At 74.0% G+C, this 45,622-nt stretch carries 42 protein-coding genes and 1 pseudogene; 19 read left to right on the forward strand and 24 right to left on the reverse strand.

Going from position 1 to position 45,622, the window contains the following annotated elements; genetic code table 11:
- Nucleotides 1–408 (reverse strand): acyl-CoA dehydrogenase family protein (locus K353_RS31565; RefSeq protein ID WP_199528309.1); only part of this gene is annotated, 408 nt, incomplete at its 3' end.
- 97 nt (nt 409–505) lie between these two features.
- On the reverse strand, nt 506–1,690 hold the full coding sequence (locus K353_RS31570; protein WP_111556916.1) for an LCP family protein: 1,185 nt from the start codon (nt 1,688–1,690) through the stop codon (nt 506–508).
- A 141-nt stretch (nt 1,691–1,831) separates the two neighbouring features.
- Between K353_RS31570 and K353_RS31575 the strand changes: the two genes are divergently transcribed.
- Nucleotides 1,832–3,175, forward strand: a complete 1,344-nt coding sequence (locus tag K353_RS31575; RefSeq protein WP_111556917.1) for a UDP-glucose/GDP-mannose dehydrogenase family protein — start codon at nt 1,832–1,834, stop codon at nt 3,173–3,175.
- 56 nt (nt 3,176–3,231) lie between these two features.
- Nucleotides 3,232–3,639: a CoA-binding protein gene (locus K353_RS31580; RefSeq protein WP_111556918.1), complete on the forward strand. Its 408-nt coding sequence runs from the start codon at nt 3,232–3,234 to the stop codon at nt 3,637–3,639.
- 30 nt (nt 3,640–3,669) lie between these two features.
- Here the strand turns inward: K353_RS31580 and K353_RS31585 are convergent, their stop codons facing one another.
- Nucleotides 3,670–4,545 carry a MerR family transcriptional regulator gene (locus K353_RS31585; RefSeq protein ID WP_370447687.1) on the reverse strand — a complete coding sequence of 292 codons (876 nt, stop codon included), beginning with the start codon at nt 4,543–4,545 and terminating at the stop codon, nt 3,670–3,672.
- Complete coding sequence (locus tag K353_RS31590; RefSeq protein ID WP_111556920.1) at nt 4,542–5,735, reverse strand: dipeptidase; 1,194 nt, start codon at nt 5,733–5,735, stop codon at nt 4,542–4,544. Before K353_RS31590 ends, K353_RS31585 begins: the two co-directional genes overlap by 4 nt.
- 248 nt (nt 5,736–5,983) lie before the next feature.
- On the opposite strand from K353_RS31590, the gene K353_RS37030 reads away from it, so the two are divergent.
- Both K353_RS37030 and K353_RS31600 read left to right on the forward strand, forming a co-directional pair.
- A complete protein-coding gene (locus K353_RS37030) occupies nt 5,984–6,814 on the forward strand; it encodes a helix-turn-helix transcriptional regulator (RefSeq protein WP_111556921.1) in 831 nt (276 codons plus the stop codon).
- Nucleotides 6,804–7,019 carry a DUF397 domain-containing protein gene (locus K353_RS31600; RefSeq protein WP_111556922.1) on the forward strand — a complete coding sequence of 72 codons (216 nt, stop codon included), beginning with the start codon at nt 6,804–6,806 and terminating at the stop codon, nt 7,017–7,019. Before K353_RS37030 ends, K353_RS31600 begins: the two co-directional genes overlap by 11 nt.
- Nucleotides 7,020–7,082: 63 nt before the next feature.
- Here K353_RS31600 and purE read toward each other — a convergent pair whose 3' ends face one another.
- Nucleotides 7,083–7,610 (reverse strand): 5-(carboxyamino)imidazole ribonucleotide mutase, encoded by a 528-nt coding sequence (purE, locus tag K353_RS31605; RefSeq protein ID WP_111556923.1) that lies wholly within the window; start codon nt 7,608–7,610, stop codon nt 7,083–7,085.
- A gap of 90 nt (nt 7,611–7,700) precedes the next feature.
- Between purE and K353_RS31610 the strand changes: the two genes are divergently transcribed.
- Complete coding sequence (locus K353_RS31610) at nt 7,701–8,921, forward strand: RNA-guided endonuclease TnpB family protein (RefSeq protein ID WP_111556948.1); 1,221 nt, start codon at nt 7,701–7,703, stop codon at nt 8,919–8,921.
- A 32-nt stretch (nt 8,922–8,953) separates the two neighbouring features.
- On the opposite strand, the gene K353_RS31615 is transcribed toward K353_RS31610, so the two are convergent.
- The gene (locus tag K353_RS31615) at nt 8,954–10,045 is read right to left on the reverse strand and encodes a 5-(carboxyamino)imidazole ribonucleotide synthase (RefSeq protein ID WP_233533957.1); all 1,092 of its coding nucleotides are present in this window, start codon (nt 10,043–10,045) and stop codon (nt 8,954–8,956) included.
- 294 nt (nt 10,046–10,339) lie between these two features.
- Here K353_RS31615 and K353_RS31620 point away from each other — a divergent pair, with 294 nt between their 5' ends.
- Complete coding sequence (locus K353_RS31620; protein ID WP_111556925.1) at nt 10,340–10,861, forward strand: GtrA family protein; 522 nt, start codon at nt 10,340–10,342, stop codon at nt 10,859–10,861.
- A 49-nt stretch (nt 10,862–10,910) separates the two neighbouring features.
- Here K353_RS31620 and K353_RS31625 read toward each other — a convergent pair whose 3' ends face one another.
- Nucleotides 10,911–12,149 carry an ATP-binding protein gene (locus K353_RS31625; protein ID WP_111556926.1) on the reverse strand — a complete coding sequence of 413 codons (1,239 nt, stop codon included), beginning with the start codon at nt 12,147–12,149 and terminating at the stop codon, nt 10,911–10,913.
- A gap of 49 nt (nt 12,150–12,198) precedes the next feature.
- On the reverse strand, nt 12,199–12,873 hold the full coding sequence (locus tag K353_RS31630) for a response regulator transcription factor (protein ID WP_014136090.1): 675 nt from the start codon (nt 12,871–12,873) through the stop codon (nt 12,199–12,201).
- Nucleotides 12,874–13,188: 315 nt separating this feature from the next.
- Between K353_RS31630 and K353_RS31635 the strand changes: the two genes are divergently transcribed.
- On the forward strand, nt 13,189–14,697 hold the full coding sequence (locus K353_RS31635) for a peptide MFS transporter (RefSeq protein WP_111556927.1): 1,509 nt from the start codon (nt 13,189–13,191) through the stop codon (nt 14,695–14,697).
- Between the two features lie 6 nt (nt 14,698–14,703).
- On the opposite strand, the gene hutI is transcribed toward K353_RS31635, so the two are convergent.
- The 7 genes from hutI to hutH all read right to left on the reverse strand — a co-directional run bounded on the left by hutI (nt 14,704) and on the right by hutH (nt 23,387).
- Nucleotides 14,704–15,870 carry an imidazolonepropionase gene (gene hutI / locus K353_RS31640; RefSeq protein WP_111556928.1) on the reverse strand — a complete coding sequence of 389 codons (1,167 nt, stop codon included), beginning with the start codon at nt 15,868–15,870 and terminating at the stop codon, nt 14,704–14,706.
- Nucleotides 15,871–15,913: 43 nt separating this feature from the next.
- On the reverse strand, nt 15,914–17,266 hold the full coding sequence (locus K353_RS31645; protein ID WP_111556929.1) for a formimidoylglutamate deiminase: 1,353 nt from the start codon (nt 17,264–17,266) through the stop codon (nt 15,914–15,916).
- Nucleotides 17,251–18,438, reverse strand: coding sequence for an allantoate amidohydrolase (locus K353_RS31650; RefSeq protein WP_111556949.1), 1,188 nt, complete (start codon nt 18,436–18,438; stop codon nt 17,251–17,253). Before K353_RS31650 ends, K353_RS31645 begins: the two co-directional genes overlap by 16 nt.
- A gap of 11 nt (nt 18,439–18,449) precedes the next feature.
- Entirely contained in the window at nt 18,450–20,117 is a 1,668-nt protein-coding gene (gene hutU / locus K353_RS31655; protein WP_111556930.1) for a urocanate hydratase, read from the reverse strand.
- Between the two features lie 210 nt (nt 20,118–20,327).
- Entirely contained in the window at nt 20,328–20,648 is a 321-nt protein-coding gene (locus K353_RS31660; RefSeq protein WP_146616633.1) for a hypothetical protein, read from the reverse strand.
- A gap of 125 nt (nt 20,649–20,773) precedes the next feature.
- Nucleotides 20,774–21,646 carry a MurR/RpiR family transcriptional regulator gene (locus tag K353_RS31665; RefSeq protein ID WP_111556932.1) on the reverse strand — a complete coding sequence of 291 codons (873 nt, stop codon included), beginning with the start codon at nt 21,644–21,646 and terminating at the stop codon, nt 20,774–20,776.
- Nucleotides 21,647–21,824: 178 nt separating this feature from the next.
- Complete coding sequence (gene hutH, locus K353_RS31670) at nt 21,825–23,387, reverse strand: histidine ammonia-lyase (protein ID WP_111556933.1); 1,563 nt, start codon at nt 23,385–23,387, stop codon at nt 21,825–21,827.
- A 100-nt stretch (nt 23,388–23,487) separates the two neighbouring features.
- Here hutH and K353_RS31675 point away from each other — a divergent pair, with 100 nt between their 5' ends.
- Entirely contained in the window at nt 23,488–23,883 is a 396-nt protein-coding gene (locus K353_RS31675; protein ID WP_111556934.1) for a hypothetical protein, read from the forward strand.
- Nucleotides 23,884–23,918: 35 nt separating this feature from the next.
- Nucleotides 23,919–24,734 (forward strand): formate dehydrogenase accessory sulfurtransferase FdhD, encoded by an 816-nt coding sequence (gene fdhD / locus K353_RS31680; protein ID WP_111556935.1) that lies wholly within the window; start codon nt 23,919–23,921, stop codon nt 24,732–24,734.
- Nucleotides 24,735–24,776: 42 nt separating this feature from the next.
- Here the strand turns inward: fdhD and K353_RS31685 are convergent, their stop codons facing one another.
- Nucleotides 24,777–25,226 (reverse strand): DUF1772 domain-containing protein, encoded by a 450-nt coding sequence (locus tag K353_RS31685; protein WP_111556936.1) that lies wholly within the window; start codon nt 25,224–25,226, stop codon nt 24,777–24,779.
- Between the two features lie 91 nt (nt 25,227–25,317).
- Here K353_RS31685 and K353_RS31690 point away from each other — a divergent pair, with 91 nt between their 5' ends.
- Nucleotides 25,318–25,908, forward strand: coding sequence for a TetR/AcrR family transcriptional regulator (locus K353_RS31690; protein WP_111556937.1), 591 nt, complete (start codon nt 25,318–25,320; stop codon nt 25,906–25,908).
- Nucleotides 25,909–26,473: 565 nt separating this feature from the next.
- Here the strand turns inward: K353_RS31690 and K353_RS36320 are convergent.
- The 3 genes and pseudogenes from K353_RS36320 to K353_RS31705 all read right to left on the reverse strand — a co-directional run.
- A pseudogene (locus K353_RS36320) lies at nt 26,474–27,694 on the reverse strand (diguanylate cyclase domain-containing protein); the annotation flags it as partial.
- A gap of 93 nt (nt 27,695–27,787) precedes the next feature.
- Nucleotides 27,788–28,846, reverse strand: a complete 1,059-nt coding sequence (locus K353_RS31700) for an adenylate/guanylate cyclase domain-containing protein (protein WP_111556938.1) — start codon at nt 28,844–28,846, stop codon at nt 27,788–27,790.
- A 197-nt stretch (nt 28,847–29,043) separates the two neighbouring features.
- Nucleotides 29,044–29,940: a biotin--[acetyl-CoA-carboxylase] ligase gene (locus K353_RS31705; protein WP_370447688.1), complete on the reverse strand. Its 897-nt coding sequence runs from the start codon at nt 29,938–29,940 to the stop codon at nt 29,044–29,046.
- A 202-nt stretch (nt 29,941–30,142) separates the two neighbouring features.
- Here K353_RS31705 and K353_RS31710 point away from each other — a divergent pair, with 202 nt between their 5' ends.
- From K353_RS31710 to K353_RS31720, 4 genes are all read left to right on the forward strand, one after another.
- On the forward strand, nt 30,143–31,732 hold the full coding sequence (locus K353_RS31710) for an acyl-CoA carboxylase subunit beta (protein ID WP_111556939.1): 1,590 nt from the start codon (nt 30,143–30,145) through the stop codon (nt 31,730–31,732).
- A gap of 22 nt (nt 31,733–31,754) precedes the next feature.
- Nucleotides 31,755–31,955: an acyl-CoA carboxylase subunit epsilon gene (locus K353_RS31715; protein WP_100837966.1), complete on the forward strand. Its 201-nt coding sequence runs from the start codon at nt 31,755–31,757 to the stop codon at nt 31,953–31,955.
- Between the two features lie 75 nt (nt 31,956–32,030).
- Nucleotides 32,031–32,156, forward strand: a complete 126-nt coding sequence (gene mmpB, locus K353_RS36685) for a morphogenic membrane protein MmpB (RefSeq protein WP_255410785.1) — start codon at nt 32,031–32,033, stop codon at nt 32,154–32,156.
- A 40-nt stretch (nt 32,157–32,196) separates the two neighbouring features.
- Nucleotides 32,197–32,808: a nucleoside triphosphate pyrophosphatase gene (locus K353_RS31720; protein WP_111556940.1), complete on the forward strand. Its 612-nt coding sequence runs from the start codon at nt 32,197–32,199 to the stop codon at nt 32,806–32,808.
- A 31-nt stretch (nt 32,809–32,839) separates the two neighbouring features.
- On the opposite strand, the gene K353_RS31725 is transcribed toward K353_RS31720, so the two are convergent.
- Complete coding sequence (locus K353_RS31725) at nt 32,840–33,619, reverse strand: S9 family peptidase (RefSeq protein ID WP_111556941.1); 780 nt, start codon at nt 33,617–33,619, stop codon at nt 32,840–32,842.
- A 246-nt stretch (nt 33,620–33,865) separates the two neighbouring features.
- On the opposite strand from K353_RS31725, the gene K353_RS31730 reads away from it, so the two are divergent.
- The gene (locus K353_RS31730) at nt 33,866–34,618 is read left to right on the forward strand and encodes a hypothetical protein (RefSeq protein ID WP_100837963.1); all 753 of its coding nucleotides are present in this window, start codon (nt 33,866–33,868) and stop codon (nt 34,616–34,618) included.
- Between the two features lie 219 nt (nt 34,619–34,837).
- Nucleotides 34,838–36,613, forward strand: coding sequence for a biotin carboxylase N-terminal domain-containing protein (locus K353_RS31735; protein ID WP_111556942.1), 1,776 nt, complete (start codon nt 34,838–34,840; stop codon nt 36,611–36,613).
- Between the two features lie 139 nt (nt 36,614–36,752).
- Here K353_RS31735 and K353_RS31740 read toward each other — a convergent pair whose 3' ends face one another.
- From K353_RS31740 to K353_RS31750, 3 genes are all read right to left on the reverse strand, one after another.
- Nucleotides 36,753–38,105 carry a condensation domain-containing protein gene (locus K353_RS31740; protein WP_111556943.1) on the reverse strand — a complete coding sequence of 451 codons (1,353 nt, stop codon included), beginning with the start codon at nt 38,103–38,105 and terminating at the stop codon, nt 36,753–36,755.
- Between the two features lie 177 nt (nt 38,106–38,282).
- Nucleotides 38,283–39,218: a DeoR/GlpR family DNA-binding transcription regulator gene (locus K353_RS31745; protein ID WP_233533958.1), complete on the reverse strand. Its 936-nt coding sequence runs from the start codon at nt 39,216–39,218 to the stop codon at nt 38,283–38,285.
- Nucleotides 39,219–39,431: 213 nt separating this feature from the next.
- The gene (locus tag K353_RS31750) at nt 39,432–40,886 is read right to left on the reverse strand and encodes an NAD(P)H-quinone dehydrogenase (RefSeq protein WP_111556945.1); all 1,455 of its coding nucleotides are present in this window, start codon (nt 40,884–40,886) and stop codon (nt 39,432–39,434) included.
- Nucleotides 40,887–41,211: 325 nt separating this feature from the next.
- Between K353_RS31750 and K353_RS31755 the strand changes: the two genes are divergently transcribed.
- The 3 genes from K353_RS31755 (at nt 41,212) to K353_RS31765 (ending at nt 44,698) form a co-directional block, all read left to right on the forward strand.
- Nucleotides 41,212–41,649, forward strand: coding sequence for a gamma-glutamylcyclotransferase (locus K353_RS31755; RefSeq protein WP_014136114.1), 438 nt, complete (start codon nt 41,212–41,214; stop codon nt 41,647–41,649).
- Nucleotides 41,650–41,933: 284 nt separating this feature from the next.
- A complete protein-coding gene (locus K353_RS31760) occupies nt 41,934–42,764 on the forward strand; it encodes a purine-nucleoside phosphorylase (RefSeq protein ID WP_111556946.1) in 831 nt (276 codons plus the stop codon).
- Nucleotides 42,765–43,000: 236 nt separating this feature from the next.
- Nucleotides 43,001–44,698, forward strand: a complete 1,698-nt coding sequence (locus K353_RS31765) for a phospho-sugar mutase (protein WP_111556947.1) — start codon at nt 43,001–43,003, stop codon at nt 44,696–44,698.
- A gap of 624 nt (nt 44,699–45,322) precedes the next feature.
- Here K353_RS31765 and K353_RS31770 read toward each other — a convergent pair.
- A partial coding sequence (locus K353_RS31770; RefSeq protein WP_146616634.1) for a transposase occupies nt 45,323–45,622 on the reverse strand: 300 nt, incomplete at its 5' end.

The raw sequence follows: 45,622 nt of genomic DNA on the forward strand, positions 1-45,622 counted from the left end.
CGGCTCCGAGAGGCAGTACGAGAACATCCCCTCGCCGCGCGCCAGCGCCCCCAGGTACTTCGCCTTCAACTCCCGCGACCCCGACAGCTGCACCGGCAGCGACCCCAGCTTGTTCACCGCCGGGATCAACGACGACGACGCGCACACCCGCGCCACCTCCTCGATCACCAGCACCGTCGCCAACGCGTCCGCCCCCGCACCACCGAACTCCTCCGGCACGTGCACCGCGTGCAGCTCCGCCGCCCGCAACGCGTCCAACGCCTCCTGCGGGAAACGCCCCTCCTCGTCCACCGCCGCCGCGAACGGAGCGATCTTCGCCTCCGCCAGCGCACGCACCGACTCCCGGAGCATCACATGCTCCTCGCCGAGCCGGTAGAGGTCGAAGTCCGCCCCGGAGTTGCCCGCCATGTTGCTCGCCCCTCGCGTTAATTACCGTTAAGTAGTGCTCATCCTAGGGTCGCCGCCGCCCGGGCGGCAGGTGACCGGGGCAACAGGGCCGGCCGGGTCAGCTGACGTCCTCGCCGAGGGTGTCGGCGCTGGTGCGGTGCTGGGCGAGGTAGTCGTCCATCCGGTCGGTGCGCATGGCGTTCCACAGCACGCCCGCGGCGCCGTCGTCCATCAGGACCACCGCCTGGCCGTCGATGGTGTCGAAGCCGCCGAAGGGGGCGTTCATGAAGTGGACGCCGTCGGGGCGGACGTCGCGCAGGCTCCAGGCCAGGTCGTAGAGGTCGGTGTTGCTGAGGCGGTCGTCGACGCTAGCGACGTCGCCGATGGTGCCGAGCAGGCCGGTGAGCTTGGCCGGGTTGGAGAGGGTGCCGGAGTCCATGGTCCGGAGCATCAGGGCGCGCAGGAAGTTCTGCTGGCGCTTGGTGCGGTCGAGGTCGCCGTTGGGCAGGCCGTGGCGCTCGCGGACGTAGAGCAGCGCCTCGGCGCCGTCCATGTGGTGGGTGCCGGCCAGCCACTCGCGGGCGTCGCCCTTGGCCTCGATGGTGCGCGGGACGGTGATGTCGACGCCGCCGACCGCGTCGGTGAGGGCCCGGAAGCCGTTCCAGTCGATCACCGCGAGGTGGTCGATCTTGATCTTGGTGAGGTCCTGGACGGTCTGGACCGTCAGCGCCGGACCGCCCCAGGAGTAGGCGGCGTTGATCTTCGCCTTGCCGTGGCCGGGGACGGGCACCCAGGTGTCGCGCGGGATGGAGACCAGCGAGACCGACTTCCGGTCCGCCGAGATGTGCATCAGCATCATGGTGTCGCTGCGCTGGGCCCCCGCCTGCCAGGCCGGGGCCTTGGCGTCCTTGCCGGTGGTCGGCTGGTCGGAGCGGGCGTCCAGGCCGACCAGCAGGAAGGTCTGGCCGGTGTGCGGGACGGCCGGGGGCTGCTCGGCGGCCGGTACGGTCGGGAAGGCGTCCGGGATGCGCCGCACCGAGGAGGCGTAGTGGTCGGCCGCCCACAGCAGCCCGCCGAACGCCCCGCCCGCCAGCACCAGCAGCACCGCCAGCGTCCACACCAGCAGCCGCCGCCCCCGCCGCCGCCGGTGCTGACCGGCCGCCGCGGCGGAGGAGTCCCCGCCGTCGCGGCCCTCGTCGCCGTCGTGGTTCTCGTCGCCGTCGCCGCCGTCCCCGTCGCGGCCGAAGATGCTCAGCGGACCGGGGTCCTCGTCCGGCCCGCCGCCCCGCCCCTTGGAAGTCATGGCGGCATTGTGAACCTTCCGTACAGACCTTCGAGCGAAAACCGCGAAACCGGGGCATCCGCGGCGCCCGGCGGTGCGGCTACCATCAGTGGCTGCGGCCGTCGCTCACCCCTGGTACGGCCCGGATCGAAGGGAACGCGCGTGGCTCCCCGCATCACGGTGATCGGCACCGGCTACCTGGGCGCGACGCATGCCGCGTGCATGGCGGAGCTCGGGTTCGAGGTCCTGGGGCTGGACGTGGACCGGGACAAGCTCACGGCGCTGGCCGCGGGCCGGGTGCCGATGTACGAGCCGGGGCTGTCCGAGCTGCTGCTGAAGCACGTGGCGGGCCACGAGGGTTCCAGCGGCCGGCTTCGGTTCACCGACTCCTGGGAGGAGGTCGCGGCCTTCGGCGACGTGCACTTCATCTGCGTGAACACCCCGCAGCGCAAGGGCGAGTTCGCGGCCGACATGAGCTACGTGGACTCCGCGCTGGAGTCGCTGGCCCCGCTGCTGGAGCGGCCGGTCCTGGTGGTCGGCAAGTCGACCGTGCCGGTGGGCTCGGCGAACCGGCTGGCGGCCCGGCTGGCCGAGCTGGCCCCGGTCGGGGCGGGGGCCGAGCTGGCCTGGAACCCGGAGTTCCTGCGCGAGGGCTACGCGGTCGGCGACACCCTGCACCCGGACCGGCTGGTGGTCGGCGTGCGCAGCGAGCACGCCGAGCGGGTGCTGCGCGAGGTGTACGCGGGGCCGATCTCGGACGGGGTGCCGTTCGTGGTGACCGACTTCCCGACCGCCGAGCTGGTGAAGGCCGCCGCGAACTCCTTCCTGGCCACCAAGATCTCGTTCATCAACGCGATGGCGGAGGTCTGCGAGAGCGCCGGCGCCGACGTCGTGCAGCTCTCCAAGGCGCTCTCGTACGACGACCGGATCGGCCGGAAGTTCCTGAACGCGGGCCTGGGCTTCGGCGGCGGCTGCCTGCCCAAGGACATCCGGGCGTTCATGGCGCGGGCCGGGGAGCTGGGCGCGGACCAGGCGCTGACCTTCCTGCGCGAGGTCGACTCGATCAACATGCGGCGCCGCTCCCGGATGGTGGAGCTGGCCCGCGAGCAGTGCGGCGGCGGCTTCCTGGGCCGCCGGGTCGCGGTGCTGGGCGCGGCGTTCAAGCCGAACTCGGACGACATCCGGGACTCGCCCGCGCTGAACGTGGCCGGGCAGATCCAGCTCCAGGGCGCCCAGGTCACGGTCTACGACCCGAAGGCGATGGACAACGCCCGGAAGATGTTCCCCGGCCTGTCCTACGCGGCCACCCCGCTGGAGGCCGCCGAGGGCGCGCACGTGGTGCTGCACCTGACGGAGTGGCAGGAGTTCCGCGAGCTGGACCCGGCGGAGGTCGGCGCGGTGGTCGCCGCGCGCCACCTGGTGGACGGCCGCAACGTGCTGGACGGCGAGGCCTGGCGGGCCGCGGGCTGGACGTACCGGGCGATGGGCCGCCCGTCGGCGGAATGACGTCGGCGGAATGACGTCGGCGGAATGAGCCGCGCGGTGGCGTCGTTGCCCCGGACATGAGCTACGGAGACGACGCCACCGTCCGGAAGATCCTCACCTCCTCCGGCGACACCTGGGCCGTGGTCGGCCTGTCGAACAACACCGCGCGCGCCGCGTACGGCGTGGCCCGGGTGCTCCAGCGGGCCGGGAAGCGGATCGTGCCGGTGCACCCGAAGGCCGAGACGGTGCTCGGCGAGCCGGGCTACGCCTCGCTCGCCGAGGTCCCGTTCCCGGTGGACGTGGTGGACGTGTTCGTGAACTCCGCGCTGGCCGGCCCGGTCGCCGACCAGGCGGTGGCGGCGGGCGCGAAGGCCGTCTGGTTCCAGCTCGGGGTCGTCGACGAGGCGGCCTTCGCGCGGACCCGCGCGGCCGGGCTGGACATGGTGATGGACCGCTGCCCGGCGATCGAGCTGCCGAGGCTGTGACCGGGCCGCCGGGGCCGTGACGGGCCCCGGTCAGCCCCCGATCGGGAAGGCGATGTCGCAGACCGGGTCGGACGGCCCGGCGGCGGCCCAGTCGGCGAAGTAGACCTCTCGGCCCGCGCCGGTGCGCGGGGTGCCGTTCCGTTCCATCCAGGCGCAGACCGCGTCGTAGGCGCTGAGGATCTGCGGGTACTCCACCTGCGCCTTGGTGATCCTGGTGTACGCCTCCCGGTGCGCGGGTTCGGTGCGGTGCGCGGCGGTCAGGCCCGCGGCGCGGGCCGGGTCGACCGGGACGCAGACCTCGACCGGGCCGTCGGCGTCCTCGTTGACGTCCCCGTGGTAGATCACGAACGGGGCGGCCGTGACGCCGCCGTGGGCCGCCGCGACGGCCTCCAGCCGGGCGGTGGCCTCCGGGATGAAGCGGTCCAGCTCCTCCGGCTTGGCGCGGCGCTGCTCGGTGAGCACCACCTGCTCGGGCACGTCCCGCTGTTCGATCCGGTACATCTCGTCGATCCCTTCGAGTCCGCTGAGTTGGACGCGGAGGTGGGCGGCCAGCGTCCGCTGCGAGGCGGTCCGCCGTTCGACGGCGGCCCAGTACGCGGCGATCCGCTCCGCCGCCGCGGGGCCCGGCAGGGCGAGCACCTCGGCGACGGTGGCCAGCGGCATGTCCAGGCCGCGCAGCCGGACGATCAGCCGCGCGGTGGCCAGCCGCTCCGGCCGGTAGTAGCGGTAGCCGCTGTCCGGGTCGATCCGGTCCGGCGGCAGCAGCCCCTGCCGGTCGTACAGCCGCAGCGCCTTCGGCGACAGCAGGCCGCGTCGGGCGAACTCACCGGTGGTGAGCAGCCGTTCCTCCTCCGCACCGGCCACGTTCGGGCCTGCCCCAGGGGCGGGGTCAAGTCCGTCGGTCACGCGCCGTCCAGCTGTGCCCGGGTGGCGATCGAGGGGCGGCGCTCGGCCCGCAGCCGGCGGGCGGCCGTCTCGGCGCCGCGCAGCACCCGGACGGCGTTGTGCCAGGTCAGTTTGGCGAGGTCGGCCTCGGACCAGCCGCGGCGCAGCAGTTCGGCGACCAGCACCGGGTAGCCGGAGACGTCCTCCAGGCCGGCCGGGGTGAACGCGGTGCCGTCGTAGTCGCCGCCGAGGCCGACGTGGTCGATGCCGGCCACCTCCCGCAGGTGGTCGAGGTGGTCGGCGACGGTCGCGGCGGTGGCGGTCGGGCGGGGGTGCTCGGCCTCGTAGGCGCGCTGGACGGCCATCGCCTCGGGCGTGGTCTCCAGCGGGTGCAGGCCCCTGGCACGCATGTTGGCGTCGGCGGCGAGCGTCCACTCGATGGCGGCGGGCAGCACGAACTTGGGCACGAAGGTGGCCATCACGACGCCGCCGTTGGCGGCCAGCGCGGTCAGCACGTCGTCCGGGACGTTGCGCGGGTGGTCGCAGACGGCGCGGGCGGAGGAGTGCGAGAAGACCACCGGGGCCTCGGAGACCCGCAGCGCGTCGCGCATGGTGTCGGCCGAGACGTGCGAGAGGTCGACCAGCATGCCGAGCCGGTTCATCTCCCGGACCACCTCCTCGCCGAACGCGGTGAGTCCGCCGTGCGCGGGCTCGTCGGTGGCGGAGTCGGCCCAGGGCACGTTGGAGTTGTGGGTGAGCGTCAGGTAGCGCACGCCCAGTTCGTACAGTGCGCGCAGGGTGGCCAGCGAGGAGTTGATGGAGTGGCCGCCCTCGGCGCCCATCAGCGAGGCGATCCGGCCTTCGGCGCGGGCGGCCTCCAGGTCGTCGGCGGTCAGCGCGAGCCGCAGGTGCTCGGGGTGGCGCGCGGTCATCGCCCGGACGAAGTCGATCTGCTCCAGCGTCGCGCTGACCGCGCTGTCGCCCGCCAGTTCGGCGGGCACGTACACCGACCAGAACTGCGCGCCGACCCCGCCCGCCCGCAGGCGGCCGAAGTCGGTGTGCAGCCGGTGGCTCTGATCGGCCGTCAGGTCGACGGCGTCGAGGTCGTACCCGGCCTGGGCGCGCATCGCCCACGGCAGGTCGTTGTGGCCGTCCACCACCGGCGTGGTGCGCAGGACGGCCCGGGCGCGGTCGAGCAGTTCGGGGGTCATGCCCCCGTTCTACCGCCGCGCCGGGGGAAAGGTCATCCCCGGCGCGTCGGCCGGCCGGGGCGCCGGGGCCCGCGCGGTCCGGTCCTCACCCAGCGGGGTTCCCCGCCAAGGGAATTGCCACGTTCCGTACTCGTCGCGTCACGCTTCGCCGCTAAGCTGAACGGCGCAGACGCCCGGTGGACGGGACGCCGGACGGTGGGTTCCCGAGGGCCGTGGCGTGCGGATGGCCCAACAGGGAGGGGAAGGCCATGAGCTTCCCGGAGCGAGAAGTCGACCCGTCTCGGAGTGCGCGGCACTTCTACGGGGCCGAGATCCGGCGGCGGCGCGCGGAGCTCGGCTGGTCCCTCGTCAAGCTCGCCGAGGGGGTGCACTTCTCCGTCAGCACGCTGTCCCGGGTCGAGAACGGGGACGTCAGGGTGCCCCAGGGGCTGTCGGAGATGCTGGACCAGGTCTTCCGGACCGACGGCCTCTTCGCCCGGCTGCTCCCGCTGGCGCTGCGGGAGGACCACCCGGCGAAGTACCAGGAGTTCCTGACTCTCGCGGACCAGGCGCTCGTCCACGAGTCCTACAGTCCCAACATGCCGGGTCTGCTCCAGACCGAGGCGTTCGCCCGGCACGCGCTGCGCGCGGGCCTCCCCTACGCGCCGGAGGAGGAGGTGGAGGAGCGGGTCCGGGCCCGGATGGGCCGACAGCTCCGGCTGCGCGACTCGGAGTGCCGGTACTGGTTCATCCTGGACGAGTACGCGTTCCACCGGACCTACGGCGGCCCGGCGGTGACGGCCGGGCAGCTGCGGGCGATCCTCGACGCGGCCACGCTGCCCAACGTGGTCGTCCAGGTGCTCCCGTTCGCGTCCGGCGGGCACTCCGAGACCTCCTCGATGACGCTGCTCACGCTGCCGGGCGGCGACCGGCTCGCGTACGAGGAGAGCAGCCGGACCGGGACGATCTACGAGACGGCGGCGGACATCGCGGAGCGGCAGTGGCTCTACGATCTACTACGGGCTCAGGCACTGCCCCCGCAGGAGTCCGAGTTCACGATCAGCTCGATGCTGGAAGGACTGGCTTCTGATGCACCCTGACCTGAACGCCCCCGCCGAGGCGCGCCGTTGGCGGAAGAGCAGTTACAGCAACAACGACGGCGGCGAGTGCATCGAGGTGGACGACGCCCACCCCGGCCACGTCCGCGACTCCAAGGACCCCGACGGCCCGGTCCTGCACTTCCCCGCCGCCGCCTGGCACACCTTCGTCGCCGCAGTCACCGCCGGAGAGTTCGGCACCGGCTGACCGACCTTCCCGCCCCGGCCCCCGCCCGCGCTCTCGCGGGCGGGGGCCGGGAAGGCCATCCGCCTACTTGCCGAAGCCGAAGGAGTCGTTGCCCGCCACCTTGGCGCGCAGCTTGCGGCCCTTCTCGGTGGCCTGGTTGTTCAGCTCGGCCTGGAACTCGACCATCTTCTCGGTGAGTTCGGGGTCGAACGCGGCCAGCATCCGCACCGCGAGCAGGCCCGCGTTGCGCGCGCCCGCCACCGAGACGGTCGCCACCGGCACCCCGGCCGGCATCTGGACGATCGACAGCAGGCTGTCCATCCCGTCCAGGTAGCGCAGCGGCACCGGGACGCCGATCACCGGCAGCGGCGTCACCGAGGCCAGCATCCCCGGCAGGTGCGCGGCCCCGCCCGCCCCGGCGATGACCGCCTTCAGCCCGCGCCCGTGCGCCCGCTCGCCGTAGGCGACCATCTCGCGCGGCATCCGGTGCGCGGAGACCACGTCGACCTCGTACGGGATCTCGAACTCGTCCAGCGCCTGCGCGGCGGCCTCCATCACGGGCCAGTCGGAGTCGGAGCCCATCACGATGCCGACAAGGGGGGACTTGGTCATGGCGGTCCTTTCGTGGGTGCCCCGGCTTCGGCCCGGGGCGACGTGCGGTACGACGTGGTGTCAGTGGGGGGTTCTAGCGTGTCAGCCGTGGTGACGGTGCACGTGAAGCGGGCGTTCAAGTACCGCTGCTATCCGAACGGGGAGCAGGCGGCGGAGTTGTCGCGGACGTTCGGTTGCGTGCGGCTGGTGTGGAACAGGGCGTTGGCGGCCCGTGTGGAGGCGTGGGAGCGGCGGCAGGAGCGGGTGGGGTACGGAGCGACGTCGGCGATGCTGACGGGTTGGAAGCGGACAGAGGAGCTGGCGTTCCTCAACGAGGTGTCGTGCGTGCCGCTGCAGCAGGCACTGCGTCACCTGCAGGCGGCGTTCACGAACTTCTTCACCCGACGGGCCGGGCACCCGCGGTTCAAGGCGAGGAAGAGGTCGCGGGACGCCGCCGAGTACACCCGTTCGGCGTTCCGCTACCGGGAGGGGCGATTGACACTGGCGAAGATGGCCGAGCCGCTGGACATCCGCTGGTCGCGGCCGCTGCCCGAGGGGGCGGTTCCGTCCACGGTGACCGTTTCGCGTGATGCTGCAGGACGCTGGTTCGTCTCGGTGCTGTGCGAGGACCCGACGGTTCGACACCTGCCCGCCCTCGACCGTGCTGTGGGTGTGGACCTGGGCGTCAGCGATCTGGTCGCGCTCTCCACCGGGGAGAAGGTCCGCAACCCCGGGCACGAGCGGCGCGAGCGCACACGCCTGGTCCGGGCACAACGGGAGCTGTCGCGGAAAGCCGCGGGTTCGGCGAACCGGGAGAAGGCCCGACGTAAGGTCGCCCGTGTTCATGCCCGGATCGCCGACCGGCGGCGGGACTTCCTGCACAAGCTGACCACTCGGCTCGTCCGTGAGAACCAAACGGTCGTGGTCGAGGGACTGTCGGTCCGCGATCTGCTCGGAAATCGCAGGCTCTCCCGGTCGATCGCCGACGCGGGCTGGGCCGAACTGCGGGCGATGCTCGCCTACAAGTGCGTCTGGTACGGCCGCGAACTGGTCACCGTCGACCGGTGGTTCCCCAGCTCGAAGCTCTGCTCGTCCTGTGGCGCCCGCCGCACCTGCCTGCCGCTGCACGTGCGCACGTGGGAGTGCGCCTGCGGCGCCGTCCACGACCGGGACGTCAACGCGGCACGCAACATCCTGGCCGCCGGACTGGCGGTTGCAGCCTGTGGAGACGGCGTAGGACCTCAACGGAGCACTCCGGGCGGGCAGTCGTCGGTGAAGCAGGAAGTCGTCCCACCGCCGCGCTCACGCGCGACGGCTCGGCCGCGAGGCTGAGGGGAACCCCCTCCGGCAGGAGGGGAGGAAAGTCACTCGGTGATCGTTCCTCGCAGGTAGGCGGCCGCGTGGCGGGCGCGCTCGCGGACGTCTTCGAGGTCGTCCCCGAAGACGTTGACGTGGCCGACCTTGCGGCCGGGCTTCACGTCCTTTCCGTACATGTGGATCCTGAGGCCGGGGTCGCGGGCCATGCAGTGCAGGAACGCCCGGTACATGTCGGGGTAGTCGCCGCCGAGGACGTTGACCATGACGGTCCACTTCGCGCGGGGGCGCGGGTCGCCGAGCGGGAGGTCGAGGACGGCCCGCAGGTGGTTCTCGAACTGGGAGGTGACGGCGCCGTCCTGGGACCAGTGGCCGGAGTTGTGCGGGCGCATGGCGAGCTCGTTGACCAGGATGCGGCCGTCGCGGGTCTGGAACAGCTCGACGGCGAGGTGGCCGGTGATGTCGAGCTCGCCGGCGATCCGCAGCGCGAGCTGCTGGGCCTCGTCGGAGAGGGCCGGGTCGAGGTCGGGCGCGGGGGCGGTGACCTCGGCGCAGACGCCGTTCTCCTGGACGGACTCGACCACCGGGTAGGCGACGGCCTGGCCGCTGGGCGAGCGCACCACGTTGGCGGCGAGTTCGCGCAGGAAGTCGACCTTCTCCTCGGCGAGGACGGGGACGCCGGCCAGGAAGGGGGCGGCGGCCTCGGTCTCGTCGGCGACCACCCAGACGCCCTTGCCGTCGTAGCCGCCGCGGACGGTCTTCAGCACGACGGGGTAGCCCTCGCCCTCCGCGGCGAAGGCGGTGACGTCGGCCGGGTCGGCGACCAGCCGGTGCCGGGGGCAGGGGACGCCGATGGAGTCGAGCTTCGCCCGCATGACGCCCTTGTCCTGGGCGTTGACCAGCGCGTCCGGGCCGGGGCGGACGGCGACGCCCTCGGTCTGGAGGGTGCGCAGGTGCTCGGTGGGCACGTGCTCGTGGTCGAAGGTGATCACGTCGCAGTCGGCGGCGAAGGCCCGCAGCGTGTCGAGGTCGCGGTAGTCGCCGAGCACGGTGGTGCCGACCACCTGCGCGGCCGACTCCTGGGGGGTGTCGGCCAGGAGTTTGAAGCGGATGCCCAGCGGGATGCCCGCCTGGTGCATCATGCGGGCGAGCTGCCCGCCGCCGATGACTCCGACCACTGGAAAGTTCGCATTGCCCGCTACAGTCACGCGCTCCAGGATATCCGGGCCGGTCGGAGGGCTCGGCACCGGCGGGCGTCGGAGCGCGCCGGGGGTGCCCCGGCGGGCGGCGGGCGGGGTGCGGCGGCGTGCGCCGGAGCGCGGCGGACGGGGTGCTCCGGGGGCGGGGGCGTGCTCTCAGGGATTGCCGGTAGCCTGGTGGGCCGGATCGTAGAACACCACTTATCCGATCATGTGAAGCATACGGAGACAGCCCGGATGACGAGCAGCACCGAGACGCGGCCCCCGTTCACCCAGCGGATGCGCGGCCTGTCCCTGGAGGCGATCGGCTTCGCCGTGATCGGCGCCACCGGCGTGGTGGTCAACTTCGGGCTGTTCTGGGTCCTCACCAACGGCTTCGGCCTGGCCTCGCTGCGCTCCAACATCGCCGCGACGCTGGTGGCGATCGCCACCAACTACCTGGGCTACCGGTACTGGCTGTACCGGGACCGCGACGCCGCCTCCCGCAGGCGGGAGATCACCCTCTTCCTGGTGTTCAGCGGCGTCGGCATGCTGATCGAGACCGGCACCCTGGGCTTCACCCAGTACGTGCTGGGGCTGGACACCCCGTTCGAGAAGCTGGGCGGCAAGCTGCTGGGCCTGGTGGTGGCCACCGTGTTCCGCTTCGTCTCCTACCGGACCTGGGTGTTCAAGGCGATGCCGGAGCTGGAGGAGCCCGCCGTGGTGCAGGAGGCCGAGCTGCTGCTGGCCGCCCCGCCGAGCCCCACCCTGGCGAACTGAACCACCCGCCCGCACCCCTCGCCCGCACCCGCCCCCGTGGGCGAGGAACTCACCCGCCCCCGTGGGCGAGGAACAGCGCGAACACCGGCGGCCGCAGCGACAGCAGTTCGAGGCGCCCGCCGTCGGCCTCGGCGAGGTCCCGGGCGACGGCCAGCCCGATGCCGGTGGAGTTGCGGCCGCTGACCGCCCGCTCGAAGACCCGGTTGCCCAGCTCGCGCGGGACGCCCGCGCCCTCGTCCTGGACCTCGGCGACCACCGAGCTGCCGGAGCGGCGCACCCGCAGCGTGATGGTGCCCGCGCCGTGCATCAGCGAGTTCTCGATCAGGGTGGCGAGCACCTGGGCGACGGTGCCGGGGGTGCCGACCACCCGGGCGTCGCGCAGGCCCTCGATGACCAGCCGCCGCCCGGCGTCGCGCAGGGTCGGCCCCCACTCCTCGACCTGCTGCTTGATCACCTCCTCGAGCCCGAAGGTCACCGCGGTGGGGCTGTTGGGGTCGCGCTGGTTGGTGAGCAGCCGCTGCACCACGTCGGTGAGCCGCTCGACCTGCTGGAGGCCGATCGCGGCCTCCTCCCGGACGGTGCCGGGGTCCTCGGCGAGCGCGGTGATCTCCTCCAGCCGCATCGAGAGCGCGGTGAGGGGGGTGCGCAGCTGGTGCGAGGCGTCGGCGGCGAGGCGGCGTTCGGCGGTGAGCATCCGGGCGATCCGCTCGGCGCTGGTGTCCAGCACCTCGGCGATCCGGTCGAGTTCGGGCACGCCGTAGCGGCGGCCCTGCGGGCGGGGGTCGCCGGAGCCCAGCCGCTCGGCGGTCTCGGCGAGCTCGGTGAGCGGCCGGGCCAGCCGCTTGGCCTGCCAGACGGCGAGCGCCACGGCGGCCTGCACGGCGAGCAGCGCGACCACGCCGAGCAGCAGCAGCATGTTGCCGATCTCGTGGTCGAGCGCGGTGCGGGACTGTGCGGCGGTGACGGTCTCCCCGCTGCCACCGGTCTCGGTGGCGGTCAGCGCGTCGCCCTCGACGGGACGGCCGAGGGCGATCTGCCGCTGTCCCGGGATGTCCACGGTGACGTAGTACTCGTCGGTGACGACGGCGGCGAACTTCTCGCCGCTGACCGGCTCGCCCGCGGCGAGCCGGCTCTCGACCAGCCCGAGCACCCGGACCGCCACCGCGTCCACCCGGTCGTTGGCGGCGTTGACGATCGACTGCTTCTCGATCAGGGCCAGCGGCACGCAGAACACCGCGACCACCACCAGGACCACGCCCAGCAGCGAGTTGATCATCCTGCGCTTCACGCCGGGCGGTCCTTCGGTCGGGTTCGTGTGATCGGTTCTTCTCCGGCGGTCAGTTCTTCTCGAAGCGGAAGCCCACGCCGCGCACGGTGGCGATGTAGCGCGGGTTCGCGGCGTCGTCGCCGAGCTTCTTGCGCAGCCAGGAGATGTGCATGTCCAGGGTCTTGGTGGAGGTCCACCAGGTGGTGTCCCAGACCTGGCGCATGATCTCCTCGCGGGTGACGACCCGTCCGGCGTCCCGCACCAGCACCCGCAGCAGCTCGAACTCCTTGGCGGAGAGGGTGAGCTCCTCCTCGCCGAGCCAGGCGCGGTGCGACTCGATGTCGATCTTCACGCCGTGCGCGCCGGTGGTCAGCTGGTCCACGTTGCCGCGCCGGAGCAGGGCCCGGACCCGGGCCAGCAGTTCGGCCAGCCGGAACGGCTTGGTGACGTAGTCGTCGGCGCCGGCGTCCAGGCCGACCACGGTGTCCACCTCGTCGGCGCGGGCGGTGAGCACCAGGACCGGGAAGCTCTTGCCGTCGGCGCGCAGTCGCCGGCACACCTCCAGGCCGTCCATCTCGGGGAGTCCGAGGTCGAGCACGATCAGGTCGACGTCCTCGCTGAGGCCGGCGCCCAGCGCGGCCGGCCCGTCCTCGCGGACGAGCACCTCGTAGCCCTCGCGGCGCAGGGCGCGGGCCAGCGGTTCGGAGATTGCCGGGTCGTCCTCGGCCAGCAGCACACAGGTCATAGGGGGATGGTAGACCGCGCGGGGGCCGCCGATCAGGGGGTCTCCGGCCGTCCCGGCACGCCCGGGCCGGGCGCTGTGAACACTGTCACAGCCGGTGATCACCACCGTTCCGCGGCCCCGTCCGGCGACAACTGCGCTTTAACGGACATTCTTCGCACGACCCTTGAGATCGCAGGCAATTCTTCGCCCAGGGCATCAAAATGCACGGTGCACGGCCGCCAGACTTTACCTTCCGCATACCATTCACGCTCCGCAGTCACCCGAACTCGCGACTTACCGTGGTGGGGAACCCCCGAGAACAGGCAAGGAATCAGCATGGCTCCGACCACCCTGGAGACCGAGGTACGGCCCTCTCCCCCCTCGGGCCGGACCTTCCTCGGCCACCCCCGCGGCCTGGCCACCCTCTTCATGACCGAGACCTGGGAGCGCTTCAGCTTCTACGGCATGCGCGCGCTGCTGGTGGTCTACATGTCCACCGAGGCGGCCAAGGGCGGCCTCGGCGTGCCGGTGGCCACCGCCGCCGCCGTCTACTCGGTCTACAACGCCATGGTCTACCTGCTCGCGCTGCCCGGCGGCTGGATCGCCGACCGGCTGCTCGGCGCCCGGCGCACCGTCGCCCTCGGCGGGCTGATCATCATGGTCGGGCACTTCATGCTCGCCGTGCCGAACACGGTGTTCTTCTTCGCGGGCCTGGTCCCGATCGCGATCGGCTCCGGCCTGCTCAAGGCCAACATCTCCACGATGGTCGGCCAGCTCTACGCCAAGGACGACGACGCGCGCCGCGACGGCGGCTTCACCGTCTTCTACATGGGCATCAACCTCGGCGCCTTCCTGGCGCCGCTGGTGATCGGCACCGTCGGCCAGCAGGTGAACTGGCACCTGGGCTTCGCGCTGGCGGGCGTCGGCATGGCGCTCGGCCTGATCCAGTACCTGCTGGGCACCCGGCACCTGAGCCCGGAGTCGAACGTCGTCGCCTCGCCGCTGTCCCGGGCCGAGGGCCGCGCGGTGCTGCGCAAGGCCGGGCTCTGGCTGGCCGCCGCCACGGTGTTCTACGGCGTGGTCGCCGGCACCGGGCACTTCACCGTCTCCTGGGCGATCTGGCCGCTCTCGCTGGCCGGCATCGCGGTGCCCGCCCTGGTGTTCGCCCGCATCCGCCGCGACTCCGCGCTGACCGGCGAGGAGCGCTCCCGGATGGGCGGCTACCTGTGGTTCTTCCTGGCCGCCGCCGTGTTCTGGATGATCTACGACCAGTCCGGCTCGACCCTGAGCGTGTTCGCCGACCGGAACACCGCCGGGAGCCTGTTCGGCTTCTCCTTCCCCTCCAGCTGGTTCCAGTCGCTGAACCCGCTGTACATCATGGCGCTGGCCCCGGTCTTCGCCTGGCTGTGGAACGCCGCCGCCCGGCGCGGGCGCAACCCCTCCACCACCGCGAAGTTCGCCTTCGGCCTGCTGATGATCGGCGCGTCCTTCCTGGTGATGATGCTGGCGATGGCCGCGGCCTCCGGCGGCGTCAAGGTCTCCCCGCTCTGGCTGGCCGTGGTCTACCTGGTCCAGACCGTCGGCGAGCTGACCCTCTCCCCGGTCGGCCTGTCCGTCACCACCAAGCTGGCGCCCGCCAAGTACGCCAGCCAGATGATGGGCGTCTGGTTCCTCGCCGTCACGGCGGGCGACTGCGTGGCCGCCGTCGCCCAGCTGCTGCTGGGGGACGACGTGGTCGGCTCCACCTGGTACTTCGCCGTCCAGGGCCTGCTGGCGATCGCGGCGGGCGTCGGCCTGTTCGCCGCCCGCCGCCGGATCGGCGCGCTGCTGGGGGACGACCGCTGACCGGCGTCAGACCTTCCTGACCCCGCCCTGCCACACCGCGGCGGTCAGCGGGACGCCCGGCCGGTACGCCAGGTGGATGTGCGAGGGCGCGTCCAGCAGGTGCAGGTCGGCCCGGGCGCCGGGGGCGATCCGGCCCACGTCGGGGCGGCGCAGCGCGAGCGCGCCGCCCGCGGTGGCGGCGTGCACCGCCTCGTCGGGGGTCAGGCCCATCTCGCGGACGGCGACGGCCACGCAGAACGGCATCGAGCTGGTGAAGCTGGAGCCCGGGTTGCAGTCGGTGGACAGCGCGACGGCGGCGCCCGCGTCCAGCAGCCGCCGGGCGTCGGGGTAGGGCGCCCGGGTGGAGAACTCGGCGCCCGGCAGCAGCGTGGCGACGGTGTCGCTCCCGGCCAGCGCGGCGACGTCCGCGTCGGTCAGGTGGGTGCAGTGGTCGGCGGAGGCGGCCCCCAGCTCCACCGCCAGCTGCACGCCGGGGCCGTGGCCCAGCTGGTTGGCGTGCACCCTGGGCCGCAGGCCCCGCGCCATCCCGGCGGTCAGCACCGCCCGGGCCTGGTCGCCGTCGAACGCGCCGCGCTCGCAGAACACGTCGACCCAGCGGGCGTACGGCGCGCAGGCGGCCAGCATCTCGCCGGTCACCAGCCCGACGTACCCGGCCGGGTCGTCGGCGTACTCGGGGGCCACCACGTGCGCCCCCAGGTAGGTGGTCTCGGCGGTGTGCCCGGCGGCGATCCGCAGGGCCCGCGCCTCGTCCTCGGTGCTCAGCCCGTAGCCGGACTTCACCTCGACGGTGGTGGTGCCCTGGCGCAGCATCTCGGCCAGGTAGCGGGTCAGGTTGGCGTTCAGCTCGGCGTCCGAGGCGGCCCGGGTCGCGGCGACGGTGGTCCGGATGCCGCCCGCGCCGTACGGCAGGCCCGACATCCGGGCGCTGAACTCGGCGGTGCGGTCGCCCGCGAACAGCAGGTGCGCGTGGCTGTCCACGAACCCGGGCAGCAGCGCCCGTCCGCCCGCGTCGGTGTGCTCGTCGGCGGCGGGCGCGTCCGCGTCCGGGCCCACCCAGGCGACGCGGTCGCCGTCCACCACCACGGCGGCGTCGGCCAGCAGTCCGAGCGGGCCCGCGCCGAGGGCGGGGTCGTTGGTGACCAGCGAACCGATGTTGCTGATGAGCAGGCTCATGGGGTCCGTTCCTCGATCGGTCGGGCGTGCGGGGGGCGGGCCGTCACCGCAGGGCGCCGACGGCCGCCGCGAGGGCGCGCCCGGTCTCCGGGACGAGCCGGTGCACCCCGTCCCTGACCACGTGCCGACCGCCGACCACCAGGTGGCGGACGTCGGCCGCGCCCGCCGCGAAGACCGCGGTCTCGGCGCCGAGCAGGGGCGGCGGCCCGGCGGTGCGGACCGAGTCCAGGGCGATGACGCAGAAGTCGGCGAGCGCGCCGGCCTCCAGGCGCCCGGCCTCGGGCCAGCCGAGCGAGGCGTGGCCGTCCGCGCCGCCCGCCCGGAGCAGCTCGGCCGCCGTCCAGTGGCCGCGGGTGCGGGTGCGCAGGCGCTCGTCGAGCTCCAGGGCGCGGGCCTCCTCGAACGGGTCGATCACGGCGTGGCTGTCGGAGCCGAGCGTGACCGGGCAGCCGGCCGAGGCGAGCCGCCGGGCGGGGCCGATGCCGTCGGCGAGGTCCCGTTCGGTGGTGGGGCACATGCAGATCGCGGTCCCGGAGCCGGCGAGCAGCCGGACGTCCTCGTCGGTGAGGTGGGTGGCGTGCACGGCGGAGGTGCGCGGGCCGAGGACGCCGTGGTCGGCGAGCAGCCGGGTGGGGGTGACGCCGTGGGCGGCCAGGCAGGCGTCGTTCTCGGCGGTCTGCTCGGAGAGGTGGACGTGCAGCGGGGCCCGGCGCTCCGCGGCCCACCGCGCGACGGTGCCCAACTGCTCGGCGGGCACCGCCCGGACGCTGTGCACGGCGGCGCCGATCCGGGCGTGCCCGGCGCCCTCCAGCGCGCCGGCGCGCTCGGCCCAGGCGTCGGCGTCCCCGTCGGAGAAGCGCAGTTGGGGCTCGGTCGGCGCGGCGCCGAAGCCGGACGACAGGTAGCAGGTGTCGAGCAGGGTGATCCGGATGCCGGCCCGGGCGGCGGCCTCGACCAGCGCCGCGCCCATCGCGTTCGGGTCGGCGTACCGGGCGCCGCCGGGCGCGTGGTGCAGGTAGTGGAACTCGCCGACGGCGGTGATCCCGGCGAGCGCCATCTCGGCGTACACGGCGGTGGCCAGCGCCAGGTAGCGGTCGGGGTCGAGCGCGGCGGCGACCTTGTACATGGTGTCGCGCCAGGTCCAGAACGTCCCGGAGCCGACCTGGACGGCGCCGCGCAGCGCCCGGTGGAAGGCGTGCGAGTGGGCGTTGGCCTGCCCGGGCAGCGCGAGCCCGGCCAGCCGGACCGCCCCGGCCGGGCAGGGGCCGCTGCCGTGGACGACCTCGGCGATCCGGCCGTCCGCGCCGACGGTGATCAGCACCTCCGGCTGGACAGCCGGGCCGCCGGGGTGCGGCAGCCAGGCGTGCTCGGCCCAGTACGTCACGACGGCCGGCATGCGAGGTCCTCCAGTACGTCGGCCAGGGCGGCGACCCCGGCGTGGCAGTCGGCGCGCTCGGCGTGCTCGGCCGGGGAGTGCGAGACACCGCTGGGGTTGCGCACGAACAGCATGGCGGTCGGGACGGCGGACGCCAGGATCCCGGCGTCGTGTCCCGCGCCGGTCGGCAGCACCGGGGCGTCCAGGCGGGCGGCGAGGCGGTCGCGCAGCGGGGCGTCGAAGTCCACCACGGGGGTGTACGACTCGCGGGTCAGCTCGACCCGGACGCCGTCGCGGGCGCCGCGTTCGACGGCGGCCTGCTCGATCGCCCCGACCACCTGGTGCAGGGTGCGCTCGTCGGGGGCCCGGGAGTCCAGCCAGCCGCGGACCAGCGAGGCGATCGCGTTGGTGCCGTTGGGTTCGACGGCGACCTTGCCGAAGGTGGCGAGCGCCCCGGCGAGCCGGGCCTTCTTGCGGGCGGCGAGCACGGTGGTGGCGTAGGTGAGCATCGGGTCGCGGCGGTCGGCGAGCCGGGTGGTGCCGGCGTGGTTGGCCTCGCCGTGGAAGTCGAACCGCCACCGGCCGTGCGGCCAGATCGCCCCGGCCACCCCGACCGGCTGGTCCTCGGCCAGGTACCGGCCCTGCTCGACGTGGAGTTCGACGAACGCGCCGATCCGGCCCAGCAGTTCGGGGTCGGCGCCGATCAGCGCCGGGTCGTGCCCGGCCCGCTCCATGGCGTCGGGCAGCCGGACCCCGTCGGCGTCGCGCAGCGCGTACGCGGCCTCCCGGTCGAGCAGGCCGGTGGCCAGCCGGGAGCCGACGCAGGCGACGCCGAACCGGGCGCCCTCCTCGTCCGCGAAGTTGGCGATGCCCAGCGGGCGGGTCAACTCCCGTCCGTTCCCGACCAGTCGGTCGAACGCGGCGAAGGCGCAGACCACCCCGAGCGGGCCGTCGTAGGCGCCGCCGTCGGGGACGGAGTCCAGGTGCGATCCGGTGACCACGGCGTTCCCGGCCGCCGGGTCGCCGTGCCAGGCCCACTGGTTGCCGTTGCGGTCGGTCCCGTACGCCAGGCCGCGCGAGCGGGCCTGCTGCTCGAACCAGGCCCGGCACTCGGCGTCGGCGGAGTTCCAGGCGTGCCGCCGGTAGCCGCCGGTGGCGGCGGAGCGGCCCACCGGGAGCAGCTCCGCCCACATCGCGTCGAAGCTCACAGCTCGTTCATGGGGACGCGCACCCCGCGCTCCGCCGCGACCTCGTCCGCCCGGTCGTAGCCGGCGTCGACGTGCCGGATGACGCCCATGCCGGGGTCGTTGGTCAGCACCCGGCGGATCTTCTCGCCGGCCAGCGCGGTGCCGTCGGCGACGGTGACCTGCCCGGCGTGGATCGAGCGGCCGATGCCGACGCCGCCGCCGTGGTGGATCGAGACCCAGGAGGCGCCGGAGGCGACGTTGACCATGGCGTTGAGCAGCGGCCAGTCGGCGATCGCGTCCGAGCCGTCGAGCATCGCCTCGGTCTCCCGGTAGGGGGAGGCGACCGAGCCGCAGTCCAGGTGGTCGCGGCCGATCACGATCGGCGCGGACAGCTCGCCGGAGGCCACCATGTCGTTGAACCGCTCGCCGGCCCTGTCGCGCTCGCCGTAGCCGAGCCAGCAGATCCGCGCGGGCAGGCCCTGGAAGTGCACCTTCTCCTGGGCCATGGTGATCCAGCGGTGCAGCGACTCGTTCTCCGGGAACAGGTCGAGGACGGCCCGGTCGGTCCTGTGGATGTCCTGCGGGTCGCCGGAGAGCGCGGCCCAGCGGAACGGGCCCTTCCCCTCGCAGAACAGCGGCCGGATGTACGCGGGGACGAAACCGGGGAAGGCGAACGCCCGGTCGTACCCGGCGAGTTGCGCCTCGCCGCGGATCGAGTTGCCGTAGTCGAAGACCTCCGCGCCGCGGTCCTGGAAGCCGACCATCGCCTCCACGTGCCGGGCCATCGACTCCCGGGCCCGGGTGGTGAACTCGGCGGGCTTCTCGGCCGCGTAGGCCGCCATGTCCTCGAAGGCGACGCCGGTGGGCAGGTAGGCGAGCGGGTCGTGGGCGCTGGTCTGGTCGGTGACGATGTCGATCGGGGCGTCCGCGGCGAGCAGCTGCGGCAGCAGGTCGGCGGCGTTGCCGAGCAGGCCGATCGAGAGCGACTGCCGCCGGTCGCGGGCCTCGACGGCCAGCTGGAGCGCGTGGTCGGGGTTCCTGGCCTCGACGTCGAGGTAGCGGTGCTCGATCCGGCGGGCGATCCGGGACGGGTCGCAGTCGACGCAGATCGCCACGCCGCCGTTCATGGTGACGGCCAGCGGCTGGGCGCCGCCCATGCCGCCGAGCCCGGCGGTGAGCGTGACGGTGCCCGCCAGGGTGCCGCCGAAGCGCTTGTTCGCCACCGCGGCGAAGGTCTCGTAGGTGCCCTGGAGGATGCCCTGGGTGCCGATGTAGATCCACGAACCGGCGGTCATCTGGCCGTACATGGTGAGGCCGAGCGACTCCAGGCGGCGGAACTCCTCCCAGTTCGCCCAGTCCCCGACCAGGTTGGAGTTGGCGATCAGCACCCGCGGCGCCCACTCGTGGGTCTGCATCACACCGACCGGGCGGCCGGACTGCACCAGCATGGTCTCGTCCTGCTTGAGGTCCCGCAGGGTCCGCACCATCGCGTCGAAGGAGCGCCAGTCCCGGGCCGCCTTGCCGGTGCCGCCGTAGACCACCAGCTTGGACGGGTGCTCGGCGACCTCCGGGTCCAGGTTGTTCATCAGCATCCGCAGGGCGGCCTCCTGCTGCCAGCCCCGCGCGCTCAGCCCGGTGCCCCGCGCCGCGCGGACCTCGCGCGGGCCGTTCGCCTGCTCTGCCATGGACCAGCCTCCTTGCCGGATGGAATTCATTCACGATGAACGCGACTGAATATATCCAAACAGCACCGGCCCGGCCAGAGTCCCGCGCCCGCGCCGACGCAAACGGCCCGGGCGGCGCGGGCAGCACGGGCGTTGCGGGCAGCCCGGGCGTTGCGGGCAGCCCGGGCGTTGCGGGCGGTCGTGAACCGCGCGGGCGGGCCGGGCGGGCCGTCAGGCGGCCTCGTCGCCGTCCCAGTCGATGCCGATCTCGGCCAGCCAGCGGCGGTCGGCCGCGTCGGGTTCGGGGTTCGGCTGGCCGGGGCGGGCCGGGGGGCGCGGGATGTGCTGGACCGGGCCGACGCCGTAGCGGGCGGCGGCGGCCTCGGCGGCGGGGTCGCCGGGTTCCAGGACGCCGATGTGCACGGCCTCCTCGTCGCCGGGGTCGAGGACGGTCAGTTCGGGGTGCGGCGGGCGGCGCAGGGCGATGCGGCGCCCGCAGAGCGGGCAGGACCATTCGTCGGCCCCGGAACCGAGCCGTCCGGTGAGCCTCATCTGGTGGATCGGCGGTGGCATTGGACTTCCCCCGTCCAAGCTGTCTTTCTCCCTGTCCGGAGAGATGCCCGCCCACCACCCGTCGTCAACCCGACGAGAAGGGGACATTCGACAGACGAGGGGCGTCAGTCCAGGAAGAGCTGACGGGCCGTCGCGGACTGCTCGATCGCCTCCAGCCGGGCCTCGGTGCCCGGCAGTTCGTCGCACATGGCCTGGAGCAGGACCCGGCCGAGCATCATCGGCGCGCACGCGGTGTCGAAGACCAGGCCGGTGCCGACGGCGGCGGGCAGCAGCGCGTCGGAGAGCTTGGCGACCGGCGCGAACGCCGAGTCGGCGACGGTGAGCACGGTCAGGCCGCACTCCCGGGCCACCGCGAGGGCGTCCATCAGCTCGCGCGGGTAGCGCGGCAGGGCGAAGCAGAGCAGCGCGGTGGCCCCGGCGGCGGCGGCCTGCTCCAGCCGGTCGGCGAGCATCGAGCCGCCCTCGTCGAGCAGCCGGACGTCGGGGTGCACCTTGCCGGCGAAGTACGCGAAGCCGCGGGCCTGCGCGGAGGCGGCCCGCAGGCCGAGCACCGGCAGCGGGCGGGAGGCGGCCAGCACCCGGGCGGCCCGGACGATCGGGGCCGGGTCGGCGAGCAGTTCGGCGAGGTGGCGCAGGTGCTCAATCTCGGCCAGGACGGCCTGCTGGTGCTCGTTGCGCACCACGTCGTGGTGGCTCTCGGGGGTGCCCGGCTCGCCGACGCCGAGTTCGCGCAGCTGCTTGCGCAGCGCCGGGTAGCCGTCGTAGCCGAGCGCGACCGCGAACCTGGTCACCGACGGCTGGCTGACCCCGGCGAGTTCGGCGACCTCGACGCTGGACAGGAACGGCGCCTCGGCGGCGTGCCGGACCAGCGAGTGGGCGATCCGGCGCTGGGTGGGGGTCAGCCGGTGGCCCTCGAAGAGGTGGAGCAGCCGGGCGGAGGGGCCGGCGGCGGTGCCGGTCTCGTCCAGGGCGGTCATGTGCGGTACCTCCACGCTCGGTCGGGCGGTCGCCGGTGGCTTCGACGGTGGGACGACTGTCGCGCAGTCCCGGCAGGTGGGCAATCGCGTTTCGACTGGCGGGACGGGCGGGTCCGGAGGCCGGTGGGCCGGTTCCGGTGGGTGCGCCCGCCCGTCCCGCCAGGGGCTGGGGGCGGGGTCAGGCGAGCGGTCCGGTGACCTGTTCGACCGCCGCCAGCAGCGCGCCGGAGGCGACCAGTTCGGCGGCGGCCTCCAGGTCCGGCGAGAGGAAACGGTCCCGGCCCGGGCCGCCGACCCCGGCCGCGCGGGCGGCGGCGACCGCCGCGGCGGTCGCCGGGGCGAGCACGCCCGACTGCTCGGCGGCCTGCTCCCGGATCTCCAACGCCCGTGCGGCGGCGACGAGTTCCACCGCCAGGACGCGGCCGAGGTTGTCCACCGACCGGCGCAGCTTGCGGGCCGCGGACCAGCCCATCGAGACGTGGTCCTCCTGCATCGCCGAGGACGGGATGGAGTCCACCGAGGCGGGCACCGCGAGCCGCTTGTTCTCGCTGACCAGCGCGGCCTGGGTGTACTGGGCGATCATCAGGCCGGAGTCGACGCCGGGGTCGTCGGCCAGGAAGGCGGGCAGGCCGTGCGAGCGGGCCTTGTCCAGCAGCCGGTCGGTGCGCCGCTCGGCGATCGAGGCCAGGTCGGCGGCGGCGATCGCCAGGAAGTCGAGCACGTAGCCGACCGGCGCGCCGTGGAAGTTGCCGTTCGACTCGACCCGGCCGTCCGGGAGCACCACCGGGTTGTCCACCGAGGCGGCCAGCTCCCGTTCGGCGACCAGCGCGGCGTGCGCCAGGGTGTCCCGGCCGGCGCCGGCCACCTGGGGGGCGCAGCGGATCGAGTACGCGTCCTGGACCCGCGGCGCGTCGTCCTGGTGGTGGCCGGTCAGCCCGGAACCGCGCAGCACCGCCAGCATGTTGGCGGCGGAGGCGGCCTGCCCGGGGTGCGGGCGGATCGGGGCGTGCAGCTCGGGGGCGAGCACCTTGTCGGTGCCCAGCAGCGCCTCCAGCGACATGGCGGCGGTGACGTCGGCGGTGGTGTAGAGGCGGCGCAGGTCGGCCAGCGCCATCACCAGCATGCCGAGCATGCCGTCGGTGCCGTTGATGAGGGCCAGGCCCTCCTTCTCCAGCAGCTCGACCGGGGCGATCCCGGCGGCGGCCAGCAGCTCGGCGGCGGGCCGCTCCACCCCGTCCGGGCCGAACGCGGTGCCCTCGCCCATCAGCACCAGCGCGCAGTGCGAGAGCGGCGCGAGGTCGCCGGAGCAGCCCAGCGAGCCGAACTCGCGCACCGCCGGGGTGATGCCCGCGTTCAGCAGCGCGGCCATCGTCTCGGCGACCAGCGGGCGCACGCCCGTCCGGCCGGAGGCCAGCGTCTTCATCCGCAGGAACACCAGGGCCCGGACCACCTCGGCCTCCACCACCGGCCCCATGCCCGCCGCGTGCGAGCGCACCAGCGAACGCTGCAACTGGGCCCGCAGCTCGGGGCTGATGTGCCGCACCGCCAGCGCGCCGAAGCCGGTCGAGACCCCGTACACCGGACGCGGCTCGGCGGCCAGCGCGTCGATCCGGGCCCGGGCCGCGGCCATCTCGGCGAGCGCGTCCGGCCCGATCTCCACCCGCGCCCCGCCGCGGGCGACGGCGAGGACGTCCTCGGCGCTGACGTCGGCCTTGCCGACCCGGACGACGACACTGTGCATATCCATATGCACAATCTCATCAGGTGAATGGAGATGTGACAAGCACGGCCGCGGACCGCCTCGCTATCCTTCGCACACACGGGCGACCGGAGGGGCGGCGATGGGCACCGACAACGGCAGGCTGATGGTCAGGGTGCCGAAGCAGGGCCGCGGGAAGTTCCGGGTCTACACCGGCCGCACCGTCCTCGACTGGGCCCGACCCGGCGGCAACACCCCGTTCGTGCTGCCGCCCGGCCCCCACCGCGTCCAGGTCCGGCGGGGGCTCGACCGCTCCAACGCCGTGACCGTGGACGTCCCGGCCGCCGGGAGGGTGCAGGTGGAGGTCCACGGCACCCGGGTCGGACCGGCCCTCCTGCTGGCGGGAACGGCGGCCCTGCTGCTCACGGGCCGCCTCGGGTTCGACGGTTCGCCCTGGTCGCTGCTCACGTGGCTCCCGCTGCTCCTCGTCCTCCTCCTCCCCGGCACCGGACTCAGGCTGCGCGTCGTCGAACCCTGACGGGTGGTTGACTGGCCCGCGGAGGTGGGAGACGGATGGCACGGGCGACGGAACGGCGGCGGGTGGTGCGGCTGCGCGGGGACGGGCGCTCCGCGCGGCCGGACAGTCTGGCGGCGGAGGAGCCGCTGGAGATCCGGATCGGCGGCGAGGCGCTCACCGTCACGATGCGCACCCCGGGGCACGACTTCGACCTGGTCGCCGGGTTCCTGGTCGGCGAGGGCCTGGTCGGGGCCACCGAGGAGCTGGCCGCCCTGCGCTACTGCGCCGGGACGGACGCGGACGGCGCCAACACGTACAACGTCGTCGACGCCACCGTCCGCGGCGCCCGCCCCGCGCTCTCCGCCCACCGCAACCTGCTCACCACCAGCGCCTGCGGCCTGTGCGGCCGGGACACCGTGGACGCCGTCCGGACCCGCTCGCGCTGGGACGTCTCCACCGACCCGCTCCGGGTGCCCGCGGCGCTGCTCTACGAGCTGCCCGAGCGGCTGCGCGCCGCCCAGCGCGCCTTCGACAGCACCGGCGGGCTGCACGCCGCGGGCCTGTTCGCCCCGGACGGGACGCCGCTGTGCGTGCGCGAGGACGTTGGCCGGCACAACGCCGTGGACAAGGTGGTCGGCTGGGCGCTGCGCGAGGGGCGGCTCCCGCTGACCGGCCACCTGCTGCTGGTCTCCGGCCGGGCCTCCTTCGAGCTGACCCAGAAGGCCGCGCTGGCCGGGCTCCCGCTGCTGGCCGCCGTCTCGGCGCCCTCCTCGCTCGCCGTCGACCTGGCCGAGGAGCTCGGCCTCACGCTGGTCGGCTTCCTGCGCGAGCGCACCGCGAACGTCTACACCCGCCCCGACCGGATCGGGTAGCGGCACCGGGTCGGCGCGCCGACCGGGCCGGGCCGGGGCCGCTCACCGGGTCAGGGCGGTGACCAGCAGGGTGAGGCCGGCGATCAGGACCGCGACCCGGGCGTAGTGGTAGCGGTCCCAGCGGTCGCTCTGCTCCCGCCAGTCCGCGGGGCGGTTCTCCGGGGTCCAGTGCTTGCTCCGATTGTTGATCGGGACGAGCAGCAGGATCGACATGACCACGCTCAGGGCCAGCAGGGCGGCCCCGGCGACGACCAGCCCGGTGCCGGGGTGGTGCCGCCCGGCGACGGCCCAGCCGGCCGCGAGGACGAGCGAGCCGATGTACCAGAACGGCATCAGGGCCCCGAGCATCCGGCCGCCGTGGGCGCGGCCGAGCTGGTAGCCGTCCTCGGGCAGCGCGCCGAGGATGCGGTTGACCACGAAGGCGACCGAGAACTCCACCCCCACCAACAGGCCGACGACCACGACGGTGAAGACCTCGAGTGCGTTGAGCATGGTGACCCCTCCTGGGATCTAGCGCCGCTAGATGATGAAGTGATGCTAGTACTGCTGCCGCTTGATTGTCTAGCGATGCTAGGATCGGGTCATGTCGGTACAGGAACGCAAGGAACGCGAACGGGCCGGGCGCGAGCGCCTCATCGTGGCCACCGCCCGCGAACTCGCCGAGCAGCAGGGCTGGGACGCCGTCACCACCCGCCGGCTCGCCGAACGCATCGAGTACAGCCAGCCCGTCCTCTACAGCCACTTCCGCGGCAAGCGCGAGATCATCGGCGCCGTCGCCCTCCAGGGCTCCACCGAGCTGGCCGCCGCGCTACGGGCCGCCACCGCCGCCGCGGACGGCCCCCGGGCCCGGGTGCGCGCCCTGGCCCGCGCCTACCTGGGCTTCGCCGCGGAGAACCCGGCGGTCTACGACGCCGTCTTCCAGCTCGACGGCGGCCTCGCCTACGCGCGAGAGGACACCCCGGAGCCGCTCAAGGACGCCTTCGCCGCCCTGGTGGAGACCCTCGCCGAGGTCGCCGGGGAGGGCGTCCACCCGGGGCTGTTCACCGAGACCTTCTGGGCCGCCCTGCACGGGCTGGCCACCCTCTCCCGGGCCGGCCGGCTCCCCGCGCCGGACGCCGAGCAGCGGCTGGAGCTGCTGGTGGACCGGCTGGCCGTCGTCCGGGAGGACGCCTAGCGGGAGCCTAGGCGGGCGGCGGCGAGCAGGGACCGGCGAGGGCCACTGCGACCAGGGCGCGCAGGGCGGGGGCGGTCTGGGTGAGCGGGAGGGTCGACTCGTCCGCGAAGAGTTCGAGCAGCCAGCCGCCGGCCGGGTTGCTGCCGCCGGCGGCGGCCATCGCCCGGTAGCCGGAGACCACCATGACGGCCTCCTCGGCGGCGTCGTTGCCGGGCGTGCCGACCCGCAGGGTGAAGGAGCCGCCGGTGACGGCGCGCGAGGTGAGGGGGTAGTGGCGGAGGTCGAAGACCGCGTCGGGGGCCTCGATCTGGGCCCGCTGGGTCTGGGCCCGGGCGGAGGCCGGGCCGCCGGTCATCCGGTAGACCGCGTGCCGGGCGGTGCGCATCAGGCAGGAGCCGGGCGGGACGTAGGAGATCCACCAGCCGACGGCGTTGAGCAGCCGGGAGGCGGTCTCGGCGACCAGCGCGAGCCGCCCGAGGGTGTCGGCGGGGTGCGTCGCGCCGCCCTGGTCGAGCGAGCCGAGGACGGCGGCGAGCAGCTGCCCGGGGTCGGCGCTGTGCGCGGCGCCGCGGAAGCGGCGGCGCTCCCCGCCGGTCCGCCCGGCGGGGGCCTTGCGCTGCTGCTGCGGGTCGGCGGCGTCGGCGAGCAGCACCGTCGGGTCGGGGGCGTACGCGGGGCCGTGGCTGCGGCCGGCCACCACGGGGTGGGCGGCCCGCCCGGCCTTGGCCCGGTACTGGGCGGCGTCGGCGAGCCGGAACAGCCGGTCGGGGGTGGTGACCGGGCCGATCGAGTCGCCGGTGGAGGCGATGCCGCAGGCGACGCCCTCGCCGTCGGTCAACTCCAGGGCGCGGACGCAGAGTTCCTCGGCGACGGCGACCACCTCGTCGGCCGACTGGCCCTCGGCGAGCAGGCAGAACTCGTCGCCGCCGAGCCGGGCGGCCAGGCTGCCGGGGAGCTTCGCGGCGGACAGCGAGAGCTGCTGGGCGAAGCGTTCGAGCAGGCGGTCGCCCATCTCGTGGCCGAGCTGGTCGTTGACCCGCTTGAGCCCGTTGACGTCGCAGACCACCAGGGAGACCACCGCGCCGTCCCGGGTGTGGGCCCTGAGCGCCTCGTCGAGGCGGGCGTCGACGGCGCGGCGGTTGGCCAGGCCGGTGAGGGCGTCGGTGAAGGCCAGGCGGCGCAGGTCGGCGACCCGCTCGGTCTGGGCCAGCCCGGCCGAGACCTGGGCGGCCAGCAGGGTGGCGTACTCGGCGTCGGCGTCGGTGAAGACCGGCATGCCGGTGCCGCGGGCCAGGTAGAGCTCGCCCCAGGCCCGGCCGTGCAGGACGATCGGCGCGACCAGGCAGCAGCCGCGCCCGCGCCGCCGCAGCCCGGCCGCGCGCTGGCGGCAGAAGGCGCCGGAGCCGGGGGGCCGGTGGCCGGTGTGCGGGCCGACGTCCTCGGCGGTCTGGACCCAGGCCCGGAGCAGCCGGCCGGTGCTCCAGTGCTCCTCCAGGTGGGTGACGATCTCCGGGAAGTCGGCGACGGGGTACGACTCGTCCTCGGGCAACTCCTCCTCGCCGGGGGCGAGTTCGCCGTGGTTGACCAGCACCCGCAGCTGCCCGGACTCGCGGTCCCAGACCGAGACGGCGGCCATCGTGGCGCCGAGCGCGGAGACGGCCCGGGCGGCGGCGGCCCGGACCGCCTCCAGCGGGGTCAGCGCGCCCGCCATGTCCTGGGCCAGTTCCACCACGGCCTGCAGCCGCAGGTCGGGGGCCGCCGCCTCGAACGAGGCCTGCTCGTCCATGGTCGCCTCGCTCACCGTTGACCTCTCCCTACCCGTGGGGCACTTCTACCCAGACTAGGGCGGTACGCACCTTTTGTGCCCGAGGCTCGAACCTCAGTCGGCGGCGGGCACCCGGGTGAGCAGCCAGGGCTCGACCAGGCCGAGGCCGCGGACCGGGCGGCGCCACATCGGCTGGAGGTGGAAGCGGTGGCCCGGGCCGGGCGCGGTCTCGGGCAGCTGCCCGGTGCCGTTCTGTTCGAGCGCGGCGGCGAGTTCGCCGTCGACCAGGACGGCGTCCTTGGGGGCGATCGAGGTGAGCCGGGAGGCCAGGTTGACGGTGGTGCCGAAGACGTCGCCCATCCGCGAGGTGACGGTGCCGAAGGCCATGCCGACCCGCAGCGCGGGCATGTTGTCCTCCTTGGCGAGCGTCTCGACCAGGGAGAGGGCGATCTCGGCGACGGTGGCCGGGTCCTCGGAGACGAAGAGGATCTCGTCGCCGAGCGTCTTGACCACCCGGCCGCCCTGCCCGGCGATCAGGTCGGAGCAGGTGTTCTCGAAGCCCTCGACGAGTTCGCCGAGCTCCTCCTCCTCCAGCCGGCGGGAGAGCCGGGTGAAGCCGACCAGGTCGGCGAAGGCGACGGCGAGCCGCCCGGAGGTGACCTCGTGGTCCTCGGCGGAGGCGACCACCCGGCCGGTGACGGCGGCGAGCTGGCGGCGCCAGACGTACACCAGGAACTGCTCCAGCTCGGGCAGCAGCAGCTCGACCAGCGGGTAGGCGACGTCGGAGCGGGTCATGCCGGGCTCGACGGGCTGGGTGAGGTTGTCCAGGAAGGTGTCCATCTGCCAGCCGGCCAGCCGGGAGGTGGTCTGGCCGGTGGAGCGGGCGACCTGGATCGCCATCGGTTCGCTGAGCAGCCCGGACTCGATCAGGCCGGCCAGCCGGCGCAGCGCGATCACGTCGTTGTCGGTGAGGGCGCGGGACTGGCCGATGTCGGGGAAGCCCATGGCGCGCCAGAACCGGGTGGCGAGGTCCATCGGGACCTCCGCGGCGCGGGCGGCCTGGTACGGGGTGTACTTGCGCGGCGCGTCGAGGATCAGCCGCTCCAGGTCGGTGGCGACGGTGGTCCCGTCCGTCGCGCCGCTGCCCGTCGTGGCGCCGCCGTTGTCTGTCACCGGTCCGTCCCCGTGCGGCCAGCCGCACTTGTGTCTTGCCGTCCTGGAGGTGCGGGCACGCGACCACCGCGGGGGTAGTGGCGAGCCTCACACCGCTGCCAGGTGGAATGTTCGCACGGAATCGCGTAATCCGGAGCATCCGCCCGGCAGCCGGGCGGACGGTCCCGCAGGGTGAGACCGCCGCGCCCGGCCCCGGTTCAGCCCTGCGGGCGGACGTGCACCACGTCCCCGGCGGCCACCGGGTGCCGGACCCCGTCGGGGGTGCGGACCACCAGGCGGCCGTCGCCGTCCACCGCGACGGCCTCGCCGAGCAGTTCGCGCTCCCCGGGCAGCTGGACCCTCACCGGCCGGTTCAGCGTGGTGCAGCGGGCGGTGTACGCGGGCAGCAGGCCGCTGGCGTGCGGGTCGCCGGCGGCGGCCGTCCACTCGCCGTACAGTTCGGCGAACTCGCGCAGCACGCCGCGCAGCAGGGTCGACCGGTCGGTGGTGCCGGCGCCGGCCAGCGCCAGCGAGGTCGCGGTGGGGACGGGCAGCTCGTCCGCGCGCAGCGAGACGTTCAGGCCGATCCCGGCCACCACCGCGCCGCCGGACAGCTCGGTGAGGATGCCGCCGAGCTTGCGCTCCTGACCGTCGACGACGGCCTGGAGGTCGTTGGGCCACTTCAGGCCGGTGCGCAGGTCGGCGATCCGGTCGAGGGTGGCGGAGACGGCGGTGCCGACCAGGATCGGCAGCCAGCCGTAGCGCTCCGCCGGCACCCCGCGCGGGCGCAGCAGCACCGACAGGAACAGCCCGGAGCGGGCCGGGGCGGTCCAGCGGCGGTCCAGCCGGCCGCGGCCGGCGTGCTGCGACTCGGCGACCAGGACGGCGCCCTCGGGCGCGCCCGCCGCGGCCCGGGCGGCGAGGTCGGCGTTGGTGGAGCCGGTCCCGCTCACCACATCGAGTGAGGTCCACAGCGCCCCGGGACGCAGCAGGTCGAGCCGCAGGGCCCGCTCGTCCAGCGGCGGACGCTCCAGGTCGGTCCACGGGGAGGGGCCGTCGTGGCCGAAGCCGCGCAGGCCGGAGCGGCGGGGGCGGGGGCTCTCGGGAGTGGTCACCGGGCCAGCCTAGATCGGTTCCGGGACGGCGCACGCCGCATCATCGTCCCGCAGAACGGGCAGGGGGAGCGATGTGTCGATGGCCATAACCCCGCGCCCGCCCGCGCTGGTTACGCTACTGCACGGTAGACCGCAGCGCCGCCCTGCCCGCACCCCTCACGCGCCGGGCCGGCGGCCGAGGACGCAGGGAGAGCCACCGGACATGACCCAGCCACCGCAGGACCCGCACACCACCGCCGGGAAGCTCGCCGACCTGCGCCGGCGGATCGACGAGGCGGTGCACTCCGGCTCGGCCGCGGCCGTGGAGAAGCAGCACGCCAAGGGCAAGCTGACGGCCCGTGAGCGGATCGCGGAGCTGCTGGACGAGGACTCCTTCGTGGAGTTCGACGAGTTCGCCCGGCACCGCTCCACCAACTTCGGCCAGGAGCGGAACCGCCCGTACGGCGACGGCGTGGTGACCGGCTACGGCACCGTGGACGGCCGCCAGGTCGCGGTGTTCGCCCAGGACTTCACGGTCTTCGGCGGCTCGCTGGGCGAGGTGTTCGGCGAGAAGATCGTCAAGGTGATGGACTTCGCGCTGAAGACCGGCTGCCCGATGATCGGCATCAACGACTCCGGCGGCGCCCGCATCCAGGAGGGCGTGGTCTCGCTCGGCCTGTACGGCGAGATCTTCCGGCGCAACGTGCACGCCTCCGGCGTGATCCCGCAGATCTCGCTGATCATGGGCCCGTGCGCGGGCGGCGCGGTCTACTCCCCCGCGGTGACCGACTTCGTGGTGATGGCCGACCAGACCTCGCACATGTTCATCACCGGGCCGGACGTGATCAGGACCGTCACCGGCGAGAGCGTCGACATGGAGGAGCTGGGCGGCGCCCGCACCCACAACACCAAGTCCGGCAACGCGCACTACCTGGCCGCCGACGAGAAGGAGGCCGTCGAGTACGTCAAGAGCCTGCTCTCGTACCTGCCCTCCAACAACCTCTCCGACCCGCCGGCCTACCCCGAGCGGGCCGACCTGGAGATCACCGCGGCGGACCTCGAACTCGACACCGTCGTCCCGGACTCGGCGAACCAGCCGTACGACATCCGCCGGGTGATCGAGCACGTCCTGGACGACGGCGACTTCCTGGAGGTCCAGCCGCTGTACGCGGGCAACATCGTGATCGGCTTCGGCCGGGTCGAGGGCCACCCGGTCGGCGTGGTCGGCAACCAGCCGATGGACCTGGCCGGCTGCCTGGACATCGCCGCCAGCGAGAAGGCCGCCCGCTTCGTGCGCACCTGCGACGCCTTCAACATCCCGGTGCTGACCTTCGTCGACGTGCCCGGCTTCCTGCCCGGCACCGGCCAGGAGTGGGACGGCATCATCCGGCGCGGCGCCAAGCTGATCTTCGCCTACGCGGAGGCCACCGTGCCGCTGATCACCGTCATCACCCGCAAGGCGTTCGGCGGCGCGTACGACGTGATGGGCTCCAAGCACCTGGGCGCCGACCTCAACCTCGCCTGGCCGACCGCCCAGATCGCCGTGATGGGCGCGCAGGGCGCGGTCAACATCCTGCACCGCCGCGAGATCGCCGCCGCCGAGGCCGAGGGCGTCGGCGAGGAGCGCCGCGCCGAGCTCCTCGCCTCCTACGAGGACACCCTGCTCAACCCGTACCTGGCCGCCGAGCGCGGCTACGTCGACGCGGTCATCGCCCCCAGCGAGACCCGGCGGCACATCGTCCGCGGCCTGCGGGCGCTGCGCGGCAAGCGGGAGTCGCTGCCGCCCAAGAAGCACGGCAACATCCCGCTCTGACCACCGAAGGGAAACCCGCGCGATGAGCCCCATTCAGGTGCTGCACGGCCAGCCGACCCCCGAGGAGCTGGCCACCGTCCTGGCGGTGGTCCAATCCCGGGCCGCGACCGGGGCCGCCGCCGCCCCGGCCGCCGGCCCGGCCACCGCCTGGACCACCCGCACCCCCCGCCCGCTGCCCGCCCCGGGCCCGCACGCCTGGCGCACCAGCCTCTGGCCCCGGTGAGCCGGGGCGCCGGGCGCGGCGGAGTGAGTACGGATACTCAGGCGCCGCGCCCGGCGCGCGTTGCAGGGTGGTGGGGTGCTCTGGTCAGACCCCCGCGACGAGCCGTCGCAAGAGGCCCGCGAGGTGCTGTGCCGGCTGCGGCGGACGGCGCTGGTGCTCGCGCTGCTGGCGCTCGCGGGGGCGGCCCTGGTGCTGCTGTAGGCGGGCCGGCGCGGTGGCGGGGCGGTACTAGGCTGGGGCCATGACCGCTCGCCGCCCGCTGGTTCTCGCGTCCGCCTCCCCCGCCCGGCTGGGCCTGCTGCGGCAGGCGGGCCTCGACCCTCTGGTGCGGGTGAGCGGGGTGGACGAGGACGCGCTGAGCGCCGCGACGCCGGGCGAGCTGGCGCTGGTGCTGGCGGTGGCCAAGGCGGAGAAGGTCGCGGGCGAGCTGGCCGCCGAGCCGGGCGAGCCGCCGCTGGTGGTCGGGTGCGACTCGGTGCTGGAGCTGGACGGCGCCGCGCTGGGCAAGCCGGCCGACCCGGCGGAGGTGCTGGCGCGCTGGCGGTCGATGCGCGGGCGCGCGGGCGTGCTGCGCACCGGCCACTGCGTGATCGACACCGCGACCGGGCGGCGGGCGGCCGAGACCGCCTCCACCACCGTCCGGTTCGGGACGCCGGACGACGCGGAGGTCGCCGCGTACGTCGCCTCCGGCGAACCTCTGCACGTGGCCGGGGCGTTCACCCTGGACGGCCGGTCGGCACCGTTCGTGGAGGGGATCGACGGCGACCCCGGCAACGTGATCGGCCTGTCGCTGCCGCTGCTGCGCCGCCTGCTCGCCGAGCTGGACGTGCGCATCACCGACCTCTGGGCCTGAGCGGCCGCCGCCCCGCCGGACCGCCGGACCGTCAACCCGTCGCGGGGGCGTGCCGGCCCAGGTAGGCGAGCACGTCGGGCAGCGCGCCGTCCTGGAGCAGCAGGGCGCCGTGGCGGGAGCCCGGGTAGAGCTTGAGCTGCTTGTCCTCCCCGGCGGAGGCGTCGTAGAGGGCCTGCGCGCTGGTGTTGAACGGGGAGTCGCCCTGTTCGGCGGCGAAGTAGGTCGGGGCCTTGACCGCCTTGACCGCGAGCGCCGCGTTGAACAGCGGGTACACCTCGGGCGAGCTGAGCGAGACCACGGCCCTCACCGGCAGCGGGTTGTCGTCGAGCCGGGCGGCGACCAGCGAGGCGGCGGCGCCCTTAGAGGCGCCGACCAGGGCGACCGCGCCGACGCCCTTGTCCCGGTAGTACCGTTCGGCGGCCTTGATGCCCTCGGTGACGTCACCCGTGCAGGTGAAGGCGAAGACCGCGTAGCCGGCCCCGGTGAACGCGTCGAGGGCCGGCGCCCACTCGCAGAGCGAGCCGTCGGCCTGGTGCGAGAAGACCACGCCGACCCGGGCGTGTCCGGCGTCGGAGTCCCGGTAGTAGGCGTCCAGGTCGGTGCCGCCGGCGGTGCCGGCGTCGAGGGTGAGGGCGCCCTTCTCGGCCTGGTCGCGGGTGAGGCAGCCGTAGGTGCGGGCGGTGGCGCCGGGCGCCGGGGCGGCCTTCCCGCCTCCGTTCCCGCCCCCGCCCCCGTCGCCGTCGGAGCCGGAGCAGGCGGTGAGCAGCAGCGCGGTCGCGGCCAGCGCGGCGGACAGCATGGGACGCTTCACGTTTCCCCCGTGAATCGTGCGAGTGGTGCGTGGTCGCTGCGACGGTAGGGAGCGGCCCGATCCGGGTCAATGGTCTGAACCATTCCGTTATCCCCGGGGCGGAAGCGGAGCGCTCCGGTCCGCTTGCCGGGTGCGGAATCGGACAGAACCGGGCCCGTACATCTGTTGCAGAGTTCCACCCCCTCCCCCGCCGAGCGCCGTTAGGCTGACGCAGCCGGACCGGAAAGGGGCGACGAGGAGCGGAAGATGACCGATGGGATGCTCAACGTCGTTCTGGGACTGGTCGCTTCGGCGATCAGTGCCGGGCTGGGCTGGCTGGCCCAGTCGCTGCGCCGGCGGCGCCGGCTGGAACGGCAGCGAGCGTTCTTCGGCCTGCCGGCCGGCGGCGAGGCGCTGCTGGTGGTCAACCGCCAGGCGTCGGCGCCGGACCCGATGAGCGTGGCGCGCGACGACGCGTACGCCCTGATGGAGCTGGCCGCGCTGGTGCGCGAGTGCGGGGCCCGCGCCACCCTGGCCGGGCACGACGAGGTCCGGCAGGGGCTGGGCGACAAGGCCGAGTTCTGCGTGGGCGGGCCGGCCGGCAACCGGCGGACCGCGGCCCACCTGGCGTCCTGGCTGCCGGGCGTGTCGTTCGCCGAACCGCCCGCCGGGGCCGGGCACCCGGTGCACACCCTGCGGGTCGGCCCGCGGGAGTTCCGGTTCCTGACCTCCACCGAGCAGCCCGGCCAGCGGGCGTACGCGCTGCTGGCCCGGGTGCACCTGCGCGAGGGCGGCCGGCCGGTGTTCGTGATAGCCGGGCAGACCGCCGTCTCCAACCGGGCCGCGGTCCGCTACCTGGCCGCACACCACCGCGCGCTGGCCCGCGAGCACGGCCGGGACGGCGCGTTCGCGGTGGTGCTCCGGGTGGTGAACGCCCGGGCCTACGGTCCGGACGTGGTGGAATTCGAGGCGGACGTGACGGGCGCGGCGGCCACCCGCCCGGAACCGGCGGCGGCCTGAGCCGAGCCCCGGTGTGGCGAAGACCACCCCGGCCCGCCGGGTGCCCCGGCCCTCCGGCGCACCACCGCCCCGGGCCCGCTGCCTGCGGCGCGCCGCCAACGGCCGCCGCCCGCACGGGAGTACGGCAACCGAGCGTGTGAGCACGCTCACCACCAGGGACTACTCGCCGGTAGCGCCCTCCAATCCATAGACTCGACGAGGTTCGAGAAGGGAGCCACAGTGCGCAAGGTGCTCATCGCCAACCGCGGAGAAATTGCCGTCCGCGTCGCCCGGGCCTGCCGGGACGCGGGTATCGCCAGCGTCGCCGTGTACGCGGAGCCTGACCGGGACGCGCTGCACGTCCGGGCCGCCGACGAGGCGTACGCGCTGGGCGGCGACACCCCCGCCACCAGCTACCTCGACATCGCCAAGGTGCTCAAGGCCGCCGCCGACTCGGGCGCGGACGCGATCCACCCCGGCTACGGCTTCCTGTCGGAGAACGCCGAGTTCGCGCAGGCCGTCCTCGACGCCGGCCTGACCTGGATCGGCCCGCCGCCGCAGGCCATCCGCGACCTGGGCGACAAGGTCACCGCCCGGCACGTCGCCCAGCGCGCCGGCGCCCCGCTGGTGGCCGGCACCGCCGACCCGGTCTCCGGCGCCGACGAGGTCGTCGCGTTCGCCACCGAGCACGGCCTGCCGGTCGCCATCAAGGCGGCGTTCGGCGGCGGCGGCCGCGGCCTGAAGGTCGCCCGCACGCTGGAGGAGATCCCCGAGCTGTACGACTCGGCGGTCCGCGAGGCGGTCGCCGCGTTCGGCCGCGGCGAGTGCTTCGTCGAGCAGTACCTCGACAAGCCGCGGCACGTCGAGACCCAGTGCCTGGCCGACCGGCACGGCAACGTCGTGGTGGTCTCCACCCGCGACTGCTCGCTCCAGCGCCGGCACCAGAAGCTGGTCGAGGAGGCCCCCGCGCCGTTCCTCACCCCCGAGCAGAACGCCGAGCTGTACCGCGCCTCCAAGGCGATCCTGCGCGAGGCGGGCTACGTCGGCGCCGGCACCTGCGAGTTCCTGGTCTCCCAGGACGGCCTGATCTCCTTCCTGGAGGTCAACACCCGCCTCCAGGTCGAGCACCCGGTCTCCGAGGAGGTCACCGGCCTCGACCTGGTCCGCGAGATGTTCCGGATCGCCGACGGCGAGGAGCTCGGCTACGACGACCCCGAGGTCCGCGGCCACTCCTTCGAGTTCCGGATCAACGGCGAGGACCCGGGCCGCGGCTTCCTGCCCGCCCCCGGCACCGTCACGCTGTTCTCCCCGCCGTCCGGCCCGGGCGTCCGGCTCGACGCCGGCGTCGAGTCCGGCTCGGTGATCGGCCCCGCCTGGGACTCCCTGCTGGCCAAGCTGATCGTCTCGGGCGCCGACCGCAAGCAGGCCCTCCAGCGCGCCAAGCGCGCCCTGGAGGAGTTCAAGGTCGAGGGCATGGCCACCGCCATCCCGTTCCACCAGGTCGTGGTGAGCGACCCGGCGTTCGCCCCCGAGGTGCACGGCTCGGACGGCCCGTTCACGGTCTTCACCCGGTGGATCGAGACCGAGTTCGACAACACCATCGCGCCGTTCGTCGGCGCGGGCCCCGACGGCGAGGAGCCCGAGGGCCGCGAGACCGTGGTGGTCGAGGTCGGCGGCAAGCGGATCGAGGTCTCGCTGCCGTCCTCGCTCGGCGTCGCCGCGGCCCCGGCCGCCGGTGCGGGCGCGGCCAAGGCCAAGCGCCGGGTCGGCGCCAAGAAGGCCGCCGCGGCGGTCTCCGGCGACACCCTGGCCTCGCCGATGCAGGGCACCATCGTCAAGGTCGCCGTCGAGGAGGGCCAGGTGGTCGCCGCGGGCGAGCTGATCGTGGTCCTGGAGGCCATGAAGATGGAGCAGCCGCTGAACGCCCACAAGGCGGGCACGATCGTCGGCCTCAAGGCCGAGGTCGGCGGCTCGGTCTCCAGCGGCGCGGCGCTCTGCGAGATCAAGGACGTCTGACCCGCCGACGGCACCCTTCGAGGGGGCGGGAGTCCTGGGACTCCCGCCCCCTCCGGGCCGTCCGGCCGCTTCCGCCCGGGCCGTCCGGTCCCGCCGGGCTGTCCGGCCCCTTCCGCCCGGGCCGTCCGCTTCCGCCGGGCTATCCGGCCGCGTCGAGCACCAGTTCCTCGACGCCGCACAGGAAGCCCGCCATCTGCGCGCGGCTCAGCAGCGCGCCGTCCGCCACCATCCGCAGCTCGACCGCGCCGGGCACCGCCACCACGTCCACCGCGACGGACACCCCCGGGCGGGCCGGGAACTCCTCCGGGAAGCTCAACTCCCGCTCCCCCGCACCCCCCTGGCCCGGCGCGTCGGCCATCAGCGCGGCCAGCGGGTCCCGGGTGTCGTTCCAGAACACCGAGTGGTCGGCCAACTCGACGCCCGCCGCCCGCAGTCCGTCCAGGTCGGCGTCCAACCGCGGCTTGTCGTAGCCGGAGTGCCGGTAGGCGGTGAGCGCCGGGCCGTGGGCGCGGCGGACCGTCTCGGCGAAGTCCGCGGCGATCTCCGGCAGGTGGAACAGGCCCTCCTGGGCGAGCGTGGTGACGGCCTCGGCGGCCTGCTCGGTGAACCGGTTGCCGACCACCACCTGGCACAGGAACTCGCGCTGCCCGCCCAGCCGCCCCAGCTCGGTCGCGGCGGCGGCCAGCAGCACCGTGGCGTCGCCGGTGCGCAGCCGGGCGGCGGCCTCCGGGAGGGCGGCGGCCAGCGCCGGGGAGCGCAGCACCGCGCACGGGAAGGTCCGCTCCGGGTCGGGCGCGGCGGCCGGGCGGGGCAGCAGGGCGCGCGGGCCGGCGGTCAGCTTCTCCCGCCAGTGCCGGCGGGCGGCGGCGTCCCGGCGGCGGCCCCGCACGGTGGCCTGCTCGGCGGCCTCCTCCAGCGGCTGGGCGAACTCCCGCTCGGCGCGCAGGTCCCGGGCGCTGCGCCCGGCGGCCAGCAGCATCAGGTCGCGGACGCCGCGGCGCATCCCCCAGCCGTCCGAGGCGGTGTGCGAGAGCACCAGGACGGTCTGCCGGACCAGGCCGTCGACCAGCACCAGGCCGATCCGCGCCGGCCACTCGCGGGCCGGGTCGAAGGGCCGCCGGGCGTACTCGGCGAGCAGTTCCCCGGCCGCGTCGGCGGCCCGCTCGGGCGTGTCCCGGTGCAGCAGCGCCACCGGGAGGGTGCCGTCGGCGTCCACCAGCTGGACCAGGTCGCCGTCCTCCTCGACCAGCCGGGTGCGCAACGCGTCGTGCAGGTGCAGCAGTTCGGTGTAGGCGCGGAGCACGCCGGCCGGCTCCGCGCCGGGCTCGACGGGGGCGGCCAGCCGCAGGTTGTAGCGGGGCGCGTCGGTGCCGAGCCGGACCAGGGCGGAGTGGATGGCGCGCTGTCCCCAGGTCGCGGGGCCGCGTCCGCCGCGCGCCTCACGCACCGTCAGTTCTGTTGTGCGGTCGAGTGTTTCGCTCGCTGCGTCCATGGGCGCAGACGCTACAAGCGGGTCGGCCGCGGCGGCCAGGGATCGGCCGCGGGCGGGCCGGAACCGGTCAGTGCGGCCGTCCGGTGGTGGGGGCTACCGGTGCTCCGCCCCGACGGCGGCGCGGCCGGGCGGCGGGGCCGGGCGGCAGGGCCGGGCGGCGGGGCCGGTGCGCCCCGCTCAGCGGATCCGTTCGGCCAGCCGGGCGGTGGGCGGCAGGGCGCCGCCGTGCGGTGCTCCGCCGTGCGGCGCTCCCCCGTGCGGGGCGGGGCGGCGCTGGCCGGGCAGCGGGCTGCCGGGGGCCAGGCCGGGCTGCGGCGGGACCGGGCGGCGGGCGGGCTGCTGGTGCCCGGCGGTCTCGGCGGCCAGGCCGAGCGAGGCCACCGAGACCTGCACCCCGCAGTCGGCGAGCGCGTGCTGCTCGCGGGAGGTGAGGTCCTCCAGCAGGGTGCGCTCGTCGGTGACCAACCGGGTGATCGCCTCGGTGGCGACGGTCTGGAACATGCTGTCCGCGCCGAGCTTGGTGTGGTCGGCCAGCACGATCACCTCGTTGGCGGCCTGCACCAGCGCCCGGTCCACCGAGGCGGAGAGCATGTTGGCGGTGGACAGGCCGCGTTCGGCGGTCAGGCCGCTGCCGGAGATGAAGGCCTTGGTGACCCGCAGCCCGGCCAGCGACTGCTCGGCGCCGCTGCCCACCAGGGCGTAGTTGGAGCCGCGCAGGGTGCCGCCGGTCATCACCACCTCCACCCGGTTGGCGTGCGCCAGCGCCTGGGCGACCAGCAGCGAGTTGGTGACCACCGTCAGGCCGGGCACCCGGGCCAGCCGGCGGGCCAGCTCCTGGGTGGTCGTCCCGGCGCCGACCACGATGGCGTCGCCCTCCTCGACCAGGTCCGCGGCGAGGTCGGCGATGGCGCTCTTCTCGGCGGTGGCGAGGTGGGTCTTCTGCGGGTAGCCCGGGTCCCGGCTGAACCCGCCGGGCAGCACCGCGCCGCCGTGTCGGCGGTCGAGCAGCCCTTCGGACTCCAGCGCCCGGACGTCCCGGCGCACGGTGACTTCGGAGGTCTGGACGACGCGGGCCAGCTCACGGAGCGACACGGCTCCGTTGGCGCGCACCATCTCTAGGATCAACTGGCGACGTTCTGCTGCAAACACAGGACCGACGGTAACCCGAGTGACCTTCTGCTTTCAGGCGTTTGCACCTGGTAACGGGATTTGCTCACCTCGGAACGGCGCACGACCGTACAATGCGCGCTCCTCCGCCCGGGTGAGCCGGGCGGTGCGCGCCCGGCTCGTTCCCGTACGTCCCGCGCGCCCCCGGGCCGCGGTCCGCTAGGAGCCCGCGCCCTCGCGCTTGCGGATGTGCAGCTGGCGGGCCGCCTCGGCGGTCGAACCGGACAGCGACGGGTAGACCGTGAAGGCGCTCGCGACCTGCTCCACCGTCAGGTTGTTGTCCACCGCCAGCGAGATCGAGTGGATCAGCTCGGAGGCGCGCGGGGCGACCACCACGCCGCCGACCACGATGCCGGTGCCGGGGCGGGCGAACAGCTTCACCAAGCCGTCCCGGATGCCCTGCATCTTGGCCCGCGGGTTGCCGCGCAGCGGGAGCTTGACCTCGACGGCGTCCATCTTCCCGCAGGACACGTCGGCGTGGGTGTAGCCGACGGTGGCGATCTCCGGGTCGGTGAACACGTTGGAGGCGACGGTCTTCAGGTTCAGCGGCTGCACCGCGTCGCCGAGCGCGTGGTACATCGCGATCCGGCCCTGCATGGCGGCCACCGAGGCCAGCATGAAGACGCCCGTGCAGTCGCCGGCCGCGTACACGCCGGGGGCGGAGGTGCGGGAGACCCGGTCCACCTTGATCTGGCCCCAGTCGTTGACCGCGACGCCGGCCTCCTCCAGGCCCAGGTCCGCGGTGTTGGGGATCGAGCCGACCGCCATCAGGCAGTGCGTGCCGGTGATCACCTTGCCGTCGGCGAGGGTCACCTCGACCCGGTCGCCCACTCGCTTGGCGCTCTCCGCCCGGGAGCGGCTCATCACGTTCATCCCGCGGCGGCGGAACACGTCCTCCAGCACCTCGGCCGCGTCCGGATCCTCGCCCGGGAGCACCCGGTCGCGCGAGGAGACCAGCGTGACGTTCGAGCCGAGCGCCTGGTACGCGCCGGCGAACTCGGCGCCGGTGACGCCGGAACCGACCACGATCAGCTCGCGCGGCAGCTCCTCCAGGTCGTACACCTGCGTCCAGGCCAGGATCCGCTCGCCGTCCGGCTGCGCGTCGGGCAGCTCGCGCGGGCGGACGCCGGTGGCGATCAGCACCGCGTCGGCGCGCACCGACTCGGTCCCGCCGTCGGCCAGTTCGACCAGCACCTCGCGGGAGCCGTCGATCGCCTGGCCGCCGCCGCCCAGCCGGCCGCGACCGCGCAGCACGGTGACCCCGGCCCGGGTGACCGCCTGGGTGATGTCGTGCGACTGGGCGATCGCCAGCCGCTTGACGCGCCGGTTGACCTTGCCGAGGTCGACGCCGACCACCCGGGCCGGGTCGGCCGGGTCCGCCGTGCCGTCCGCGACCAGGATGCCCAGTTCCTCGTAGGAGCTGTCGAAGCTGGTCATCACCTCGGCGGTGGCGATCAGCGTCTTGGACGGCACGCAGTCCGTCAGCACCGCCGATCCGCCCAGACCGTCGCGGTCGACGACGGTCACCTCCGCGCCGAGCTGGGCGGCCACGAGGGCCGCCTCGTATCCGCCTGGTCCGCCACCGATGATCACGATCCGAGTCACGTGCCCCATTCTCCCGCATGCCGGAACCGATTCCACGCCGGGGCCGTTGTTGTTCCCCTCTCACTCGCCTCCCGGCCGCCTTCCGGCCGCCTCCCGCCCTCCCGCCCGCCCCCTCCGCCTCTCGTCCCCCACGCGCCCCGCGCCCGCTCCCCGCCCGCTCCCCGAGGTCAGCCGGTCCACCCGCCGCCACCGGCGGTCGCCGCACCGGGACGCTCCCGTCCGACGCACGCCCCGCCCCCGGCCCGGCGGGTCCGCCCGCGGGGGCCTCCCTCCACCGCGGGCCCGCCCCCGGCGCGCAGCCCGGCGGGCCGTCCGGCTCCCGTAGGCTGGCGCCATGTCGCTCTACGCCGCCTACGCCACCAACCTCGACGCCCGGCAGATGTCCCGCCGCGCCCCGCACTCCCCGCTGCGCGGCACCGGCTGGCTGCCCGGCTGGCGGCTGACCTTCGGCGGTGAACAGCTCGGCTGGGAGGGCTCGCTGGCCACCGTGGTGGAGGACGAGAAGGAGCAGGTCTTCGTCTCGCTCTACGACGTCGCCCCGATGGACGAGGAGGGCCTGGACCGCTGGGAGGGCGTGCAGCTCGGCATCTACCGCAAGGTGAAGCTGCGGGCCCAGACCCTGGACGGCGAGGTCGCGGTCTGGACGTACGTGCTCAACGACTACGAGGGCGGACTGCCGGCCGCCCGCTACCTGGGCCTGATCGCGGACGCGGCGGAGAGCGCCGGCGCCCCCGACGACTACGTCCTGGACCTGCGCCGCCGGCCCTGCTGAGGCCGCCGGCCTTCCCGCACCGCCGCTTTTCCCGTTCCCGCCCTCCCCTTGCCCCGCGCTTTCCCCCGCCCGCCCCGCGCTTTCTCCCGCCCGTCCCGCGCTTTCTCCCGCTTTCTCCCGGGCGCTTTCCCTCCCCGGCTCCGCACTTTCCTCCGTGCTTTCCTCCCGGCCGACGCCCCCGGCCGGGGAGGAATCCTGTCGTTCCACGCAATCCGGGTAACGATCCGGCATGCCCTGGGCGTGCTGTCTACGCGCGTAGGCAGATGTGACCTATCCTCGACCGTGTGAACGCATCTCCTCAGACGGTCGTCTCCGCCGACCCCTACGCCGCTGCCCGGGCCGCCGCCGACCGGCTGCGCGAACTCACCGGCGCCGAGCGCCACGACGTCGCCCTGGTGATGGGCTCCGGCTGGGTGCCGGCCGCCGACGCCCTGGGCGAGACACTCGCGGAATTCCCGGTCACCGACCTGCCCGGCTTCCCCGCCCCCGCGGTGGCCGGCCACGCCGGCACCATCCGCTCGGTGCGGATTCCCGGCGGCGGCGAGCGCCGCGCACTGGTCTTCCTCGGCCGCAACCACTACTACGAGGGCCACGGCGTGGCCACCGTGGTGCACGGCGTGCGCACCGCCGCCGCGGCCGGCTGCCGCACCGTCGTGCTCACCAACGGCTGCGGCGGCCTGCGCCAGGGCTGGGTCCCCGGGCAGCCCGTGCTGATCAGCGACCACATCAACCTGACCGCGGACTCCCCGATCGTCGGCGCCAACTTCGTCGACCTCACCGACCTGTACTCCAAGCGCCTGCGCGCCCTGTGCCGCGAGGTCGACCCGACCCTCGACGAGGCCGTGTACGTGCAGTTCCGCGGCCCGCACTACGAGACCCCGGCCGAGGTCAACATGGCCCGGGTGATCGGCGGCGAACTGGTCGGCATGTCCACCACCCTGGAGGCCATCGCCGCCCGCGAGGCCGGCGCCGAGGTGCTCGGCATCTCGCTGGTCACCAACCTGGCCGCGGGCATCACCGGCGAACCCCTCAACCACGCCGAGGTGCTGGAGGCCGGCCGGGCCTCCGCCGAGCGGATGGGCACCCTGCTGGCGAAGGTCCTGGAGCGGATCTGACACCCCGGCGGGAGCCCGACTCCCGCCCCGCACGGCAGTTCTGACGGAGAATCGGGAACCGTGACGGCGAGCAGCACACGACGGCGGACCGGCCCCGACCCCACGGGACCGGTCCGCCGTCGCGACTACGACGCCCGCCGCCCACCCCCGTCCCCTCTCCTCTCCTCCCTGCTTCTCTCCTCCTGACACCTCTCCTCCTCACACCCCTCGTCCTCCACACCCAGGGAGCGGGCCGCATGCCGAAGGCACCCACCACCGACCTCTTCGACCGGGCCCGCGCCTGGCTGGCCGAGGACCCCGACCCGCAGACCCGCGCGGAGCTGACCGCGCTGCTGGCCGCCGCCGAGGGGCCGGAGGCCGAGTCCGAGGAACGGATCGCCTGGTCCCGGCTGGCCGAACGCTTCGCCGGACGGCTCCAGTTCGGCACCGCCGGGCTGCGCGGTGAGCTGGGCGCCGGGCCGATGCGGATGAACCGCGCCGTGGTGATCCGGGCCGCCGCCGGCCTGGCCGCGTACGTCCGGAAGAACCCGGCGCTCGGCGACCTGGTGGTGATCGGCTACGACGCCCGCCACAAGTCGTACGACTTCGCGCTCGACACCGCCGCCGTGGTGGTGGGCGCCGGGCTGCGCGCCGCGCTGCTGCCCCGCGCGCTGCCGACGCCCGTCCTGGCGTTCGCGATCCGGCACCTGGGCGCGGCGGCCGGCGTGGTGGTCACCGCCAGCCACAACCCGCCGCAGGACAACGGCTACAAGGTGTACCTGGGCGACGGTTCGCAGATCGTCCCGCCCGCGGACGCCGAGATCGCCGCCGAGATCGACGCGCTGGGCGCGCTCGCCGACGTCCCGCGCGCCGAGTCCGGCTGGGAGGTGCTCGGCGACGACGTCCTCGCCGCCTACCTCGCCCGCGCCGCCGCCGTCCTCGACCCGGCCGGGCCGCGCGACCTGGCCACCGTCTACACCCCGCTGCACGGCGTGGGCCGCGACGTGCTGCTCGCCGCGTTCGCCACCGCCGGGTTCCCGGCGCCGGTCCTGGTCGCCGAACAGGCCGAGCCGGACCCGGACTTCCCCACCGTCGCGTTCCCCAACCCGGAGGAGCCCGGCGCGATGGACCTCGCCTTCGCCACCGCCCGCGCGGCCCGCCCGGACCTGGTCATCGCCAACGACCCGGACGCCGACCGCTGCGCCGTCGCGGTCCCCACCGCCGACGGCGACTGGCGGATGCTGCGCGGCGACGAGGTCGGCGCCCTGCTCGGCGCGGCCCTCGCCGCCAAGACCACCGACGGCGTGTTCGCCACCACCATCGTCTCCTCCACCCTGCTCGGCAGGATCGCCGCCGCGGCCGGGCTGGGCTACGCCGAGACGCTCACCGGCTTCAAGTGGATCGCCCGCGCCGAGGACATCCGCTACGGCTACGAGGAGGCCCTCGGCTACTGCGTCGACCCGGACGGCGTCCGCGACAAGGACGGCATCACCGCCGCCCTCCAGATCGCCGAACTCGCCGCCGGACTCAAGCGCGACGGCCGCACCCTCACCGACCTCCTCGACGACCTCGCCCTCACCCACGGCCTGCACGCCACCGACCAGCTCTCCGTCCGGGTCGACGACCTCAGCGTCATCACCGACGCGATGTCCACCCTCCGCGACAAGCCCCCCGTCGAACTGGCGGGCCTGACCGTCACCCGCGCCGACGACCTCACCACCGGCACCCCCGACCTCCCCCCGACCGACGGCCTCCGCTACCACCTCGACGGCCCCGCCGTCACCTCGGCCCGCATCGTGGTCCGCCCCTCCGGCACCGAGCCCAAGCTCAAGTGCTACCTCGAAGCCGTCCTCCCCGTCCCCACCCCGGCCGACCTCCCGGCCGCCCGCCTCCGCGCCCAGGCCCTCCTTGACGCCCTCAAGCACGACTTCGCGACGGCGGCGGACCTCGCCTGACAAAGCAGTTTCACGGACTAGGTCGGCCCCACCGCAGAGACACCGGCCCCTCGAAGAACGGGGCCCCGTCGAATTAATTCAACGGGGCCCTTTCATGCAAATCATAGGCGGCCTGCATCACCAATATCCTCGTTGAAACCGCCCTTCATTCTCAGAGTGCCGTCGAAGGTCAGCCACGCCTCGATCAGGGCCTCAGCAGGGCCACCCGGAATTTGCAACACTCCTAACCCGGCTGATCGCGCCCGGAGGAATGAAACCCGCCAAGAGAACTTCACGCGAAAACCTAGTTCTATTAATTGCAGTAAATTCTCTAATGTTATGCAGCGCACGCCCCGCATCATCGGAGATGTCGACGATTTGACTAGTGCCAAGCTTGCTCAAGTCGATCGCCACGACCCTCCGGCCCAACCATCGAGATTCGAGTGCTACCTCCAAGCCGCGGATTGCCAATATGAATTTCGACTTCAATTTCTGCTTACTTTCATGAATTACATTCCCGGCCGGTGTGCATGTAACATATGGATCCTTTGCAACAGGCCTCCAGGATGGGCCCTCATCCGATCGGAGATTCCGAGCTGCTGTTCGCCGATCAGACCGGCATCCGCTAGGGCCCGTCTTCAAAGATCAAATCCAGAGCAGGATTGAGGCGATGGTGACGGTGGCCTGGTAGGACTCGATGGTCTTGTCGTAGCGGGTGGCCAGGCCGCGCCACTGCTTGAGCCGGTTGAAGCAGCGTTCGACGACGTTGCGCAGGCGGTAGGCCGCCCGGTCGAACACGGGCGGGCGTCCGCCGCTCCGGCCCCGGTTCAGTCGGCCCAGGGCCTGGTCGGCGCGTTCGGGGATGGTGTGGCGGATGCCGCGCCTGCGCAGGTAGGCGCGGATCTTCCGGGAGCTGTAGCCCTTGTCGGCGATGACGTGGTCGGG

Origin of the sequence: Kitasatospora sp. SolWspMP-SS2h, assembly GCF_003259315.1 — a bacterium.
GTDB classification, from domain to species: domain Bacteria; phylum Actinomycetota; class Actinomycetes; order Streptomycetales; family Streptomycetaceae; genus Kitasatospora; species Kitasatospora fiedleri.

What these genes read in the sequence shown, in the direction of transcription:
- K353_RS31570 (WP_111556916.1), bottom strand. Translation starts at nt 1,690, where the DNA reads ATGACTTCCAAGGGGCGGGGCGGCGGGCCGGACGAGGACCCCGGTCCG.
- K353_RS31580 (WP_111556918.1), top strand. Translation starts at nt 3,232, where the DNA reads ATGAGCTACGGAGACGACGCCACCGTCCGGAAGATCCTCACCTCCTCC.
- K353_RS31590 (WP_111556920.1), bottom strand. Translation starts at nt 5,735, where the DNA reads ATGACCCCCGAACTGCTCGACCGCGCCCGGGCCGTCCTGCGCACCACG.
- K353_RS37030 (WP_111556921.1), top strand. Translation starts at nt 5,984, where the DNA reads ATGAGCTTCCCGGAGCGAGAAGTCGACCCGTCTCGGAGTGCGCGGCAC.
- K353_RS31600 (WP_111556922.1), top strand. Translation starts at nt 6,804, where the DNA reads ATGCACCCTGACCTGAACGCCCCCGCCGAGGCGCGCCGTTGGCGGAAG.
- purE (WP_111556923.1), bottom strand. Translation starts at nt 7,610, where the DNA reads ATGACCAAGTCCCCCCTTGTCGGCATCGTGATGGGCTCCGACTCCGAC.
- K353_RS31615 (WP_233533957.1), bottom strand. Translation starts at nt 10,045, where the DNA reads ATGATGCACCAGGCGGGCATCCCGCTGGGCATCCGCTTCAAACTCCTG.
- K353_RS31620 (WP_111556925.1), top strand. Translation starts at nt 10,340, where the DNA reads ATGACGAGCAGCACCGAGACGCGGCCCCCGTTCACCCAGCGGATGCGC.
- K353_RS31630 (WP_014136090.1), bottom strand. Translation starts at nt 12,873, where the DNA reads ATGACCTGTGTGCTGCTGGCCGAGGACGACCCGGCAATCTCCGAACCG.
- K353_RS31635 (WP_111556927.1), top strand. Translation starts at nt 13,189, where the DNA reads ATGGCTCCGACCACCCTGGAGACCGAGGTACGGCCCTCTCCCCCCTCG.
- hutI (WP_111556928.1), bottom strand. Translation starts at nt 15,870, where the DNA reads ATGAGCCTGCTCATCAGCAACATCGGTTCGCTGGTCACCAACGACCCC.
- K353_RS31645 (WP_111556929.1), bottom strand. Translation starts at nt 17,266, where the DNA reads ATGCCGGCCGTCGTGACGTACTGGGCCGAGCACGCCTGGCTGCCGCAC.
- K353_RS31650 (WP_111556949.1), bottom strand. Translation starts at nt 18,438, where the DNA reads ATGTGGGCGGAGCTGCTCCCGGTGGGCCGCTCCGCCGCCACCGGCGGC.
- hutU (WP_111556930.1), bottom strand. Translation starts at nt 20,117, where the DNA reads ATGGCAGAGCAGGCGAACGGCCCGCGCGAGGTCCGCGCGGCGCGGGGC.
- K353_RS31660 (WP_146616633.1), bottom strand. Translation starts at nt 20,648, where the DNA reads ATGAGGCTCACCGGACGGCTCGGTTCCGGGGCCGACGAATGGTCCTGC.
- K353_RS31665 (WP_111556932.1), bottom strand. Translation starts at nt 21,646, where the DNA reads ATGACCGCCCTGGACGAGACCGGCACCGCCGCCGGCCCCTCCGCCCGG.
- hutH (WP_111556933.1), bottom strand. Translation starts at nt 23,387, where the DNA reads ATGCACAGTGTCGTCGTCCGGGTCGGCAAGGCCGACGTCAGCGCCGAG.
- K353_RS31675 (WP_111556934.1), top strand. Translation starts at nt 23,488, where the DNA reads ATGGGCACCGACAACGGCAGGCTGATGGTCAGGGTGCCGAAGCAGGGC.
- fdhD (WP_111556935.1), top strand. Translation starts at nt 23,919, where the DNA reads ATGGCACGGGCGACGGAACGGCGGCGGGTGGTGCGGCTGCGCGGGGAC.
- K353_RS31685 (WP_111556936.1), bottom strand. Translation starts at nt 25,226, where the DNA reads ATGCTCAACGCACTCGAGGTCTTCACCGTCGTGGTCGTCGGCCTGTTG.
- K353_RS31690 (WP_111556937.1), top strand. Translation starts at nt 25,318, where the DNA reads ATGTCGGTACAGGAACGCAAGGAACGCGAACGGGCCGGGCGCGAGCGC.
- K353_RS31710 (WP_111556939.1), top strand. Translation starts at nt 30,143, where the DNA reads ATGACCCAGCCACCGCAGGACCCGCACACCACCGCCGGGAAGCTCGCC.
- K353_RS31715 (WP_100837966.1), top strand. Translation starts at nt 31,755, where the DNA reads ATGAGCCCCATTCAGGTGCTGCACGGCCAGCCGACCCCCGAGGAGCTG.
- K353_RS31720 (WP_111556940.1), top strand. Translation starts at nt 32,197, where the DNA reads ATGACCGCTCGCCGCCCGCTGGTTCTCGCGTCCGCCTCCCCCGCCCGG.
- K353_RS31730 (WP_100837963.1), top strand. Translation starts at nt 33,866, where the DNA reads ATGACCGATGGGATGCTCAACGTCGTTCTGGGACTGGTCGCTTCGGCG.
- K353_RS31740 (WP_111556943.1), bottom strand. Translation starts at nt 38,105, where the DNA reads ATGGACGCAGCGAGCGAAACACTCGACCGCACAACAGAACTGACGGTG.
- K353_RS31745 (WP_233533958.1), bottom strand. Translation starts at nt 39,218, where the DNA reads ATGGTGCGCGCCAACGGAGCCGTGTCGCTCCGTGAGCTGGCCCGCGTC.
- K353_RS31750 (WP_111556945.1), bottom strand. Translation starts at nt 40,886, where the DNA reads ATGGGGCACGTGACTCGGATCGTGATCATCGGTGGCGGACCAGGCGGA.
- K353_RS31755 (WP_014136114.1), top strand. Translation starts at nt 41,212, where the DNA reads ATGTCGCTCTACGCCGCCTACGCCACCAACCTCGACGCCCGGCAGATG.
- K353_RS31765 (WP_111556947.1), top strand. Translation starts at nt 43,001, where the DNA reads ATGCCGAAGGCACCCACCACCGACCTCTTCGACCGGGCCCGCGCCTGG.